Raw genomic sequence first — 55,557 nt, forward strand, 5'->3', positions numbered from 1 at the left:
GGCGCCGCCCTGGATGACGTCGACGACGAACTGGTCGTTGAGTTTGCCGTTCATGACGTCGGTGCAGGCGGCTTCGATGGCGTGGGCGCGTTCGGGGTCGAGGAGGCCGAGTTCGTGGTTGGTGCGGGCGGCTGCGAGTTTCACGGCGGCGAGGCCGCGGACCAGGTGCATGTTGGAGGAGAGCGGCTGGCCGGTGATGGGGAAGTTCTCCACGGCCCGGAGCGTGTGGACACCCCAGTACACGGCGGCGGGAACGTCCCGGTCACCCAGGAGATCGTGCTCGGAACGGAAGGCGGCGGCTGATGCGGTTTCGGTCATGGCTATCCTCGGGAGGCGTGGCTGGGGTGGTTAGTTGGCGGGGCGGGCTGCTACGTTGCCGGGATGAAGGCGGTGGCCGTCAGCTGCCCGACGGGGCGGCCGCCGCCCAGGACGGCTGCCGTGGCGATGCCCGCCAGCGGCGAGGTGTCGACGTCGAGCGCTTCCAGTACGCGGACGGTGACCGGCATGCGGGCGCGGTCCCCGCCGTCGGAAATTTTCACGGCCACGGCGCGGCCGTCCGGGAGGCCCACCAGCTGGACCCCTTCGAAACCGTCCTTGGCTACTGCGCCGGGGAGCAGGCGCATCAGTTCGGTGACATCGCGGCCTTCGCCCGCCACCATCTCGGGGTGCCGGATGATGGCGCGGCCGACGGCGGCTTCCGGACTTCCGGGATCGGTTACCACCGCGGCGGCAAGGCGGCCGAAGGCCCGGGCCATGCCTCGGAGGGTGAGGGCGAACAGGGGAGTGCCGCAGCCGTCGGTGCTGGTGCGCTCAGCTTCTTCGCCGGTCAGTTCCCGGACGGTGGCGGCCACGAGCTGCTGCAGCGGGTGTTCAGGATCCAGGTAGCCGCGGACCGGCCAGCCGTTGATGACGCAGGTTGCGGCCATGGCGGCGTGTTTGCCGGAACAATTCTGAGTGATCTGCGTGGCGGTGCCGCCGTTGCGGAGCCATTCTTCGCGTTCGTCCGGGCCGTACGGGAGGTCGGTGCTGTTCTCCAGCGCGTCGTCCGTTAGCCCGTGCATCTCCAGGATGCGGAGGGCGCCGTCGCGGTGCATGGCTGCTCCGGAATGGCTGGCTGCGGTGAGGGCCAGGAGGTCCGCGGGCAAGTCCAGGCCGGCGCGGACCATGGCCACGGCCTGCAGCGGCTTGAGTGATGAGCGCGGGTAGAAGCGAGCTAAGGGGTCACCCGCCGAGACCAGCGCGCGGACGCCGCCGTCAGCAGTCTGGTCCGGGGCGGTGGCGATCACCGAACCGTAGTGGATGCTCTCGACGAGCCCGTCGCGGGTCTGCACGGCCAGGGGAACGTGCTGCGGCAAGGCTGTGAGGTCCGGGGCCGGAGCCAGGGCATGGACGGGCAAGGCAGGGGAGAGCATGGAGTCCTTGGGATCGGTGACGGGCGTTGGGTGTGTGTTGCGTTTATTGGCTGAGGATGGAGTCGAGGGCTTCGCCCACGGCCTGCAGGTGATCCTGCATGGCGGAGCTGGCCTCGGCGGCATTGCCGGATTCGATGGCGGCCAGGATCCGCTGGTGTTCCTGGTCGGAGGCGTGCTGGCGGTCGGCCACCATGTTGAGGGTTTCGGACTGGTGCGCCAGGGCGTCTCGGATGTCGGAGACCACGTTTTCGAACACCTTGTTGTGGCTGGCCCGGGCGATGGCTGCATGGAAGCTGGAGTCAAGGGCCACCCAGGCTTCGGGGTCGTCCTCGGCGGCCATGGCGGCCACGATATCCCGCAGGCCTTCCAGTTCTTCGGCCGTCCGGCGCTCGGCTGCCAGGCCGGCGGCCGGGACTTCGATGTGCGGGCGGGCTTCGGTGAGGTCCAGGGCCGAGTACTGGCCGAGGACCAGGTCCTTGGCTACCCGGTTGGCCACCACAAACGTGCCGCGGCCGGTTTTGGTGGTGGTGAGGCCCAGGGCGTTGCAGGAGCGCAGCGCTTCACGGACCACGGAACGGCTCACCCCGTACTGCTGGGAGAGTGTGGCTTCGGAGCTCAGTTTGGCGCCGATTCCGAGCTTGCCGGACTCGATGTCGGTGCGGAGGACGTTGAAGACGGCTTCGGCTGCGCTAAGGCGGGCGAGGGGCTGTCCTGCTGTCCGGCTGTCTGACAGGTTCACGCTTAAAATATGGCACGGGTCACACGGGGTGTCAACTGTGGATCGGACCGCCCCGGAACTGTTGATTGTATATGCGGTACGTTCGTACCTATTCCGCCCTTTACGCAGACCGTCCCGGCCCCTAGACTTGGATTCTGAAGTGAATCGGTACGTTCGTACCTATCAGGAGGTCCGGAATGGCCGATATGTTCGCTGACAGGCTTGCCGCCGAAGTAAAGGCACGACGTGCAGCACTGCGCCTGACCCAGCACGACCTTGCCCACCTCGCAGGGGTATCCGAGCGTTTCGTCCGTTTTGTGGAACAGGGGAAGCGCAGCGTTCAGCTGGACTCGCTCCTGGCTGTGCTCGAAACGCTTGGCCTGGAGCTTCAGCTGGCCACGCGGACACGCCCCGCGGCCCGCGCCATTGACGGTCCGCGCGTCCCTGACGGCCCACGCGCCGCCGACGGCGGCCCCGCTTCGTCCAGACCGCTGGGGGAGAACCGGTCATGAGGCACCGCGTGGCCGATGTCTACAAGGCAGGTGTGCTGGCCGCCCGGCTGGAGCGGCACGACGGCGGGACCAAATTCAGCTACCTGCCGGCGTACCTCGCGGCGGGAGGTCCCGCCGTCGCCAGTTCCCTGCCGCTGAGCACCCAGCCGGTGCTGTCAGCGGCGGGGGCCGCGCCACCGTACTTCACCGGCCTCCTGCCGGAGGGCAGGCGGCTGAATGCGCTGCGGCGATCGGTGAAGACCAGCGTGGATGACGAACTCTCGCTCCTGATCGCCGCCGGGGCCAACCCCGTGGGCGATGTGCAGATCGTTGGCCATGGTGAGCCGCTGGACCCGGACGAACACGCCGTCGAGCTGAACCCGAAGGCGCCGGTCGATTTCGACGCACTGCTGGGCGATTCCGGCCTGATTGACCCCGTGGCCCTCGCGGGCGTGCAGGACAAGCTCTCCGCCGGGATGATCTCCATGCCGGTGGCCAGCGCAGGCAGGCGCTACATTCTCAAGCTCAATGCTCCGGAGTTCCCGCATGTAGTGGAGAACGAGCTGGTGATGTTCCGTTATGCCGCCAAACTGCGGATTCCGCTGAGCAAGGTCCGGCTGATCCGGGATGTCGAAGGCCGGCCGGGGCTCCTGGTGGAGCGGTTCGACCGGATCCCGCTGGCGGGCGGTGCGCCCGGGGCGGTGCAGCGGCTCGCCGTCGAGGACGGCGCCCAGGTGCTGGGGCTGTATCCCGCGGACAAGTACAACGTGGCGTACGGGCAGGTGTGCCGCGCCCTGGCGGAGTACTGCGCGGCACCGCTGCCGGCACTGCGGAACCTGGCCATCCAGGCGGCGTTCGCGTGGCTGAGCGGGAATGGCGATCTGCACGCCAAGAATGTGTCGATGGTGCAGCTGCCGTCGGGGGAGTGGTCCATCGCGCCGGTCTATGACATCCCCTCCACAGTGGTTTACGGGGACAAAACGCTCGCACTGACCTTGGACGGCAAACGCACCGGGATCTCGCGGAAGCACTTCCTGGGATGGGCCGCCGGCCTGGGGCTGGCGGAACGCGCCGCCGTGCAGGTGCTGGAGCTGGGACTGAGGGCGTCGGGTCCGCTGGTGGCCGACCTTGAGGCGGGTACGGCTTTTGCCGGAACGAACGACGGCGGCGCCTCACCGTTTTCGCCGATGGTCACCAGGCAGTGGCTCAGGGAGCTCAAGCACCGGCGCAGGCTGCTGGAAGCGTAGGAAGTGACTAGAGGTGCTGGATCCCGGCGCGCTGCATCGCGTCCCGGTAGATCTCAACGCTCTTGCTCAGCAGTTCTTCCTGCTTGTTGGCGGAAACCGCGAAGGCCCGGCCGCCGAGGGCGCTGGCCTTGTAGATCTTGATTCCGGAGTTCTTCAGGGACTGGTGGTACGTCTTCTCGAAGAGGGTCAGGAAAGTCTGGGCGTCCGTGCCGTGGGCGATGATGGCCGAGACGCGCCTGTTGATCTTCAGGAACTGGCGGAAGGGCCGGAGTCCGTCCGTCTTTTCCTGGACGTTGAGGGCGGAGGGCAGATCGGGGTCCCGCACCCAGGGGTAGGCATTCCACGGCATGACGTAGCGGGGGTCGAGCTCCACGATTTCGTAGATCGACGTGGCCCGCCGGGCTGCTTCATCGTCGTTGAAATGGGATACGAAGCCCGATTCGGTGCCCTTGCCTGGGCTGACATGGAGACTGACGATCCTGCACTCGTCCTCGTCATGGACGGGGTCAATGTACGGGACGATGGATCCCGGCTTCTTTTCCATGAGTTCGTCGCAAAGCTGGGTTACAGCAGCGATGTTCGGTTCCTGCAGCAGGGCCTTTTTTTCGTCCCAGTCAATCGTCACGATTTCTCCCTCAGCACAAGGCGTCCAGAATCAGGCGTCTGGTTCCACTCTACGCTTTTGGCCGGGGTTGATGTTCTGCGGATTTCCGGAACCAGCCGATTCCGCACCGCTTCCGGCCTCCACGGCAAGAGGCTCCCGACCTATTTCCTGCCGGACCGTACGGGCGTACGCTTAAAGCGCCTGCAGGTAACCGTTCAGATAACGCGGGCCGTTCGGGACATGCGAATGTCCGGGCCGTCTCATAGCGAGATCGCGAAGGTACCTGCAGGTCTTTGCTGTTTAAGGCGGTCTTTTGCGATTCAGGCGCGGTGATTCAGGCGCGCGTCAGCGCTCTGATTAGCGCGCGCGTCAGCCGGATAACCCGCCGCCCCTCACGCAGCTGCCGCGGCCCTTGTCCTGACGTGCTTGAGCGCCTTGGCCCGGTGCCTGAGTTCACGGCGGTGGCGGGATGCTGCTCTTTCGGGAGGCTCATGTCCCGGCAACGGCGGGGCTGTGGACTGGTAGCCGTGCCCGGTGGGCGTTGTCAGTTGGAGCGTGTGCCGGGGTCCAGGCAGGGGACGGGAGCGCCAGCCGGGGGCTTCCTTGATGTGGTTGCAGGCTTCACAGAGCCCTGCCCCGTTGACTCGAGTGGTGGTTCCGCCGCTGTGCCACGGCAGGACGTGATCCAGATGCCTGATCGGAGCGTCGCAAAATGGCGTGCGGCAGGTGTGGTCGCGGACCTGGATGAAGCGGCGCAGTCCTGACGGAAAGAGGCGTGCCCGGGAGTCCATCGCCACGAGATCACCGCTGCCCGGGGCGGTGTAGAGCCGCCGCAGCCATACGTTCAGGGAACGTCCGTGGCCCTGGCCTTGGGCAGCGACCTCCCGCGCCCACCCCGCCGGGACGATGCCGTAACCCGGAAGCCGGGCCGGTTCACTGCCTCCCTGAAACAGTGTGCGGTCGGTCATGACCAGCTGGATCTCTACCCCGCTGATTCCGCCTGCCGTTCCCGTGACGCGTTCCACCAGCGCATCAGCCATCAGTTGGCCGCGGGAACGTGCATCTCCGTCGGATCGGAACGTGTCCGCCTGCCTGGTGAGGGCCGCGTGGACGGCCACGCCCTCGGCAACCGGGAGGAATGCCGTCACGTAGCACATGGTGTCCGGCGCGGGACGAAGACTGACATGGCGCTCCGCGGCAGCGTGGCTGGCGCGGTCCGTAACGGACCTCGGATCGCGCCGATAGGCGGCTGACCGCGCCGCGGCAATAACGGCACGGTCGCCTGCCCCGCTGAACCTCCCGACGTCGGACGCCAACTCCTCGTCAACGGCGCTGCGGTCAGCCGCGGACAGGCAGGCAGTCTCACGCACCAGAAGTGTGGCTCGCCATTCATTGAGCTGGCCCGACTGCAGGCCGGCAAGGGTGTGCGGCATCTCGGTGACGAGCGCCTTCGCCAGGCCCAGGAGTCGACTGCCTTTGGCCGGTGATTCCCGCCGGGCGAGAGCGACCTGCGCAGCGACACCGGCACCGAGCTGCTCGGTGGGGACGCCAGCACTGGCCTGCTCTCTGCGCTGCTTTAGGTCGAACGCGACCGCGATCCGGGCCTGCCGCGCGGCGGCAGCGGATTTCAGATCCTCAAGTTCACGGAGCTGGTCGATCATCCCTGCGCTGTCCGCGGCCGGCCGCGTGTCAGCCAGTGTGCGGATCATTTCCCTGACCGACACACCGCCCCTTGTATTCGAGACCCGCCCAGGTCCCTGACTGCCGTCCATGCATTAAGTTTCCCCGCGACCACCGACATTTAAGTGGTCATGGGCAAGGGGCGTCGCCTCCGGTCCCGGGACCCGAGGCGACGCCCCTTGCTTGCGCTCCTAGTGCTGGCCCAGGCCGCCTGCCGCAGGCGGAAGGCCGCCGTCGCGGTTTTCTTCGTCCCTGCGCTCGGCGGCGCTTCTAGTGTCGCTGTCGGCGGTCTCATCCGAGTCGCCTTCGAAATCGACCAGGCCGTTGGTCTGGTCGAACGGCTTGGCGATCCGGTCATCGCTCAACGCGGAACCGGAACCGGAGCCGGAACCGGAGACCGTGCCGGGCGCCTCCGCAGGCTCCACATAGCCGGAAGCATCGGTGGCCGGAACGGCCGATACCGGGGTCTCGGAAACGGGAGTCGTGGTGCGCGCGGGCTCCGCGTCCTTGTCCCGCATGCTCGCGGCCACGCCTGCCGCCGCGGCCGCGGCAACTCCCACGCCCGCAGCGACTTTTCCGGAGACGCCGGCCTTGCCGGAATCGCCGCGTGAAGCCACTGCCGCCTCCACTCCGGGAGTGCCTGTCGTGGCGCCCTCGTTGACAGTTCCCCGCCAGGCGCCGCTCGCGTAGCCCTCGTCCTCGATGAAGTCCTTGAACCTCTTCAGGTCTCCCTCAACCTGCCGGTCGACGACGTGGAGCTTGTCTCCGATGGTCTCCACGATGCCGTGCGGCTCGTATTCGAGCGACAGCTGCACCGAGGTCTGGCCGCCGCCTACGTCTTCGAACGTCACAGCCCCTGCATTTGTCGCGCCCTCAGTCGCAGCCCACGCGACCTTACGGTCCGGGACCTGCTCCAGGATTTTCGCCTCCCACTGCCGGCGCACACCCGCAATCTCAGCCACCCATTGAAGGCGGTCGTCGCTGAGCTGCGTCACGCTCTTCACGCCACCCATGAAGTGCGGAAATTCCTCAAACTGGGTCCACTGGTTGTACGCCGTGCTTGCCGGGACGTTGACCAGAATGCGTTTCTCGACCTTCGTGCTCATGGTGTCTCCTTTGACTAGGACGGTTTGTACGTTGCCTGGCGATCACGATGGTTTTCGCCAACTAATCAGTATGCTTACTATAACTTTGATGCAGCCATCCGGCTAGAGTTTCTTTGGCGGCCTCCGCCGTTCCACGAGTTCACGAGCCAAGGAACCCCCACCATGCAGGTCACCAAACGGGCGCTCCGGGAAGACGGTTTCGCCGGCTTCAGGACCTTCGCTGACGTCGAGGTCAACCGGATTCCGCAGGCACCGGGGATCTTCGCTGTCCTCCAGCCCGACGGATTCCAGGTGCAGTTCCTGGCGAAAAGCACGGCCGGGGTGTTCAAGAAAAAGGACCCATCGCTCCCCGCGGCAGACCTCGCCGCTGAATGGGTGGACGGCGCGGAGGTCCTCTACGTCGGAAAGGCAGGACCGGGGAGCAAGGGCAACCGCGGCCTGCGCCGGCAGATCCAGGAATTCCTGGACTTTGGCAACGGCAAGCCGCCCGGACACTGGGACGGGCGGCTCATCTGGCAACTCGCAAACGCCAGGTCGCTGCTCATCGCGTGGAAAGAGCTGCCCGCCGGCGGACTGAACGAGGCTGAGGCCAAGTATCACGCAAACTTTCGCGAGGCATACGGCCGCCTGCCCTACGCCAACCTGGTGCAGGCCCGGGTCAAGGGCTAGGCATGCGCCGCATTCGCGCCGTAAGTTGCTGAGGGCGCAGCCGGAGAACGACGACGGCGGGCGGCGCTTTGGGGCCTCAAGTGTCCGTTCGCGCTGGTCAGGCTTCGGACGCAACCGTCCCGCCGTCGTCGTAGGTGAACTTTCCGGCAACCAGCGTCGCCGCCACCGGCATCGACGCGAACACCTGGTCTGAAACGGCGAGCGGGTCATCGTTGAGCACGGCGAGGTCCGCGGGGTCGCCCACCCGGATACGGCTCCTTCCCCGGGCGGACGCCGCCAGGGCTTCCTCCCGGGTGATTGCCTGCTCCGGGTGCCAGGGTTCGCGCCCGTCCGGTCCTGACCGGGTGGTGGCGGCCGACATCGCGGTCCAAGGATCCAGGGGTGCCACCGGAGCATCCGAACCCAGCGCCAGCGTGGCCCCGGCAGCCAGCAGCGACCGCAGCGGGAACGCCCGGTCGGTGCGGTCGCCCCAGTTGGCGTCGGCGGCGTCGCGGTCGTCGAGGGCATGCGCCGGCTGGACGCTCGCTGTGAGGCCCAGCCGGCCAAAGCGGGCGAAGTCCTCCTGCCGGACAAACTGGGCATGTTCGATCCGTCCCCGGATGCCGGCGGCCTCGAAGGCGTCCAGCGCCACCTGGTTCGCGGCGTCGCCGATCGCGTGGACTGCGGGAACGAAGCCGGCGTCCCTGGCCCGGACCAGCAGCGCCAGCAGCTCCGGCCCGCTGACGGTGAGCAGGCCCCGCCCGCCGTGCGGATAGGGGTCCACGCAGTAGGCGGTGCGGGTGTTGAGCGAGCCGTCGATCAGCACCTTGAGCGGCCCTACCCGGAGCAGGCCGTTCCCGCCGGGGATGTCCTGCCCTGTCCGCATGGCCTCGCGCCGGGCACGGTCCAGGTCCTCCGGATAGACGCCCGCCTCCACCCGCAGGAAGCCGAAACCGCCGCTGACCCGCCGCAGCCACACATCGCGGTTCCAGGTCATCTCGAAGTCCACGATCCCCACCACCCCGCGGGCGGCGGCTTTCCGTGCAGCCGCGCCCACCCAGCCGTCCACCACCGCGTCAGGCAGCCGGCCGAGCTCCCGGGTCAGGGCAAACGCCGGTTCCTCCCGCAGCAGGCCGCCGGCGCCCACCTCCACCCCGTAGCGTTTCGCGGCAGCACTGTTCAGCCAGACGCAGTGGAGGTCATGGCTGATCAGCGCTGCAGGCACTCCGTGAGTCACGGCGTCGAGCATCGCCAGGCTGGGAACGTCCGCCCAGACGGCGTCGCGGAAGCCGACGCCCACCAGCGTGGGGATGCCGCCGCCGTCGTTCTCGCCTTGCACCCCAACGCCGGGGCGGCTGCCGGCGATACGGGAACGGACGACCTCGACGGCGTCACCCGCGGACGCGGCGTGCGACAGATCGATCCGGTTGGCGGCCATGGCCCACTGCGTCATATGCACATGCTCATCCCACAGGCCCGGAATGGCGTACCGGCCGCCGAAGTCAACGGTGCGGGCGCCGCTACGGTGTTCACCCGCCGCCGTTATCCGGGTGACAACGCCGCGGGAAATGTGAATGTCCGAACAGTCCGTCCCCCCTGGCTGCCGGACGGAGGCAATGACAAGGTCAGGTGCAGCGGATGCAGCGGGTTCAGGCATACGGACAGGCTACTAAGAGTTTCCCTCTGCGCGGCTCCTGATCCCGTGGAGCATCCGCCGGGACATGACGAAACTGGCAACCTCCACCACCTCAACGAGGCACCGCGCCCACCACTGCCGGTAGGCGTACCGTTCCCGCACCACCAAACGCGTGGTGCCGCCAGGCTGAGGCTGCAGGACGAACGCCCAGGTGAAGTCGAACGGCCCGGGCGGGGATCCGGGAGGAACGCGAAGTACCAGCGCGTTGCCCCGCTCCACCAACCCCACCTCCAGGTCCGCGGAAGCAGCCGGTGCCAGGTGAAAGCGGTCGCCTGCCTTGATGTCCTGCCACTCAGGGTGGATGCGGTCGGCACTGTGGATGTCCAGGCCGATGAGGTTTTCCAGGAAATCGTAGCTGTAGAGTCCACCGCGTCCCTGCCCCATCTGCGCCAGCCAGGGCCACACGTCATTCGCCGGAGCCTTGATGGTGACGGCCCGCGTGGACTGCAGATCCGCCGTAGACAGGAGATCGTCGCCCGGCAGGCCGCCGTCGGCTTCGGCGTCTGTGGCACCCCAGCGCAACTGAAAGCGCCGGAACACGAAGGCCGATGCCACCAGCCAGGCGAACACTGCGGGCTTGGAAATTTGCTTCAGGGTCCGTGGCTTCGTCATCGGGCAATTCTCCAGAGCGCCGGTTCCCCTGTCACGGGCCATAAGCCCCGGGCCGGCACTGCGGCCAGCCCGCGCAGGCCGCCTTATAGGGGTCTTTCGTCCCTTACCGGCGCTGTGCGGGACCGCCATCCTTGATGTGGGGCATCTCACGCCTGCGTTACTCACGCACGCACCTTGGGGAGGGAAATGCTTCGCCGATCAACACCAGGTCTCGCTACATCATTGGGGAAGGGCTGGCGCCATGCGCCTCCCGGACATAGCAGGAGACCCGGCTTTATGAATCAGCACGCCCGAACTGTCCTGGGTACTCGACCCTCCGTCCCGTCCCGTCATGGGGCCCCATCCACCACGCACTATGAGCACTCTGACCATCGGCTGAAGGTGGTGGTCCGCATTGAAGCGGACCTGACGGCCGCCAATATCGAAGTCCGTGGCGTTGTGACGGGGGCCAACCTCCGAGCGCTGTATGTCGTGGCGCGGCGAACCACTTCACTGCTGCACGGCAAAGAACTCACCATCGATCTCTCCCACGCCCGGGTCACCGATACGGTCCTTGAACAACTCCACGAATGCGCCCGCCTGTCCCGGCTGGCATCGGGAGTGGATCATTCGGTGGTCGCGTGCCGCGTGAAGATTGTTGACCCCGGCTTTATCCACAGAGTCAAGGAGTACGCATGAAAGCGCTCGTCTACGGCGGCCCCGGCGAAAAGTCATGGACCGACGTCCCGGATCCCGCCATCCAGGACCCCAGCGACGTGATCGTCAAGGTGGACACCACCACCATCTGTGGAACGGATCTGCACATCCTCAAGGGGGACGTGCCTGCGGTGCAGAAGGGCAGGATCCTGGGGCACGAAGGCGTGGGAACCATCACCGAGGTGGGCTCCTCGGTCACCAGCCTGAAAGTCGGGGACCGTGTCATCATCTCCTGCATCAAGTCCTGCGGACACTGCGCCAACTGCAAGACCGGCCTTTATTCGCACTGCATGGGCGAGGAAGGGTCAGCGGGTATCGGCTGGGTCTTCGGTCACCTGATTGACGGCACGCAGGCCGAATTCGTGCGCGTCCCGTACGCGGAGAACTCCCTGCACCTTCTCCCTGAAGGAGTCAGCGACGACCAGGCCGTGATGCTCTCCGACATCCTGCCCACCGGCTTTGAGATCGGCGTGCAGTACGGGCGGGTCAAGCCGGGGGACACCGTGGCGGTTGTGGGCGCGGGACCGGTCGGGTTGGCAGCTATCGCCACCGCCGGGCTGTACGGCGCGGCCACCATCATCGCGGTCGACCTGGACGCGAACCGGCTGGAAAAGTCCCGCGAGTTCGGCGCCACCGACGTCGTGCTCTCCGGCGACGCCGACTGGAAGGAACAAGTCCTTGCGCTCACGGATGGTCAGGGCGTGGATGTGGCCATCGAAGCGGTGGGCATTCCGGCGACCTTCACCATGTGCACGGACATTGTCCGTCCCGGCGGCAACGTGGCCAATGTGGGCGTGCATGGCAAGTCCGTCGAACTCCATGTGGAGGACCTCTGGATCCAGAACATCAACATCAGCATGGGCCTGGTCAATGCCAACACCACGCCCATGCTCCTCAAGCTGGTGGCCCAGAAGAAGGTTCCGGCCGAGAAATTCGCCACCCACCACTTCACGTTCGACCAGTTCATGGAGGCATACGACACCTTCGCCCGCGCCGCCGAAACCAAGGCCCTCAAAGTCGTGATCACGGCGTGAAAGCGTCCCGCTCGCTCAAAAGAGCGGGCGGACAAAGCCCCGGGGGGCCAAGCAAGAGGCAAGAAAGGACTGCGACCATGAAACCAGGCCGGATAGTCATGCTGGTGCTCGGCACCCTCGCCGCCCTGATGGGGCTTGGGCTGCTGACTGGCGCCGGCTTCGTCGGATGGGTCAACTTCCAGCAGCGCGACAACGGATATCTGACCACGCCCACCGAGCGCTACGATGTGGCCACCCGGGCCATCACCTCGCCCGGCCTGGACGTCCTGGTGGACGAGGAACTGCCGGACGTCCTGCCGGTGGACAGCGCCGGCCGCCTGCTGTTGCGGGGAACGGCGGCATCCGGCAAACAGATCTTTATCGGCATCGGACCCCAGGAAGACGTGGCCCGGTACCTCGACAACGTCCGGCATTCCGAAATCACCGAGTTGAAGTCCTACCCGTTCCGCGTCCAGTACCGTGAGGTCCCCGGGGACGCCGTACCGGCTGCCCCTGGCGCCCAGTCATTCTGGTCCACGTCCGCGCAGGGCACCGGAACCCAGCAGATTGAGTGGGACCTGCGCAGCGGCCGCTGGGCAGTGGTGGTCATGAACGCCGACGGCGCCGCTCCGGTTTCCGTGGACCTGCAGGCAGGCGTCCGGTCCGATCTGCTCTGGCCGGTCTTCATCGGCCTCCTGATCGGCGGCATTGTCCTGCTGGCGGTGGGTGTGCCGCTGATTGTGGCCGGCGCCGCCGGGCTCGGCAGGCACGGCCCGCCGCCGCATTACCCGGCGGCCGCGCCCCCGGGTCCCGGGTCCGTGCCGGTTGGCCCGGACGCGCATGCCCCGTACCCCACAGCCCCGGGGACCGCGACCCCTTACCCCACAGCAGCTGCGGTGATACCGCCCGGAGGCCGCAGTACGCCGCTTCCCACGGACCCGCAGCCCTCGGACACCTCCCGGTACCCCGTGCGGCTGAATGGCTACCTCGACCCCGGGCTCTCCCGCGGCATGTGGCTGATCAAGTGGTTCCTGGCCATCCCGCACTACATCGTGCTGTTCTTCCTCTGGTTCGCCTTCTTCGTAACCACCATCGTGGCCGGCTTTGCCATCCTGTTCACCGGCCGCTATCCGCGCTCGCTGTTCAATTTCAACGTCGGCGTCCTGCGGTGGAACTGGCGGGTAGCCTTCTATGCCTACGCCGCGATCGGGACGGACCGCTATCCGCCCTTCACGCTGGCGCGGACCGACTACCCTGCAGATTTCGACGTCGAGTACCCCGAACACCTTTCCCGCGGCCTGGTGCTGGTCAAGTGGTGGCTGTTGGCCCTTCCCCAACTCCTGATCGTGGCCGCCTTCTCAGGTGCGGCAAGCACCTGGGGCGAGCGGCGTACATGGGTGGACGGAAGATGGGTCGATGGTACCTGGGTTGACGGAACCTGGGTGGGATACCAGGGCGGCGGCGGAATCTCGCTGATCGGCCTGCTGGTGATCGTGGCCGGATTCAGCCTGCTGTTTACGGGGCGCTTCGGCCGGAGGCTTTTTGACCTGCTGATCGGCCTGAACCGCTGGACCCACCGCGTTATTGCTTACGTGGCGCTGATGCGGGACGAGTACCCGCCTTTCCGCCTCGACATGGGGCCGGCGGACCCGGCCGACGCTCCGCCGGCAGGCTATCTGCCGCCTCCGGTGCCCGCCTCACAGTACGTTGTGCCTCCTGGCCCTCCGGCGCCCCCGCATGGGGGCTCCCTGGCCACGGAAGCGCCCCCGGCCACGGAACCGCCTCCGGTGCCCCCGCGCGCGGAGCCTCCGAGGGTCTGACCCTGCTATGGAAGGCCAGCAGCGCGATTGTGGACTACTGAGCCCTCGCCCCGCCGTCCCGGTCACGTTCCGACAGGAGCTGCCGCAGTTCCCGGAGGATTTCCAACTGCTGGTTGTTGATGGCCGTGAGCTTCTGGATTTCGTCTTCCGCCTGCAAATCGGTGTCGTAATCGTGCTGGGCCATGGCGGCCGCGATCGCATCCTGCCGCTTGGCGGCAATGAGCAGGATGGCACCTTGCAGGCCGGCCAGCATGGACAGGAACAAGTTCAGCAGGATGTAGGGGTAGGGATCCCAGGCTCTGTCGGCAAGGGCCAACGAATTTACGAGTGCCCACACCACCATGGACAGGATGAAGAGTCCCACGAACGGCCAGCTGCCCATGCCGTTGCGCAGGACGTCGGCGGCGCGCTGTCCCCTGCTCAGCCCCGCCTTGTGCTCGGCGTGCCACGTGTTCTTGTGCTCGGTCATGTGCCCAGCGTAGGCGCTGGAGCACGCGCGGCCGGGGCTCCTAGGCCACCAGGTTGTCCGCGGCGGTGTCCATGTGTTCGCGGATGGTCTTGCGGGCCAGGGAGGCGTCCCCGGTTTCGATGGCGGCCACGATGTCGTGGTGCCGGTCCACACTCATGTTCGAGACACCCTTTTCCAGCCCGGCAAACATGATGGACATCCGGATGGAGCCCTCCAGCGATTCCCACGAATGGAGCAGCGTCTCGTTGCCGGTCAGGCGGCACAGGGTGCGGTGGAACTCGAGGTCTGACTCGATCCGCTCTTCCAGGGTGCCCTTGGTGGCGGCTTCCATGGCGCCGATGGCCTCGCGTAGCGAACCGATCACATGCTGGCGGTCCGGCAGCTCACACAGCGTGCGGGCAGCCAGCGATTCCAGCGCCGCCCGCACGGAATAGATGTCCCGGATTTCCTTGGCATCTAGGTGCCGGACGGAGAGGCGGCCCCGCGGGCCCGCTGACAGCAGGCCTTCTTGCTCAAGCTGCCGCAACGCCTCCCGCAGGGTCCCCCGGCTGATCTGGAGCATGTCCGAGAGTTCGGTTTCCACCAAGTGCCGGCCGGGTTCCAGCTCACCGCTGGTGATGGCGGTGCGCAGCGCGGAGAGGGCCTGCTCGCGGAGGCTTTTCTTCTGCAGTCCCAGCAGGGGTGCTGTTGCTCCGGCCATTGTGGCACTTCCTCAATGTCAGGGGTCGACTGTTTACAGTCGGTTGGTTAACTGTTGATGTTACGGCAGAAGCGCGGAGCGGTGTTGTAACCGGGTCCGCGCTTCCGCCGGTCGTTCCGGCTAGCCCAGCTCCGCGAGCACTTTCGCCACGATCCGCTGTACCGAGAGGCCGTAGCGCTCGTGCAGGGTGGGCAAAGCGCCGGCATCGAGGAACTCGTCCGGCAGTGCCACGGGCACCACCCGCTTGCCCAGTCCCGCTGTGACGACGGCGGACGCGACTGTTTCGAACAGCCCGCCGATCACGCTGTGGTTTTCCAGTGTCACTGCGAGACGGTCGGTGTTGATCTCGGCGAGGACGGTCGCGGCGTCGAACGGTTTGATGGTGGGCGTGTGCACGACGGCGACGTCCACGTTGTGTTCGGCCAGTGCCTTCGCCGCCTGCAGCGCCCGCATGGTCATCAGCCCGCTGGAGATAAATACGACGTCGTTCCCGCCGCGCAGTACCTTCGCCTTGCCGAGCTCGAACGTGTAGCCGTATTCGTCCAGCACGGTGGGCACGTTGCCGCGCAGCAGCCGCAGGTATGTGGGGCCCTCGCTGGCCGCGAGCTGGGGCACGGCCTGTTCGATGTCGATCGAGTCGCAGGGGTCCACGATGGTCAGGTTGGGCATGCCGCGGAAGATGGCCATGTCCTCGGTGGCCTGGTGGCTGGGGCCGTAGCCCGTGGTCAGGCCCGGGAGGCCGCCCACGATATTGACGTTCAGGTTGGGCTCGGCGCTGTCCAGGCAGAGGAAGTCGTAGGCCCGGCGGGCGGCGAACACGGAGTAGGTGGACGCGAAGGGGACCAAACCTGTCTCGGCGAGCCCTGCTGCGGCACCGAAGAGCAACTGCTCGGCCATGCCCATCTGGAAGAACCGTTCCGGGAAGGCCTGCGCGAAGATGTGCATGTCAGTGTATTTGCCCAGGTCGGCGGTGAGGCCGACGATCTTGTCGTTCTCCTGCGCGGCCTTCACCAGTGCATGTCCGAACGGGGCGGAGGCGGTCTTCTGGCCGGGGTCGGCGAAGGACGCGATCATGGCAGAGGTCTTTAGCTTCGGGGCGGTGCCCTTTACGGCGGCTACTGTGCTCATCGTCCGATGGTCCCTTCGAATCCTGCGGTCAGTTGTTCGCGGCATTGCTGCCATTCGTGTTCCTCGATGCGCATGAAGTGCGCCTTTTCGCGCTCCTCCAGCAGCGGAACACCGCGGCCCACCTTTGTGTCGCACAGGATCACGGAAGGACGCCCGACGGCGGCCGCCTGGGCGGCTGCGTTGTCGAACGCCGCCAGCAGCGCACCGACGTCGTTCCCGTCCACCCGCTGGGTGAACCAGCCGAAGGATTCCCATTTCTCGGTGACGGGTTCCGTGCGGAGCACGGTGTCCGTCTTCCCGTCCGCCTGGAGGGCATTGATGTCCACCATGGCGGTTAGGTTGCCGAGCTGGTGGTGGTGCGCGCCCATGGCGGCTTCCCAGGTGGAGCCTTCGTCCAGTTCTCCGTCGGAAAGGAAGTTGTAGATCCTCGCCCCGGAGCCCTGGTACCTCAGCCCCAGTGCCATGCCGACGGCGATGGTGAGGCCGTGACCCAGCGAACCTCCGGAGATTTCCATTCCCGGTGTGTAGGTGGACATCCCGGACATCGGCAACCGGGAATCGTCCGAGCCGTAGGTCTCAAGTTCCTCCACCGGGACGATCCCAGCTTCGGCCAGGGCTGCGTAGTGTCCGATCGCGTAGTGCCCGGTGGAGAGCAGGAAGCGGTCCCGCGCCTCCCATTCCGGATCCTCGGGCCGGAAGCGAAGCTGGTCGGAGTACACCGCGGCCAGCATGTCCGCCGCGCCGAGCGCCTGGCCCACATAGCCCTGGCCCTGGACCTCCCCCATGTTCAGGGCGTGGTGCCGGATGCGGTAGGCGGCAGCGCTGACGCTGGCGATGCGTTCGGTGGTGGGGGTCGTGGTTTCCGGGGTGGCAGTCATGTGAGCTTCTCCTGCGGTGGTGGTCATCAGGCGTCTACTGACTGCGGGGTGCTTTTGGTGGCCTCGTCCGCCAGCTGGCGCTCACGCTTTCCCCAGGTTTCGCGGGTGGCGACGGCGGCCCACAGGCCGATGGCGGCGTAGGTGCCGAAGAGCAATGCCGGCCCCATCCAGCCGAAGCTGACGAACAGGAGCGTGGTGATGAAGGGGGTGAAGCCGGAGACCATCGCGGAGATCTGGTAGGCCAGCGAGGCGCCGGAGGCGCGGGTTTTGGCCTGGAAGAGCTCCGGGAACCAGGCACCCTGGGCGCCGGCCAGTGAGTTCTGGCATACAGCGTAGGAGATAACCAGGGTGGCGATGACGAAGATGAAGAGGCCGGTATTGACCAGCAGGAACATCGGCACGGCGAACAGCACGGCGAAGGCACAGGACCAGATGTACAGCGGGCGGCGTCCGATCCTGTCCGTCAGCCGGGCCCAAGCCTGCGTGGCGAAGATGCCGATTGCGGACGCGATGCACAGGGCTACCAGCGTCTGGGTCTTGTCGGCCAGGTGCTGGCTGTTGAGGTAGGAAATCATGTAGGTGATGGAGACGGCATAGCCGGCGGTCTCGGCGATGCGCAGGCCGATGCCCTTGACGATGTTGCGCCAGTCGGTCTTGAGGACCTCGACGATGGGGGACTTCACGATGGCCCCGCTGTCCTTGACCTCGTCAAAGACGGGGGATTCGGGGACCTTGGAGCGGATGATCAGGCCGACGACCACCAGGACGATGCTGGCGAGGAAGGGAATGCGCCAGGCGAGTTCGCCGCCGAGGTTCACGCTGACGAGGAACACCAGGTTGGCGAGCAGCAGGCCCACCGGGAAGCCGGCCTGGACGATGCCGGTGTATTTGCCCTTGGCTTTCCAGGGCGCGTGCTCGTAGCTCATCAGGATGGCACCGCCCCATTCAGCGCCGAAGGCGAGGCCCTGGACGATGCGGACGAAGACCAGCAGGGCGGGGGCCAGTAGGCCCACCTGGCTGTAGGTGGGGAGCAAGCCGATCAAGAACGTGGCAACGCCCATGAGGATCAGCGAAGCCACCAGGACGGGCTTGCGGCCGAGCTTGTCGCCCAGGTGGCCGCCGATGATACCGCCGATGGGGCGTGCCGCGAACCCGACGCCGAGGGTGGCGAAAGCGGCCAGTGTGCCGGTCACGGGATCGCCGGTGGGGAAGAACGCCGTTCCGAAGTACAGGGCGGCGGCGGTGCCGAACCCGATGAAGTCGTAGGTCTCGATAACGGCGCCGACGCCGGAACCGATGGCGACGCGCTTAGCGTCCTTGGTGCCATGCACGTGGCCGCGCATTTTCAGAGCCTCATTGCTCATTCCTGAATCCCTTTCGAAGAGCGGGCAACGTTTCCGCATCGCCGCTGTCGACTGTTAACAAATGATATGCCAGTGTGACCCCGGTCATGCTGCAATGTCAACAGTCAATGTTGGAAGTTGACTGTCAACAATAAAAGCACCTACAGTGATTCACATCACCCCGCTCGTTCAGAGGATCAATGAAGATGTTCAACGCCCGACTCGGCTGCTCGTCCATCAGCTTCCGCCACCAGGACCTGGGCACGGCCCTGCGGACCATCGGCGGCCTGGGCTTCGAAGAAATCGACCTCGGCGCCCTCCCCGGCGTCTGCGACCACGTCCCGTATGAACTGGATGCGGACGCCGTCGCGGCTGTCGGCGCGGAGGTTGCGGCCTCCGGGCTGAGGGTCCGTTCGGTCAACGGGGACATCGGGGACCTCAACGCAGTGCTCGACGCCGGCGGCAGAGCCGCCCGCGAACGGCACTTGGAGGCGTTGCTCACCCTTACGGCCAACACCGGCGCGAAGGCGCTGGTGCTTCCGTGCGGCGCCCTGGGCCACGAACCGGTCCGGAGTGTTGACGAGGACCTGGACACCATCGCTGCCCAGCTCATCCATGCCGGACAGCGTGCCGCTGAATTCGGCGTCGAACTCTGGACCGAATCCCTGCACTTCCTGAGGTTCTGCTGGAACCTGGAGCGCGCCGAACTGCTGGCGCACCGGCTTGCCGGCTCCGGCGTCGGAATCGTCATGGACTTCAGCCACATCGTCGCCGCCGGCGAGGACCCGCTGGAATACCTCGAACGCCATAACGGCCGGATCTCCCACGTGCATATCAGGGATGCCGTGCCGGGCAATATCAACCTGAGCATCGGAAACGGCCAGGCGGACTTCGACGGCGGGCTGCGCTCGCTCGCGGCGCACGGCTACACCGGCCACTTCTCGCTGGAACTGGAAACCCGGGACGTCACCCACGACGAACGCCCGGCGGCCGCCGCAAAGGCAGCCAGCTTCATCTCGGACCTCATCTGACCATCAAACACACAACACCCACCATTCAAGGAGCATCATGAACACCATCCAGCGCACCGCCGTCCTCACCGGGGCCACCTCGGACCGCGGCATCGGCATCACCACCGCACGCCGCTACGCCAGCCAGGGCTGGGCGGTGGTGATCCTGGACCTCGACGGCGAGAAGTCCGCCAAGGTCGCCGCCGAAATCGGCAACGAGTTCAACGTCCCCGCCTTCGGCCACGAAATTGACGTCGCCAATGAGGGCTCCGTCAACGCCGCCTATGCAGCCGTCGCAGCAGAAGTCAGCAGAGGCAACCTTCCCCCGGTGGGCGCCCTGGCCAACATCGCCGGCATCACCTCCCCGGTCCCGTTCCTGGAGACCACCCTGGAACTCTGGCACAAGGTGATGGACGTCAACGCCACCGGAACGTACCTGGTCACCAAGGCCTTCCTGCCGGACATGATCGCCGGCGGCTGGGGCCGGATCGTGAACATGTCCTCCGTCTCCGCCCAGCGCGGCGGCGGAGTCTTCGGCAAGGTTCCCTACTCCGCCGCCAAAGCCGCCATCCTGGGCTTCACCAAGGCACTCGCCCGCGAAATAGGCGCTACCGGGGTGACCGTCAACGCCATCACCCCGGGTGCCGTGGACACCAATATCCGCGTGGGCAGCACCGAGGAGCAGGAGGCCGCCATCAACGCCGGCATCCCGCTGGGCCGCAACGCCACCACCGAGGAAATCGCCGCCGTCATCACGTTCCTGTCCTCCGAGGAATCCGCGTACCTCACCGGAACCACCATCGACATCAACGGCGGAAGCCACATCCACTAGCAGTCGCGCCATTTAGAAGACCGAGCGCAGCCTGGAGAGCCCATCATGACCCGAATTTTCAACGATCCGTCCGACTTCGCCGAGGAAGCCCTCGCCGGTTTCTGCGATGTCCACGCCGACCTGGTCCGCCAGATTCCCGGTGGGGCCGTGCGCCGCCACCGCCCCGCCAAGCCCAAGGTGGCCGTCCTCGCCGGCGGGGGCTCCGGCCACTACCCGGCCTTCGCCGGCCTGATCGGCACCGGACTGGCCGACGGCGCCGTGGTGGGCAACATCTTCACCTCGCCGTCCGCGCAGCAGGCCTACGCCGTGGCGAAGGCAGCGGACTCCGGCGCCGGTGTGGTGTTCACCTACGGCAACTATGCCGGGGACGTGCTGAACTTCGGGATGGCCAGTGAACGGCTCGCCGCAGAGGGAATCCAGGTGGAAAACGTCCTGGTGACGGACGACGTTGCCAGCGCCCCGCCGTCGGAAGCGGAGAAACGCCGCGGCATCGCGGGTGACTTCACGGTCTTCAAGATCATGGGTGCGGCGGCCGAAGCAGGTGCGGACCTGGCCGACGTCGTGCGTCTTGGCCGGAAGGCCAACAGCCTGACCCGCACCATCGGCAGCGCCTTCCATGGCTGCACCTTTCCCGGCGCCGAGGCTCCGCTGTTTACCCTCGAGGACCGTCAGATGGGCCTGGGCCTGGGCATCCACGGCGAACCCGGCCTGTTCGACACCGAGCTGCCGCCCGCCAAGGAGCTGGGCCAGGAACTCGTCTCCCGGCTGCTGGCCGAGACCCCGCCTGCCGCGGGCGACCGCATCGCCGTCATCCTCAACGGCCTGGGTTCCACCAAGCATGAGGAGCTGTTTGTCCTCTGGCTCACCGTTGCCCCGCTGCTCCGTGCCGCCGGCTACACGCTGGTCATGCCGGAGGTGGGCGAACTGGTCACCAGCCTGGACATGTCCGGGGTTTCGCTGACTATCACCTGGCTGGACGAGGAACTCGAGCCGCTGTGGACCGCCCCGGCTGAAACGCCGGCCTACCGGCGGGGCAACGCGGCACTGCAGTCCGGTGACCGGATGGCGGAGGAAGCGTCCGACGGCGCCGCCGCACCTGATGCCTTCGAGGCCACCGAAGAGTCGCGCGGCTACGCGGCCAGCTGCCTGGCGGCGCTCGCTGCCGCCCGTGATTCGCTCCACCGGGCAGAAGCGCGGCTCGGTGACATGGACGCCGTCGCAGGCGACGGAGACCACGGCCGGGGGATGGTCCGCGGCATCGATGCCGCCGTGGCCGCGGCCGAGGAGGCCGCTGCGCGCGGAGCAGGAGCGGGTGCGGTCCTTGCCGCCGCCGGTGACGCCTGGGCCGACAGGGCCGGCGGAACCTCCGGCGTGCTGTGGGGTGCCGGCCTGCGGTCCTTCGGCGAAGCCCTCGGCAACCGCCTGGCCCCGGGACCTTCGGAGCTGGCCGCGGCTGTCGCGGCGTTCTCGGCACGGATTACCGGCCTCGGCAAAGCGGACATCGGAGATAAGACCATGGTGGACGCCCTGCTGCCCTTCACCGAGACGTTCAGCCGGCTGGTGGCCGATGGCGGCAGCCAGGCGGCTGCATCGACCGAAGCGGCATGGGCCGAAGCTGCCGCGGTGTCCACTGGAGCAGCGGAGGCCACCGCCTCCCTGCGTCCGCTGAAGGGCCGCGCCCGGCCGCTTGCCGAAAAGAGCGTTGGTACGGCGGACCCCGGTGCCACGTCCCTGGCCATGATCTTCACCGTCATGGGAGCGCACCTCGCAGCGCCGGTTCCATCCCGCCAGCCCGCTGGAACACGATCATGACCGTGGAAGGACCCGCCATGGGTATTCGACTCATCCTGGGCGCCGACGAAGCCGGCGTGGATTACAAGGACCGGATCATGGAGGACCTGCGGAAGGATCCCCGGGTCAGCGAAATCATCGACATCGGCGTCAACCGCAGTGACGCTCCCGAGCAATTCACCACCCCCTACCCGTATGTGGGGATTGCCGCCGGGGAAATGATCAGGGACGGCCTGGCGGACCGGGCCATCCTTTTCTGCGGTACGGGCATTGGCGTAGCCATCGCCGCGAACAAGGTGGAAGGAATCCGGGCAGCTACGGCCCATGATTCCTTCTCGGTGGAACGCTCGGTGCTGTCCAACGACTGCCAGGTGCTCACCATGGGCCAGCGCGTGGTGGGTGTGGAGCTTGCCCGCAGGCTGGCCCGGGAGTGGCTGGGCTACACCTTCGATCCCGCGTCCGCCTCTGCGGGCAAGGTCAAAGTACTGACCGACTTCGAAGGCTGCTGACGCGGGGTCGGGCTACTCGACGTTCACCTTCACGCGCTGCACCACGTTGTTCCCCATGCCCTGGTAGTTCCAGACCTGTTCCAGCGGCTGCGTTGATCCCGTGGCGTCGGTGGCGCGGCAGGCGAGTTCATGCTCGCCCCGGTCCGCCACCCACGGCAGCGTCCATTCGCACCAGGCAAACGGCCCCGCCGGGTGGCCCAGGTGCGCGGTCACCCATTTCCCGTCAATCCCCACCTCCACGCGGACCACGGAGCCTTCGCCGGACCAGGCCCGGCCCTGGAGCATCACCGGACCGGCCGACAGGACCCTGCTGCGTGTGAAGAAGTCCGGGATACCCGGCGGAATCATCAGCGAACGCACCTTGATCCGCGAGACCGGAGTGCCGGCGTCGTCCGCGTCCTTCTGGTAGCGGTACGCCACCGACTGCTGGAATCCCTCGAACGGGTGGGTCAGCACCTGGATGGACTCGAGCCACTTCACGCTGGCCATGCCGTACCAGCCAGGGACCACAAGCCGCAGCGGGTAGCCGTGTTGCGGCGGCAGTTCCCGCCCGTTCATCTCATAGGCCAGCACGACGTCGGGGCGCAGGGCCTCCTTGATGGGCAGGCTGCGCGCATACGTCTGCCGGACCCCGCCCTGGATGCCGGCGTCGGCGCCGGTGAACACCACTTCGACGGCGTCTTCGTCCACGCCGGCCTGGGCCAGCAGGTACGCCAGCGGAACACCGGTCCACTCCGCGGTTCCTACGCCCTCGAGCCGCCACGGCTGGCTCAGCGGCCGCGGGTGCAGCAGCGAACGGCCGTTGCCGGCGCACTCCAGCGTCACCGGAATGCTGATGGTCGGGTCCCGCCGGAGCGCCCGGAGGCTGATTTCGACGGCCCGCTGCACGGCACCGCCGATCCTCAGATGCCAGGAATCCGCGTCGATGAACGGGATGTCGAAGTGCGTCAGCACGTAGTGCAGCCCCGGCGGCGTGGTGTCCTCCCGCAAGGCCTCCAGCGGCATCGAATGGTTCCTGACGGCAAGCTGCAGTTCCTCTGCGGTGAGCGGGCCGTGGGTGGGTTCTCCTGCGTGCGCCGCGGGCTTCAGGGACTGACGGCGACGGGAAATCTGCTTCGTCATGGCACTGGTCTACGCCGACGCCGCCGGTGCGTCAAGGGCGGGCCCACGCAGCAATGCCGGGCTCCCCGACCGGGGAGCCCGGCATTCGCGAATGCCTTCGAGCCTGCTAGCGGTTGACGACGGCGGGTGAGCCGGCGGCAACGTACTCCGCGTTGGTAGCCGGAACCAGGCCGGCCGGTGAATCGTAGTAGAGGGCAGTGCTGTTGGTTAGCTTCACAAAACTGCTGCCTGGAATAAGGGTGCTCGTTTGCGGCGTGGGCATCCCGTAGCCCTGCCACTGCGCAAAGTCCAGGTGGCTGCCCTTATAGGTGCTTCCCACCAGGTAGATGGCACCACTCCATGAATTCTTCACGAAACGGCCCGTTCCGATGTCGGAGAATGTCCGTTTCGCCGAGGGGATGGCCATCCATTCGGCGTAGGTGAGTTCGTGGACGTTGCCGGACGGGGATTTGAGGAAGATCGTGGGCAGGTTGCTGTATTTTGTGGCGGCGGAACCGCCGACGAATCCGGCGATCCCCGGAGTGGGATAACCGGCGGCACTCCAGGCAGCGAAACTCAGGGCGGACACTTTGGCGTCGTATTCGGCCTGCCCGGCTGCTGTTGCCTCGACCTTGTAGATGGTGGGCTCCCACGAATACTTCACGTACCGCACCGGCAGGCTGACAGCGGGTGATCCGGCGCTGGTCCACTGTGCCTGCGACGCCGTGGTTTCCCCGGCCGGGCTGAAGTAGTACAGGGCGGAGTCATTGAACTTGCCGAAGAAATACGTTCCGGCCAGGAGCTTGTAGCTCACCGGAGCGGGCTGGCCGTAGGCAGTCCAGTCGGCGTAGCTCAGGGCCTTGCCCTTGTTGGTGCTGTCCACGGCGTAGATGGTGGTGCTCCAGCTGTTCTTGACAAAGCTGACGGCGGGCAGCGTGGCGTACGCGGGGAATCCCAGGTCCGAGTACTCGCTCCAGGTCAACGACTTGAAGGAGCCGTCGGGACGTTTGCCATAAATGCTCGGTGAATCGACGTGTTTGAAGTAGGAGGAATAGGGGCTCTTGCCCCGGATCGTGATGGTGGCTGCGCTGCTCGTGATGGAGTCTATGGTGATCGTGGTGCCTGCGGCAGTGGTGAACCTGCCCCCTTGCCACGCCAGGTTCGGGTGGTACCAGCCGTCATAGGGTTTCGTGTTGGGCATGAGGATCATTGACGCTGCCGGATCGGACGGATCGGCCTTCAGGATCTGCACGCCCTGGTTGCCTGACACCGCAGTGATGGTGTCGTAACCCACAGGCATGCGAAGTTCCACGTAATAGACCTCGTTGCTGATGGGGTCGGTGAACTTCAGCGCACGGTTGTCACCGGTGCCGGCCCAGGGCGTCACTTTGAAGCTCTTGGCACCCAGGATGGTACCGGCATCGCGGATCTCATAGCCGTTGCCGAACGAGCCGAGGTCGTAGTGGTAGGAGTCGATCGTGGGAAGGGCGGCGCGGGTGGGACCCATGACGGACGTGTCATTGCCATAGGCACGTGACCAGCAGTTGCCGTTGTCCAACCGGCCGAACGATGCCGTCGAGTCGGAACTTCCGTCGGAGCACTGGATGCTGTTGGCGTGATCCAGGCCGAAGACATGGCCGAACTCGTGGGTCATGACAGTATTCGTGTAGGTCCCCGGGTAGGGCATTAGGACGCGCCCGCTGGTGGCTCCGCCGGACCAGCCGGCGCCAAGGTTTCCGCCCTGGCCGTAAACCACCACGTCGTTTCTGGGCATGAAGATCACCAGGCTGGTGTTGGCGGTTTCGTTCCAGCCAAGTTCCTTGGTGACCCGATCCAGGATGTCGTCGAAGTTCCAGTCCGAGCGTGCGCTGGTCTTGAACCCTTTGACGACGTCAACAATGGACAGCGACAGCCGGCCGCCGGACATTCCATTCCAGTAACTGCTGGCTGCGCCGATCGAGTTTTTAGCGGCGTCCACGTTGATGGCGTCGGTTTCCGCGGTGGTCTTATCCGCGGTCTGGATGGTGACGAGCGATACCTTGACGTTGCCGGCGCGGGGGAGCCATTCCGTGGTGAGGGATCCGGACGAGCCCCCCGAAGGCGCTGTCCGGATGAAGTCGACGGGCGCTGGCGGCGGCGACGGCGGTGCATCTATGGCCTGTGCCGGGGCAACGGCTACGAGGCTTCCCGGGACCAGCAAAGTCAGTAAAGTCAGAGCCCGCAGAACCGCGGAAGTTGTAAAGCGCATTGGATCCCCAAAAAGTGCGTGCTGTAGCAACATGCCCCGACCGAATGGCGGGTGAGCAAAGCCTAAACCGTTATTGGGGTTTTGAGAATAACAACAGCCACTTTAATGAACTCAAACAACATGGTTAACATGCTGCGGGCGGGCGCTAGAGGTGATGCGCCTCCTCGAGGAAGTCCGCGAGCCCCTGGGCTTCCCTGCCCGTAAGGCCGTGAACGTCCGACGTCGGGCCTGCCAGTTCGCCGTTGGCTATGGCCGTGTACGTGCTCACCCAGGCGTCCAGCTGCCAGGCGGGTGCGCCGTAGGACGCACGGGAGGCATAGGCCTCCTCGACGGTTTCATTGTGGTAGCTGACGGTCCGCCCGGTGCCAGCGGTGATAAGCTCCGCTGCCCGCTGCAGGGAAATGTCCTCCGGCCCCGTCAGGTCATAGGTGCGGCCGACGTGTACCGCCGGGTCGCCCAGCACCGCCGCGGCGCACCGGGCGATGTCCGCGCGGCTCACGGCAGCCATGACGCCGTCGCCCGCCGGGCCGCGGATGACGCCGTCCTCTCCGGTGAGTAGCGGCAGGAAGTCGAGGTAGAAGTTGTCCCGCAGGAGCGTGTACTTCATCCCGGAGGCCTTGATCCGCTCCTCGGTGGCGTAATGATCCCTGCCCAGCGTGAACGTGCAGTCCGGGGATGCCCCGAAGAAGGATGTGTACACCACATGCTCAACCCCGGCCGCGGCCGCCGCGTCAACGAACGCGAAATGCGTCTGGAGCCTGTCCTCAGCCTCCGCGGCGGACACCATGAACAGCGTTTTCACGCCTGCCAGGGAGGTTTTCGCCAGCACCGGATCGGCATACGTCGAGACCACCGGCACCGCGCCCGGAAGACCAGGCGCCCGTGCGGCATCGCGGACCAGCAGCCGCTGCGGCAGCCCGGCTTCGGCGAGGATCCTGGCGACGAGTCCGCCGAGCTGTCCGGTGGATCCGGTGACCGCCAGATCGGGAAGGTTCCCGGCCGGCGGCGGAGCCGTCCCTGTGCCCCCGGCACTTTCCGCGGCCGCCACGGCTACGCCTCCCGGGACGCGGGCGACTTGGTCTGGGCCGGGTCCCGTTCGGCCAGGGACCCGATGGCGTCGTCGATCTTGTCCATAATGGCCTGGTCCAGTTTGACGCCGGCGGCTGCCACGTTGCCGGCAATCTGCTCGGGACGGGACGCGCCCATGATTGCCGAGGCCACATTCTTGTTCTGCAGCACCCACGCGATGCTCAGCTGGGCCATGGTCAGCCCGGCCTCCTCCGCGATCGGTTTGAGCTGCTGAACTCCGCTCAGGACCTCGTCGGACATCCAGCGTTCGATCATCCGGGCGCCGCCCTTGGTGTCCGTGGCGCGGCTTCCCTCCGGGGCCGGTTTCCCCGGCCGGTACTTGCCGCTCAACACGCCCTGGGCCATGGGGGACCAGACGATCTGGGACAGGCCCAGCTCTTCGGATGTAGGCACCACTTCGGCTTCGATGACCCGCCACAGCATGGAGTACTGAGGCTGGTTGGAGATCAGCTGGAAGCCGAGGTCCTTGGCGAGGGCGTGGCCGTCCCTGATCTGGTCGGCCGTCCATTCGCTGACGCCGATGTACAGTGCCTTGCCCTGCCGGACAATGTCCGCGAACGCCTGCATGGTCTCTTCCAGCGGCGTCTCGAAGTCATAGCGGTGGGCCTGGTAAAGGTCCACGTAGTCGGTCTGGAGGCGCGTCAGGGAACCGTTGATGGACTCCATGATGTGTTTGCGCGACAGTCCCACATCGTTGTGGCCCTTTGGTCCGGTGGGGCCGAACACCTTCGTGAAGATCTCCAGGGACTCACGGCGCTCGTCCTTCAACGCCTCGCCCAGTACTTTCTCCGCCGCCGTGTTGGCGTAGACGTCGGCGGTGTCGAACGTGCTGATTCCCGCGTCCAGCGCAGCCCGCACGCACTGGGTGGCCACATCGTTCTCCACCTGGGAGCCGTGGGTGAGCCAGTTGCCGAAAGTGATTTCGGAGATCTTGAAGCCGCTGTTGCCGAGGTATCTGAATTCCATGGTTTTCACCGTAGCCCACTTGGTTGCTCAGGGTAAGGGCTTTCCGCCAGCTACCTTCGCCGGAGCTCCGCGTACTCCAGGGAGGGGACCACGGCGCCGGCGTCCCGCTCCACGAAGTTGGTTCCCGGGGGCACGAGCTCGTCAATGGCATCCAGCACGGATTCGTCCAGCACCGTGTCCGCGGCCTTCAGGTAGGCGTGCAGGTGCTCCTCACTCCGCGGTCCAACGATGACGCTGCTGACAGCCGGGTGGTTCAGGGCAAAGCCGACTGCCAGGTCCACCAGCGGAAGCTCCAGCTTGTCCGCCAGCCTGGCCAGGGAATCCGCGGCGTGCAGCTTGCGCTCGCTCGCCGGACCGGAAATGTCGTACCGCCCGGGAAGCGAGTGGACGCGTATGGGCGGCTTGCCGGCATCCAGGACAAAGCTCCCGGACAACCAGCCGCCGGCCAGCGGACCGTAGGCCAGCACGCCGAGCCCGTACTGTTGGGCGATCGGCAGGACATCGCGCTCGGTGCCCCGGACCAGCATGGAATAGGGAACCTGGTTGGCGACGGGCGGGATGAGGTGGTTGGTGGTTGCCAGCCATTGGGCCTCCACCAGCTGCGCCGGGGTGAACACTGACGTTCCGTAGTAGAGGATCTTGCCTTGGCGGATGAGGTCGTTCAGTGCCGTGATGGTTTCCAGGACGTCGGTGTTGTAGTCAGGACGGTGCGCCTGGTACAGGTCGATCCGGTCCGTCTGCAGGCGGCGGAGGCTGCCCTCCACCGCTTGCATGATCCAGCGCCTCGAGTTGCCGGAATGGGCCGGGTTGGCGCTCATCTGGCCGTGGAATTTGGTGGCAATGAAGACGTCGTCGCGGCGCCCCTTCAGGGCACGGCCCACCACCTGTTCGCTTTGCCCCCGCGAGTAGACGTCCGCCGTGTCCACGGCAGTGATCCCGGCGTCCAGGGCAGCGTTGATGATGCGGATGCTTTCGTCGGCGCCCGTGGGAGCATAGCCGGGCGCGGTTCCGCCGACGCCCGCCGCTGCGCCCTCGCCGAAGTTCATGGTCCCCAAAGTGAGCGGGCTGATCAATGTGCCGCTGCGCCCGAATACCCGTAGCTGGTTGAGGCTCATTCCCGGTTTCCTCACGCTTGACTCCCACGGCCCATTGCTGTGGATCGTCACGAGGCTACACAAAATCGGCCGGGCAAAGGCCCCTGGCGAAGCACTTCTTAGTCTTGCGTAGTCCGGGGTAACGCAGCGGACATCAATGACGAATTGTGAATTAGCCGGCGCGTCGGTGCTCAGCCGGCGGGATGCCCTTGAGCGCGCCGGGATGGCCGGCCAGGGAAACCAGTGAGCCGGTGTCCAGCATGGCCATTCGTCCCGGTGCCGGCGGTTTCTCGAAGGAGCGCGGGATGGCCTTGACGGTGGCGTGCTGATCCGTGGCGGACTCCACCAGGGGAGCGACCGCCCTGACGTCTTCCACCGGAACATCCGGGCTGGGGAGATCACGCACAGTGACCTTCACCTCGGGCGGTGCCGAGGCCTGGGCCCGTGCTGCAGCGCGGGCGTCTGCCCGGGCGACGGCCGCAGCCCAGTCTCCGGCCAGGGCGGGAGTCTCCCGGCGGGGAGTGCTGGTGGCCGTCGGGCGTTCCTTCGCGCTGCGCAGTTTCGTTTTAAGTGCGGTGGGCCCAAGGGCTGCCTTCAGGCTGAACGCCCGGCGCGGCACGCGGCCGGCGCTTTTCGCAGGGGACCTGGCGGGGCGGCGGCCGAACAACGCCATGACAGTGACACCCACCAGCCGGCCCAGCCCTGCAATCAGCAAGGTGGCCACAAAGACCAGGAAGAGACCAATGAACATGACGAAGGCCACACCAAGGGTGCCGAAAAAGGTCAGGTTCAGGGCAATGGTGGTGGGATCTTCCATTTACCTCTCCTCACGGCCTGCAGCGCCTGTGTACGGCAGTAACTACCCGCCGATAAGCACCCCCTTAACAATACGGACTTTTGCGGGGCAACACGCCCGGATCGAAGGCCGCCACGGGGTTGTGTCGAAGCTGTTATCGGATATGACACAGCCCGGTCCGGTCTGTTCCGGGCATATAGTCGGAGGCAATCAATGGACGCCCCCAGCCATCTGAAAGGACTATCCGTGCCCCACCCCGGAAACTGCCCCTGCCTGTCCGGTGAGCAGTACGCGGACTGCTGCGGCCGGTTCCACCGCGGCGACGCCGAGGCCCCCACGGCGGAACAGCTGATGCGCTCCCGGTACAGCGCCTTCTCCATGCAGGATGCCGACTACCTGCTCCGTACCTGGCATCCGGATACCAGGCCTGCGGAACTCGAACTGGATCCGGCCATGGAATGGCGCCGGCTGGACATTGTTTCCACAGTCCGCGGCGGACCGCTTGATTCGGAAGGGACCGTTGAGTTCGCGGCCCACTTCCGGCACGACGGCGAGCGGGGAGTCCACCACGAAACCAGCCGGTTCCTGCGCGTGGACCGCCGCTGGTACTACGTTGACGAGGCTACTCCTTAGCGGTCCGCGTCAGCTTCAACCGGAGTGAATCCGGCCCGGTCCACCTTGCGGTGGAACCGCATGCCGGCCATGCCGCCCACCACGGCCCCGATCAGCGCAACCACGGCCACCACGACGGCGGCGGTGATTCCAGTGGTGGTCAGCTGACCTTCATTGACCGGGATCCGCGGGAAGCTGTTCAGGTTGGCCAGGATATTGAACCGCTCGCCGGCGATCATGGCCAGCAGCGCAACGAGGATTGCGAAGATCACGGCCCAGACCCACACCATGAACCCCTGCTTGGCGCCGTTGAAGCGGGCCATGCGGCCGGCCACGTAGCCGCCACAGTAGTAGGCCACAAAGAGGATGACCAGGAGCACGATGATCCCCACCAGGCCCACGGTCTGGTCGGCCGAGGCCTGGTTCACGGCCTCGTTGACGTCCGTGCTGGTGGCGAGCCCCACTGCGGTCCCGGCCGCTGCGACGAGGGCCGTCAGCAAAACGGCCGTTCCCGTTGCCGCCAGCCAGCCAAAGAAGGCCGAACCTATCTTGATCCCGCCGAACTGCTCCTTCTCGCGGGCAACCACGGTCTCGCGGGTGGCGGCATTCGGGTCGGCAACCACAGCGGATTCGGCTGTAACAGGCACCGCGTAGGCGCGGGTGTCGGCGTCGAGGCCCGTGCCGGCGTCGTAATTGCCGCTGGTACGCGGAGCGTCAGCGTAGCTGCGGCGGCCTTCCAGCCTGTCTTCCACTCCGTTCCGGTCTGCCCGGGTGGCGTCGATGCCGTCCGTCCGGTCGACACGGGCACGGCGCGGCTGTCTGTCTTCGGATCCTGCTGTGCTGCTCATCAGGCGTTCTCGCTTTCATCGATTGGACCGGGTCCACTGATTGGGCCGGCCACCGCTATGCGGAGACGTGCATGGTGCTCTCATCACCACCTAACCACGGCATGCCGGCGGTAGCAAGGATGCTTAGTATTTCGGGTGGGGCGGAAAATAGCGTGAATCAGCGGTATTTGCGGTGCAGGTTCTCCTTCAGGGATTGTCGCGGGGACGCGTCGGCGATCCATGGACCGGTGCCTTCGGACTGGTCCAGGACTCCTGCTTCCAGCCAGGTGTAGTCGCCGGCGAGAACCCTCTCCGTGAGCGCGCGGTCGGCGTCGTCCGTATTCCGCCAGAGCTGGTCGAAGTATTCGTCAACGCGGACCCGCGCCTGTTCGCAATAGGCTTCGGCGAGTTCATAGGCAGTGGCGGCCTGCTCGGGTGCGGTGTGGAGCATGCCTTCAGCCCGCGAACAGCAGGCCGCCATGGCGAACAGCTCGGCGCCGATGTCCACGATCCGACCCAGGAACGCCTGCTTGTGCTCCAGCTTGGCCTGCCAGCGGCCCATCCCGTAAAACGTCTGGCGGGCCAGCCGCCGCGAGGACCGCTCCACGAAGCGGAGCTGCTTGGCCAGCCGGCCGAACTCCGTGTAGGACCGCGGGTCCATCCCGGCACCGGCCACCAGCTTGGGCAGCCACTTCGCGTAGAAACCAGAAGCGCCGACGGCGGCCCTCGCCTTGTCGGACAGGCTGGCATCCGCGGAGGCAAGGTCCCCGGCGGCGGCGAGGTGCGCATCCACCGCCTCGCGGGCAATCAGGAGCCTCATGATTTCCGAGGACCCCTCGAAGATGCGGTTGATCCGGAGGTCGCGGAGCTGCTGTTCGGCCGGTACGGCGCGTTCCCCGCGCGCCTCCAGCGAATCCGCCGTTTCGAAGCCGCGGCCGCCACGGATCTGGACCAGCTCGTCAGCTATGCGGCAGCTGATCTCGGTGGACCAGAGCTTGGCCAGGGCGGCCTCGATCCGGACGTCCTTCTGGCCGGCGTCGGCCATTTCGGCGGACAGTTCAAACACGGCGTCCAGGGCGAAGGCGCTGGCCGCGATGAAGGCGATCTTCTTGCCCACCGCTTCATGCTTGCCGACGGGCCGGCCCCACTGGGTGCGTGCGTTGGACCATTCGCGGGCGATCTTCAGGCTCCAGCGACCGGACGCCACACAGAGGGCGGGAATGGACAACCTTCCCGTGTTGAGGGTGGTGAGGGCGATCTTCAGGCCCTGGCCTTCCCGCCCGAGCCGGTTGGCCGCGGGCACCCGCACCTGGTGGAAACGCGTCACCCCGTTTTCGATGCCCCGCAATCCCATAAAGGCATTGCGGTTTTCCACCGTAATGCCGGGGGAGTCCATTTCCACCACGAAGGCGCTGATGCCGCCCTTGTGGACGGTGCCGTCGGAATCCCTGTGCTCAGGGACCAGGGCCATCACCACCACCAGTTCGGCGATCACGCCGTTGGTGGTCCATAGTTTGACGCCGTCCAGAACGTAGGCGTCGCCGTCGTCCGTGGGAACTGCGGTGCTGCCCATCCGGGCGGGGTCGCTCCCTACATCGGGCTCCGTCAGCAGGAATGCCGTGATGGCGCCTGCGGCGCAGCGGGGGAGGTATTCCTGCTTCTGCTCCGCAGTGCCGAACACCTTGACGGGCTCAGGGACGCCGATGGACTGGTGTGCGGAGAGCAGCGCCCCGAGGCTGGGGTGCACCGAGCCGAGCAGGGCCAGCGCGCGGCCGTAGTACACAAGGGAGAGGCCCAGGCCGCCATATTCGCGCGGGATCTTCATGCCGAAGACGCCCAGCCCTGCCAGGCCCGCGATGTATTCGTCCGGGATTTTCGCGTTACGCTCGATCACCCGGCCGGACATGGTCCTGGAGTAGGCGGTGAGTCGGCTCATGAACTCTTCGCCGCGTTCCACGTCCTCGGCCCTGGCTTCGGGCCAAGGGTGGATCAGGGAGAGATCGAAGCTTCCAAGGTACAAGCCCTTGGCGAAGCTGGGCCGGTCCCAGGAGGTTTCGCGGGCGGCCTCGGTGATGGCCCGGGCATCGGCTTCGGTGGCTTCCGGCCCGATCTTGTCGGGTGCTACGGGAACATCGGCGGCGGGACTGTCAGTGGCAGAGCTCACGGGGCATCTCCTCTAACCGGGGTGGCCGGCTCGAGCCCTGGGTCCGCCTCGGGTGGAGAACCCTTCAGCTGTCCCTCAATGCTACCCGCGGGTAGGTTCCCGTGCTAGGGGCGGGCTGGCCCTGAAAATCCCCGGGGAGCTCCACGGCGGAGGCATGGTGCACCATCCGGTCCCACAGGTGGTTGATGCCGTGGACCAATCCCACGAGGGTGCCGGCAACAATGAACCAGGCCAACCGGCCCACGCCCACGAGCACCATGGCCAGGAATCCGGCCGTCATCATGAAGCCCACGATCAGCATTCCAAACGCCAGCGTTCCGATGAACACGAACGTGCCTGTTTCAACTGCACTGAGATCGAATTGCATGGTTCCCCCTGCGTCATTGCCTGGATGGATCAACTGGATGGATCAAGTAGCACGAGCGTAGGGTGCGGGCGGCGCCGTCAGCCAGACTCAGGGCACCGTGGCGGAGGGGTTGATACGGGATCGAAATGCTACCGGTGCGTAGGTCACGGCGCGGTCACTGAAACCCCACCAGTAACACGCGTAACAGGCCGACAGTGCCTGGGAGCTGAAGGAAGGCGGTGCCGGACCTGCCGCCCGGGGCACTGCGTTAACCTTGTAGTTGGCAGTTTTCGGGTTTTCCGCTGCCCGACGAGTCCTGTGGCAGCTGAAGGAGAGTGCGTGTCCCGATCCGCCCCGTCCTCCGCGGACGCGATCAGCGCCCGGCTCCGGGACCTTGAGCTCCTCACCAAGGGACCTGCCTGGGCACTCACCCGGTCCGCGCCGTGGGTCATCGCAGTCCTGCAGGCCTCCTTCACCCGAACCCGTCCGCAGCTTCCGCTGGAAGAGTTCCATGCCGACGTCGACGCTTTCCTTGAGCAGCTCCGCCGGCAGGACCCTGGACTGGGCGGCATGGCCAACGGGAAGTCCTTCGGCGACGAATGGACCCGTAAGAGCTTCCTGACCCGCCGTAACCAGTCGGGGCAGATCGTCTACGAAGTCACCGAGCCCGCGGCCCGCGTCCTCGCGTTCCTGGACAGCCTCTCCAGCGAACGCTCCACCCTGAACGGTTCCCGGCTGGGGACGCTGCTGGGCGATGTCGAGAAACTTGCCAATGAGACCAACCCGGACCAGAGCGCCCGGCTGGAGTCCCTCGAAGACGAGATCGAGGAGCGGCAGCAGCTCATCCAGGACATCAGCTCCGGGGACTTCGACGGGTTGCTGGACGATGACGAAGCGGTGGAAGCCGCCGGAAACATCCTCGACCTCGCCGCCAGCCTGCCGGCGGACTACAAAAAGATGCGTGACCGGATCGAGGAACTGGTGGGCGAGCTCCGCAACCAGATCATCGAGGAATCCCTCAGCAAGGGCGCCACCATGGCGCAGGTTCTGGAGGCGGACAAGCGGCTCAGGCAGAGTCCTGAAGGCAGGACGTTCCGCTCGTTCACGGCATTCCTGGAGGACCCCCAGCAGCAGCTGCGGTTCCGTTCCGCGATCGGCGAGGTGCTCAGCCGCCAGTTCGCGGACGACCTCAGCCATGAGGACCGCGAAACACTCAAGAATCTGGTCGCTGAGCTGCGGACCCAGCACAGCCAGATCCAGCGGATCTACGGCAAGCTCAGCGAAAGCCTCAACACCTACGTCCAGAGCGACGATTTCCGCCAGTCCGTGCGTCTCCGGAAGGTGCTCCGCGAGGCTGAACAGGCCATCCGCTCGCTGCCCTACGAGCGGGAACGCCCCGGCCTGGTGCCCGGACCTGTGCTCTTTAACGCGGGTTTCGAATCCTTGTCGATGGTCAAGCTCTTCGACCCCGACGAGTTCGCCGCGCCGCCCAAGCTGGCCGACCCCATCGCCTTCAGCGACTCGGACCGCGTACGCTCGCCGCGCACCGGGAAGGCCAAGCCGGCAGCCATCCGCGCCGCGCTCGCCGGGGCGGCCACCCTGCCGGAGGCATGGGAGCAGCTTCCGCCGGAGGAACGCCACATCAATTCCATCCGGGCGCTGCTGTCCCACGCCCTGCACGACGGCGCCGGCTTCGACCGCGCCGGCTGGGACGCCATCGACTTCGAACAGATAGACGGCACCACCCGCAAGGCATTCCTGCCGGTGGTCACCCTCACAAAGGATTGACGATGACTGAAGAGATGACGACGACGGCGGATGCCGGCGTCGAGCCCGAAGTGCCGGTGGTCGAGCCCGTAGAGACCGCGGAAGCCCACCCCGCTCCCGAACACATCCACGGCGTCCCCTTCGCGGTCACGCCCAAGGACACCTTCGTCGACGGCGCAGCGCTGTTCCCGGGGGACACCGGCGTATTGCCGATGAAGGTCCGCCAGGCGCTGGTAAAGCTGCTGAAGGGCCCTTACGTCGACGGCGGCCGGGACGAGAAACTCTGGACTACACTGCTTGACAACCAGCTGATCCTGCGCAGCCGCCTGTCGGAGCTGTTCCTGACGCTGCAGCTTGACCACGAACGAAAGGTGGCAGTGCTGCGTCCGGTGGATCCCGATGCCATCGGCGGCAGCACCCGCTCCAGCATCCTGCGCCAGCAGCGTGCGCTTAGCCGGGTGGAAACCATCGTCCTGCTGCGACTACGGCTCCTGCTGGACCGCCACGTCACGGCCCAGACGGACCCCACCATCACGAGGGAAGAAATCGCCGAGCTGGTGGCCCACTACCAGCCGTCCGGCCAGCAGGATGCCCTGCGGGATTCCGACGTCGTCAACCGCGCCATCACCAAGCTCCTGGCCCGCCAACTCCTCCTCACCACCGGCCTCGAAGACGTCTACACCATCTCCAACGCCCTCCCGCTGGCCCTCCCCTTCGAAAACATCGGCGACATCCCCGCCCACATCGAGGCGCTGGTGGCGGCAACAGCAGACCCCGCAGGAACGGAGGCGCTGCTGGAACTGGACGGCGACCCGGTGGCTGAGCCTGTCGAAACCGATAACGAGGACACTGACGAAGCGGAGGACACCAAGTGAGCATCGCAACCATGCTGCCGATGGGCGAGCTCACCAACCCCGGCCAGATGCGGCTCGCGCTGGTGCAGGTGGTCAACTGGGGCACGTTCCACGGCGCCCACACGATGCACGTCGACCGCAACGGCACCCTGCTGACGGGCAACTCGGGCGTGGGCAAGTCCACGCTGTTTGACGCCATGCTGCGGGTGTTCGACGCCCGGCCGCGCTCCAACGAAGCCGCCGCGCAGCGCTCCGGTGCGGTGGAGGACAAGCGGACAACGTTCACGTACATGCGCGGCAAGGTGGGTGACAAGGCCGTTGGCGAGGGCTCGGCGAGCGCCTTCCAGCGCCCCGGCGCCACGTGGTCCGCCGTCGCCCTGACGTTCGATAACGCGGCCGGCACGAAGGTGACGGTATCGGCGCTTTTTGACCTGCCCAAGAACGGCACGGAGTCGAGTGTCGGCCGGTATTACCTGATCGACAACAAGCCGCTGGACCTTGCGGCGATCGAGGGGATCGCGGAGAAGCGCTTCACCAAGGCTGCGCTGGACACGATCTTCCCGGACGCTCAGGTCTTCGATGTGCACAAGGCGTTTGCCGAACGTTTCCGTCGCCTGCTGGGCATCAACTCGGACCAGGCACTGCCGCTGCTCCGCGTCATCCAGGCCGGCAAGGGCCTCGGCGGCAGCGTCAACACCTTCTTCCGGGACCAGGTGCTTGATGCGCCCGCCACGCTGGCCGCGGCCGACGACGTCGTCGAGGAATTCAGCAACCTGATGTCCATCAGGCAGCGGCTGGAGGACGTTCGGCAGCAGCGCGACCAGCTGGCTCCGGTGCCGGGCCTCAACAAGGAGTACGCGCAGTCCCTGCTGGATGCGAACCGCCTGCGGGAACTCGCCGGTGAAGAATTCGATGCCTACAAGCAGCAGTTGGCGGTCACGGTCCACGAAAAGGCCCTGGTCCGCTACAAGGAACTCGCGCAGGCCAAGGCCAGGGACCTTGCCGCAGAGCGCGCGGTCCGGGACGGCCTGGCCAAGGACCTGCGCCAGCTCGAGGCGGACTACAACAACCAGGGCGGCAACGCGATCTCGGCGATCGAGCAGTCGCTGGAGAATGCCCGGGTGGGGCTCAGGCTCCGCCAGCAGGTGGAGGAAGCCGCGCGGCAGGCGTTGGCCGATGCCGGCCTCGAGCTCGAGTGGACGGCCGAGGGCTTGGAACAGGCGCACACGCACGCCGCAGCCCGCTCGGCTGAACTGCAGGATGATTCCGAGGCGCTCAAAGAGCTGCGCTTCGAGGCGTTCGACGGCCACGCCACGAAGAAACGTGAGCTTGCGGCGGCCCAGCAGGAACTCGTCTCGCTGAAGACGCGCAAGTCCCTGCTCCCGCCGTCGAGCATTGAAAACCGGACCGCAATCGCGGCGGCAACCGGCGTGCCGGAGGAGCAGATGCCGTTCGGCGGCGAACTGATCGACGTCGCCGAGGGGCAGGAGCAATGGCGGCCCGCCGCCGAACGCGCCCTGCGGAACCTGGCCACCACGCTGCTGGTTCCCGGCGAGCACTTCGCCGCCGTCACCCGGTACCTCAACGACCACTCCGTCCGCGGAGCGCTCCGGGCGGTGGACGTGTCCAAGCCGCTCGCCGGCGGTGCCCTGGCCGTGGAGGACGCGGCCGACGGCGACCTGCTGGGCAAGCTGGACATCCTCACCACCGGGCCGGCGGCCGACGCCGGGCAGTGGATCCGCGAGCGGATCGCGGTCGACTTCGCCTACCCCTGCGTCGAGGACCCGGACGAACTGGCTGCCCTGGACAAGGGCCTAAGCCTGGGTGGCGTGGTCAAGCGCAACCGCCACACGGTGGAGAAGGACGACCGCTTCGCCAGCAGGCAGGACTACGTCCTCGGCTTCGACAACGCCTCGAAGCTGGAGTTGGTGGCCGCGCAGGTGGAGGACCTGCAGCAGGAACTGGCAAAGGCCGCCGAACTCGCGCAAAGCCGCGAAGAGTCGCACCAGGGGATGACCCGCCAGCTGGAGGCCCTGCGCCGGATCGCGGAGGACCACCGGCCGTGGGAGCAGGTTTCCGCGGCTGTGGCGGAGGACGAGCTGGGGAAGATCGAGCAGCGCCTCAAGGATGCGCTGGCCGCCCAGGCCGATCTGGAGCCGTTGCGGGCCAACATCGAGGCGGCCCGGCAGAAGCACCAGTCCAGCACCGAGACCGCCGCGGTCCTGCAGAGCGAATACAAGGCACTTGACCAGCAGCTCACCGCCGCGGATTCGCTGCTGGAAGCGGCGCGCAACCGCCTGCGCCAGGCGCCGCCGTCGGACGCCACCGTCGCCGCGCTGGAACTTTATTGTGCCGACTTCGGCGGCGTTGGCGACGTGAAGGAAATGCATGAGCTGGACAACCTGGCCAACCAGGTCCGGACCCGGCTCCTCGCCGAACTGCACGCTGCGGAGTCCCGCGGCCAGGCAACCTCGGAGCGCCTCACCCGTATCTTCGAAGGATTCGTCCGCGAATGGGGCACGGCGATCTCCGCGGACCACGGCACCTCGATCGGCGCCGCCGGGGAGTTCGAAGCCCGGTACCACGCGATTGTCAGCGACGGACTGCCGGCGCAGGAGGCCGAGTTCCGGCAGTTCTTCAACCAGCGCACGCACGAATCGTTCAGCACGCTGCTGCACCTGCTGGACGAGGAACGCCGGTCCATCACCAGCCGCATCCTGCCCCTGAACGGCATCCTGTCCGAGGTCAACTTCCACGAGGGCAGCTTCCTGGAACTCGACATCAAACAGACCCTGCCGCCCACCGCGAAGCAGTTCAAGGACGCCATCCAGAATGCGCTCAGGACGCGGCACACGCGGCCCTCGCGTGCTGCTGTTGGTCCCGCTTCGGGGGCCGAACCAGACGACGACGCCGAGCTCACCAGCCGCTACAAGTCGCTGGAAACGCTGGTGAAGCGGCTGGGTTCGCAGACGCCGGAGGACCGGCGCTGGCGCGCCGAGGTGCTGGACGTGCGGGGGCACCTGTTCATCCAGTGCAAGGAGCACCGCGAGGTAGGTGGAACGCCGTCACACGGAAAGGGCGGCGGGAAACGGACCGACGTGTTTATGCACGCGGACACCGGCTCCATGTCCGGCGGCGAGCGGCAGCGGTTCACGGCGTTCATCATGGCCGCGGCGCTGAGCTACCAGCTGGGCATCGCCGAGCAGGGCTTCACCACCTATGGCACCGTGATGATGGACGAAGCGTTCGTCCTGGCCTCGGAGGAATTCGCCGGAGCAGGTATCAAGGCGCTGCACGAATTCGGCTTCCAGCTGCTCCTTGCCGCGCCGGAGAACGTGATCGACCTGTCCCGGCACCTGGGCTCCGTCACGGAAATCCTGCGGGACAAGCGCACCAACCGCTCCGGCGTGCTCACAGCTCCGGTAATCGGGCCGCGGCCCGGTGCCGAGGGACAGTGGAGGTCCGAGGCGAACCCGGTGGACATCGTCCTGCGCTGACCCCGGCCGCCCATTAGGACGCTCTCTCACCTGGAGAGCTGAGGGAGCGTCCGTGGCTGAGGCGGACCTCGCTGCGTCGCTAGTGTCCCCGCACCCTGTCCAGGAACAGTTCCGTCCGCGCCATCAGTCCGTCGATCTGCCGACGTACGACGGCGGCAGGGTCCGGGTTGATTTCGTTGGCCGGTGGCTCAACGCGGACGTTGCCGCAGCACAGGAAATCGGCGCAGATCAGTGTCCCTATGGTGTTGCCGTTACGGCCTGACTGGCCGGCGCGTTTGGCAACCCACAACAGGACGTCGTCCTTCGAGAAGACGTCGCGGCACAGTTCGCACAGCACGGACCGGCTCTTCTTGGCTCCGCCCTCGGGAGCGCGGAGCATGATTCCCGTCAGCCCCTCGGCGCCCGGGACCACGAGGTAGCCGCGGAGCGGCATCTTGGCGTCCCGCCATCCCAAAAAGTCCAGGCTGTCCCAGTCCAGGGAGTCGAACTCCCGGGGGAGGGTGAGCTTGGCCGCCTCGGAACGGCTGGCGTTGATGAAGGATGAACGGATCTGCTGGGCAGTGATTTTTTGCATGACAATGAGCCTTCGAAAACGTAGGGTCCCCCACGGGGAATAGCGGTCTCTTGTCAGCTGAATCCGGGCGCACCAGAGGCCCAGTGAAGGATCTACCTGTCGGACTGCCAGATGCCGGTCCGGCGCGGGAATGCTGACGTCGCCATGGCCGCAAAGCAGGCCATGGCGGCCGCCCCGCTTCCCGCGGCTGCGATGACCTCAACGGTCTTCGGCATGCTCATTCCCCTCGTTGTGCAGGCGATCCGATCCTGACCGCCTGATGAGCGGGCGCAGGCGCCCGCTCCGCCATCCTCCCAAATGTGCGGCGCCTCGGCAACCGCGGACCCGGCGGGAAATGAGAGGACGTTACGGGCGGCCCTCGCCGCATGCGTCGACCTGCGCCTGCACGATCGCCCCGTAGTGCGCCACCAGGTCGTCGAAATCCCAGCCGTCGAATATGCCAAGCGTCCTGACCGCCTCGCCAAACCCGGTCATGAGCGCCACGACCGTGGACGCGTGGCGCCGGTCCGGCGTCGCATCTTTCAGGAGGGTGGCCATGGCCGCGAGGTACCGTTCGCGCGTTTCTGCGCGAGCGGCGTCGGGCGTCGGGGAGTCCTGGATGGTGAACGGAAGCATGGCCCACGGCTCTTTCAGCCCGCGCTCCCGGCGCATCAGCACGCGGAACACCAGCGTCGCACCCAACTCGGAGGCCGGGACATCGAGATCGGACAGCAGCGACTCGTCCGGCTTGGCGGCGGCAAACAGTTTCTCCTTGGAGCCGAAAAGCTTCATTACCAAGGCTGCGGAGACACCTGCGTCGGAGGCGATGTCGCGGACCGTCACGCCGCGGTAGCCCCGCTCGCCGAACAGCCTGCCGGCCGAATCCAGGACGGCGTCACGGCTGGACACCCCGGCCGCGCTCATGCGTCCACGAGCTGGCCGGCGGGGGCGTCCATCGCCAGGTCCGCCGTCACCGAGCGGTTGTCCACGGCCAGCTTCCGGGCCATGGCCTGGTGCGTCGCCGGGTTCAGCAGGGTCACGATATAGCGCCCGGCCAGGGGCAGTGGCAGCGAATAGCGCCCCTCCGAATCGGTGCGGACCGTTGCCACGTGTTCGCCGGAGGCCTGCAGCAGGGTTACCACCGCGTCCGTGAGGGCCGCGCCTCCCGCTGTGGCGGTTCCGGCGAGTTCCAGGCGGTTTTCCAGGTGGAAGTTCTGCTGGAGCGTGCGTCCGTCAAAGTTGAACACCTCCGCCATCGGCCCCCAGCCGGCGGCGTTGGCCACCATAAGGTACGTGCCCGCTCCGGGCAGCGCCACGGAATAGTTGCCGTCGCTGTCCACCCGGCTCCAGTCCACCGGTTCGCCGCTTGTTTGCAGGACGGTGACGACGGCGGGAGTGACCGGTCGTCGGTCGGCCGTCAGGACGCGTCCCTGCACCACCAGCTCGGCTGCGGCCGGCGCAGGGAGCGCTGCCTTGGGGGCAGCTGCGGCCCGCGGGATAAACACCGCAGCCACCATCGACGCCGTGGACGCCAGCGCAGCCATCCAGAAGACGTCCTTGAATGCTTCGAAGGACGGCAGCCGGGCAGATCCAACGGTGAGGGTCACTGAGGTGAGGACGGCGGCGACGGCTGCACTCGACGTCGAAGTTCCAATGGACCGGACCAGGCTGTTGAGGCCGTTGGCCGACGCGGTTTCCGTGATGGGCACGGCTCCCATGATCAGGGTGGGCATCGCGGCGTAGGCGATGGCGGTGCCGATGCTAACCACCGTGGAGCCGATGATCACCGAGGTGATGGAATCGAAGAAAAAGACGCGGCCCACATAACCCACCACCATGACCGCCGCGCCCGCGATCAGCGCAGACTTCCCGCCGAACCGCCGGATGATGCCGCCGGAAACGGGAGCGAAGACCACCATGGCCAGGCCTGACGGAACCATGCAGAGTCCGGCGGTGATCACGCTCAGCTGGAAACCGTAGCCGGTGGAGGCGGGGAGCTGGAGTTGCTGGGTGGTGAGCAGCATATTGGCGAACATGGCGAAGCCCACCAACAGGGATGCCAGGTTGGTCAGGAGAACAGGGCGCCGGCCGGAGGTGCGGAGGTCCACCATCGGCTGGCTGACCTTCAGCTCGTAGGGCAGCCACACGGCCAGGAGGATGGCGGCGGCGAGGAACAGAAGCAGCACCGGCTCGGAACCCCAGCCCCACGATCCGCCCTTGGAGATGGCCAGGAGCAACGCCGCCAGTGCCGCGGAAAGAACCACTGCGCCGAGGTAGTCGAACCGGCCGGGCGTGCGCACCTTTGATTCGGGAACCACCATGACGACGGCGGCGAGCAGCAGCGTGCCGGCACCACCGGAGACCCAGAAGATGGACTCCCAGCCCAGGCTTTCGTATAGCAGCCCGGCCAGCGGGAGGCCCAGGGCGCTGCCGATGCCCAGCGTGGCGCTCATCAGGGCGACGGCGGACCCCATCTTTTCCTTGGGCAGTTCGTCGCGCATGATGCTGATGCCTACGGGAATCAAGGCGGAGGAAAATCCCTGCAGTGCCCTGCCGACGATGAGCCAGAGGAAGCTTCCCCCCACCGCAGCCACAACGGAGCCTGCAACCATGATGGCGAGGCAGATCACCATCATTTTCCTTTTGCCGTACATGTCCGCGCTGCGGGACACGATCGGTGTTGCCACGGCGCTGGAGAGCAGGGTGGCGGTGACCAGCCAGGAGGCGTCGTCGGCCGTCACGCCGAGGATCCCGGGGAAATCCGGAAGGAGCGGCACCACGAGGGTCTGCATCAGCGCCACCACCGTGCCGCTCAGCGCGAGGACGGCCGTGATGGCGCCGGGGGACATGGATCTAGTGCGGGATGGGGGCATCAGGGCGGAACCTTCTGGGCGTGAGGCGGCCACAAGGGGGTGAACGCGCGTTTACTCGCCTTCCAGTGAACCATTGTTCACCCCGCACTCTCAAGGAATTAGAGCGTGTGAAGCCTCACTTTTGGCGCACGGCCCCGCTCCGATCCGGCGCGACGCCCCGATTGAAACAATTACGTTACGCAAACGTTCCGTAATTCACAGAAGGATAGGCTAGCCTTACTTGGGTTCGCATCATTGACCTAAGGAGTTCCGTGACTTCCCCCCTCTTCCCCGGCCCGGGCCGCAGCGGCCTGGCCGCCGGTCCGTCCCGCCGCGCGCTGCTCAAGACCGCCGGCAAGGCAACGGCCGTCCTGGCCGCCGCCGCCCTCTCGCTCACCGCCTGCTCCACCGGTCCGGCGGCATCCGGAACCGGCACTGCAGCGGCCAGCCAGTCCGCCAGCTCGCAGTTCCCCGTCACCATCAAGCACGTCTTCGGCGAGACCACCATCGAGTCCCAGCCGCAGCGCGTGGTCACGGTTTCCTGGGTCAACGACGACGTCGCACTCGCCCTGGGTGTTGTTCCCGTGGGTGTTCCCAAGAACGAATGGGGCGGCAACGCCAAGGGCTCCACGCCATGGAAGGACGCCAAGCTGGAGGAGCTGGGCGCGGGCTTCGGCACCGGGAAGGCACCGGCCCAGTTCTCCGAGGCTGACGGGATCAACTTCACCGAGATCGCCAAGCTCAACCCGGACGTCATTTTGGGCGCGTACTCCGGCCTGAACGAAGAGGACTACAAGAAGCTCAGCGGGATCGCCCCGGTGATCGCACATCCCGAAATCGCCTACGGCACCTCGTGGCAGGATTCCACCAGCATCATCGGCAAGGCCCTGGGCAAGGAGGCTGAAGCCACCAAGCTCGTCGCGGACACTGAAGCCACCATCAAGGACAAGGTCTCCAAGTACCCGCAGCTGGCCGACAAGAGCTTCATCTACGGCAACCTGGAGCCCGCCAAGAGCGACGGCGTCAATGTCTACACGGCCAACGACAACCGGCCGCGGTTCCTCTCCGAAATCGGCATGAAGCTGGCCCCGGTTGTGGAGGAGAACTCGAAGGGCTCGAAGGAGTTCTTCATCCCGTGGTCCGCTGAGAAGGCCAACGAGCTCGAATCGGACATCTTCGTGACGTGGGTTCCTGACTCCGCCACCACCGATTCCATCAAGTCGGACCCCCTGCTGGGCCAGATCCCGGCCATCAAGAACGGCGCCCTGGTTGCCGACTCGGACAACACGCTGACGCTGTCCATTTCGGCGTCATCGCCCCTGAGCCTGCCGTGGTCGCTGGACACGTTCCTGCCGCAACTGGCCAGCGCAGCGGACAAAGTGAAGTAAGCACCCCGCCATGACACCAAGTACGACGACGGCGCCCGCCGGCAGTGAGGCCACCTCACCTTCGGCTCCCGGCACCACGCGCGAACGGACACTTGAGGCCCCGCAAGCGGCCGGAGCTGCGGCCGGAAAAGGGCCGCAGATGCCCGTTCGGGCTCCCGGTAAACGGGCGGCGTGGCTGCTGGCCGCCGTCGTCGTACTTGTTTTTGTCGCGGCAGTATCGCTGGCCGTCGGCGCCCGCGGGCTTCCCCTTGACACCGTGTGGCAGGCGCTCACGCATTTCGATCCCGCCAACGGCGACCACGCCGTGGTCCACGCGCGCATTCCCCGCACAGCCCTGGGCCTCCTCGCCGGCGGCGCACTAGGACTGGCCGGCGCCGCCATGCAGGGCGTGGCCCGCAACCCGCTGGCGGACCCCGGCATTATGGGGGTCAATGCCGGAGCCGCGCTGGCCGTGGTCACCGGCATTTACCTTTTCGGGATCTCCTCGCTGACCGGCTACATCTGGTTCGCGTTCTTCGGTGCCGCAGCGGCTGCCGCCGTCGTCTACCTGGTCGCTTCGCTGGGCCGGGACGGTGCGACGCCGGTGAAGCTCGCCCTCGCGGGCGCCGCCCTGAGCGCCGGCCTGTACTCGCTCATGAACGTCATCCTCGTTTCGAGCCAGGACACCCTGGACCGGTTCCGGTTCTGGCAGGTGGGCGGAATCGCCGGGCGCGACTGGTCCGTGGTGCTGCCCGGCGTGCCGTTCCTTATTCTCGGCGCAGGCATCGTGCTGGCTACCGGCCGGATCCTCAACGGCCTTGCACTGGGAGACGATATCGCGCGCGGGCTCGGGCAGCGGGTCGGGCTTGTCCGCGGCGTCACCGCCCTGGGCATCGTGCTGCTGTGCGGAGGCGCCACGGCCCTCGCCGGGCCCATCGGCTTTGTGGGGCTCGTCATTCCGCACGCCGTCCGCTTCCTCACCGGCCCGGACTACCGCTGGATCCTGCCCTTTTCCCTCGTCCTGGCACCGGTGCTCCTGCTGTCCGCCGACATCCTGGGCCGCGTGGTCCTGCTGCCCGGCGAAGTGCCCGCGGGAATCATGACGGCCCTCGTGGGTGCTCCCGTCTTCGTATGGCTCGTCCGCCGCGGAAAGGGGGCGGGACTGTGAGCAAATCGGACCTCGCCCACGTGGGGCGCGAACTGGGAGACAACGCCCCCAGTGCCGAGCGCAGTACTGAGCGCGAACGGGCAGATAATGCCCTCAAAACCGCGGAAACAGGGCATTATCTGCCCGTTCGCGCTCCCGCCCTGAACCGGACCGCGGTGCTGGCGTTCGCCGTCGTGGTCCTCTTCGCCGTCAGCGTCCTGCTGGGCAGCTACACCGTCACGATCCCCGACTTCTTCAAAATCCTGCTCGCACACCTCACCGGCGGCCAGAAAGTCCCCGGTGCGAGCTTCATCGTGATGGAAAACAAGCTTCCCCGCGCGGTGAGCGGCACCATGATCGGCGCCGCATTCGGACTGGCCGGCGCCCTCTTCCAGACCATGCTCCGCAATCCGCTGGCCAGCCCGGACGTCATCGGCATCAGTTACGGGGCCAGCGCCGCCGCCGTCACGGCCATCGTTGTTTTCGGCGCGTCCGGGGCCGTGGTTTCCGGCGCCGCCCTCGCCGGCGCGCTGGGCGTCGCGGCGCTCATCTATGGCATCTCGCGTGGCGGGTCCCTGGGGTCCGAGTCTTTGGGATCCGGCGGCGGGAACAGCGGCAACGCGGCCGGCAGCCGGCTGATCCTGGCGGGCGTGGGCATCGCGGCCGCCCTTCACGCCATGGTGAGCTTCCTGATGACGCGGGCGGACATCCGCACCGCCGCCGACGCCCTGGTGTGGCTGAACGGCTCCCTCAATTCCGCCAGCTGGGACCGCGCCGGCATCCTCGCCCTTGCGCTGCTGGTCCTGGTCCCTGCCACGGCCGCACTCGCCGGCCCCCTGCGCATCCTGGAGCTCGGCGATGACACCGCCGCCGGGCTCGGCGTCAGGGTCGGCTTCACCCGGCTGGCCGTGGTGGTTGTGGCCGTGGCACTCGCCGCGGTGGCGACAGCGGCAGCCGGCCCCGTTGCGTTCGTCGCCTTCCTGGCCGGTCCCATCGCCCGACGCTTCACTGCCAAAGCCAGCCTCCCGGCGTCGGCCTTCGTCGGGGCACTGATCGTGCTGGCCGCGGACTACTTCGCCGCGAATATCGCACCTCTCCTGCTGGACGGCACCGTGCTGCCGGTAGGCGTGGTCACCGGCGCCCTGGGCGCCCCGTTCCTGCTGTGGCTGCTGGTCACTTCCAATCGAAAGGATGCCTGAGATGGCTGTTCTGCGCGCCACGAACCTCACCCTCAAGTACGCCCAGCGCACGGTGGTTGACGGGCTGCACGCCGAAATTCCCGAAGGCAAAGTGACCATGATCGTGGGCGCCAACGCCTGCGGCAAGTCCACCCTGCTTCGCGGACTCTCCCGGTTGCTGAAGCCCGCGGCCGGCACCGTGACGCTGGACGGCAAGGACATCCACAGCCGCTCCGCCCGGGACGTCGCCCGGACCCTGGGCCTCCTGCCCCAGCATCCCACCGCGCCGGACGGCATCACGGTCCGCGACCTGGTGGGACGCGGACGGTACCCGCACCAGGGCTTCTTCCGGAGTTGGAGCGCAGGCGACTTGTCGCAGCACGATCTCGCGGTGCAGCGCGCGATGGAGGCCACCGAAACGCTGGAACTCGCCGGGCGCAACGTGGACGAACTGTCCGGCGGCCAGCGCCAGCGCGTCTGGATCGCGATGGCGCTCGCACAGGAAACCGATGTGCTGCTCCTGGACGAACCCACCACGTACCTTGACCTGGCCCACCAGGTGGAAGTGCTGGACCTGATCACGGACCTCAACCGCAAGCGCGGCACCACCGTGGCCATCGTCCTGCACGACCTGAACCTCGCAGCCCGGTACGCGGACCATGTGATCGCCATGAAGGGCGGCAGGATCGTGGCCGAGGGCGCCTCCACCGACGTGGTCACCGAAGACCTGGTCCGGGACGTCTTCGGCCTGGACTCCCGGGTGCTTCCCGACCCCGTTTCCGGCACGCCGCTGATCATTCCGCTTGGCCGGCACCACACCGCTGCAACTGAACTGGAGTTCGTTTCATGAAGACCCGCGACATTGCCGGCACCGAACCCATGACCCTCGCGTTCGAGGTGACCGTCACCGCCGTACAGGAACTCAGCCCCAACTTCCGCCGCATCACCTTCGGCGGGTACTCGCTGCGTGACTTCGGCGTCCACGGCAGGACCCTGGATCTTAGGGTGAAGCTGATGATCCCGTCCCTCGCCGAGGACGGCACCAGGCTGCCGCTGCCCGTGTTCCGGATGGAACAGTCCGGCTGGTACCGGGAATGGCTGGCCATGGACCCGGCGACCCGTGGCTCCATGCGCACCTACACCGTCCGGCAGGAACGGCTCGACGCCGTCTACCCCGAGATCGACGTGGACTTCATGATGCACTTCGACTCAGCGGGCAACGGCGGCCCCGCGGCAAACTGGGCCCTGAACGCCAAACCGGGGGATGCGCTCACCATCATCGGTCCTAACAACCGGGCAGCGCACTGCGTCACGGCCGAGATCTACTCCGGCATCGAATGGCGTCCCGGACTGGCTCAGCGCGTGCTCCTCGCGGGCGACGAAACCGCGGTTCCCGCCATCAGCGCCGTCCTTGAAAGCCTCCCGTCGTACATGAGCGGGCACGCGTTCCTTGAGGTCCCCGCGGTCGGCGACTTCCTGGACCTGAAGTCGGAGGCCGACGTCGAAATCACCTGGCTGGCGCGCGGCGCCTCAATCGGCCGCTCGCGCCCGCACGGTGAACTGCTGCAGCAAGCAGTCCGCGCCGCCGTTCCCGAACCGGGCTGGGTGGGTATCAAAGCGGCCTCCAGCGGGGCCGGACCGGAACCGGAGGACGTGGACGTGGACCAGGAGATCCTCTGGGAAACGCCCGCGAGGATGGAATCCGCGGCCATCGCGGCAACGAAGAACCCCGGGATGCCCGCCGGCGCCATGCCGTTCTACGCCTGGATTGCCGGCGAAGCGGGGGTCATCAAGGAGATGCGGCGCTACCTGGTGCGCGACGTCGGGATCGACCGGAAGCAGGTCGCCTTCATGGGGTACTGGCGGCAGGGGAAAGCGGAGCTCTAGCGGCCTCGATTTCAGCGCCGGCGGTTGAGTGCGCCGTCTCTTACCTTGGGTTCACCTCCCCTTTCCCTACTGGTTTTGCTAAGTGGGTAGGGTGCCGGGATGGGTTCATTTCCTTTGCTTCCGGACAAGGACGGGCGACGGCGGTTTGTTGCCCTGGGGGATTCGTTCACCGAAGGCGTGGGGGACCGGAGCAAGCGGCTGCCTAACGGGGTGCGCGGCTGGGCGGACCGGGTGGCTGAAAAGCTGGCCAAAGCCGAACCCGGGTGGGAGTACGCCAACCTGGCCATCCGCAGCAAGAGGCTTCGTCACATCATCGAGGAACAGCTGGAACCGGCGCTCGCGATGGAGCCGACGCTGGTCACCCTGTACGCCGGCGGCAACGACATCCTCGACTTCGGCACCGACGTGGACGCGCTCATGGCCGAGTACGAGTCCCTCGTGGCCCGGCTTGCTGCCACGGGCGCCACGGTGGTGCTGTTCACCGGTTTCGACGTCAAGGTGTCGGCTGTCCTTGAGCCGTTGAGGAAACGCAACACCGCCTACAACCGCCGAGTCCGGGAAGTCGCTGCCAGGTACAACGCTGTGCTGGTGGACTATTGGTGCTTCGAGGCCTTCCACGACCGGCGGATGTGGGATTCGGACCGGTTGCATATGTCCAAGGCCGGCCACAAATACCTCGCCGCCCAGGTCCTGGACCATTTGGGGGTACCGCACAAGATCAGCCCGCTGGAGTGGGAACCGCCGGACAAGCTGAGCCTGCGGGAGTGGGAACAGCGGCAGCGGCGCTGGGTGCACGACTGGGTGTTGCCGCTTTTCGGCCGCAAGCTGCGCGGTGTGACCCTCGGGGACAGCCTCAGGCCGCGCTGGCCGGAGCCCGTGAAAGTTCCCCGGAAGGGCGGACTGAAGAAACTCCTTGAGAAGGGGCCGGAGGCGGCTGCCCCGGAGAGCTAGCTATCCAAGAGGTTTTCGTACCCGGGGGCAACCCTTCCGGCGTGGAATTCCTCGACGTCGAACTCGGCCACGCCGTTCGTGTAGAACGGGTCTTTGACCAGCGCGGCGTCAAGGTTTGCCCGGTCCGCATTGGACAGCAACAGCGCACCGGTGCGGGGGATCTTCCGGCCGGCCACAATGAAAATGCCCTGGTCGAAAGCGTCCTGCAGCCACTCAACGTGTGCTTTGAGGTGGAAATCGACGATCTCTTCGGGAACTTTGTAGGTCAGGGAGACTACGTACATGCGGTCAGCCTACCGGTTCCTGTTAAGGAAGCAGTTTCAATGCGCTGTTCCAGTTGTACTCGGGGTGGGCGTCGCTGGCTTGGAGCCCAATGATGAGCAACTGGAAGGCTTCCAGTTGCCGTGCCCGGCGCAACGGCCCTACGTCGACGGCGCGCAAACCGGAATCATTGATGAAGCCTGCCACCGCGGCCTTGGCTTCGGCTGAATCCCCGGCCAGCAGGACATCGAGGGTCTGCCCGGCCACCTCTCCGGCGGCCAGCGTGGAGGCGAAAACGGTGTTGAAGCCTTTCACCACGTTCGCGCCAGGAACCAGCGCCTGGATCTCCTCGGCCGCGGAGCTCCCGGCAGGCACGGTGAGGGAGTCGAGGGTTTCGTCGTTGACGGGATTGGAAATGTCCACGATCGTCTTGCCGTTGAGGGCCTCGCCGTAACGGCCGGCGATTTCCTTGGACACGTCAAAATGGGTGGCAAGGACAACGATGCTGCCTTCAATGTCCTGGCCGGTGGTCCCGGGGGTCGCGTTCGTTTCGGCCGCCAGGGCGGACGCGGCCAGTGCATCGCGGCTGAGGATCTGGATGCTGTGGCCGGCGCTGGCCGCTCGGGCGGCGATTCCTGCCGCCATGTTCCCCGTACCGATGATCGTGATGTCAGTCATGGTGCTTCCTTCGATCCGACGGCGGTTGATCGGGGCAGCCCGGGCTTGAACTGTCAATCAATTTTTCTCCTAGGATGTATCCATGACCGAACCGCGCTGGCTCAACGCCGACGAACGCCGTGCATGGCTGGCCCAGCTGAGCATCAACACCTTGCTGCCCGCGGCACTGGATACGAAATTGCACGCGGCCGGCAACCTTTCGCTCTTCGACTACAACGTACTCGCCATGCTCTCCGAAGCGGAAGGCCGTTTCCTTCCCATGAGCGAACTTGCCGCCCGGACCAGCGCCTCGCTGTCCCGTTTGTCGCATGTGGTCACCAAGCTCCAGAACCGGGGGTGGGTGGAACGCCGTCCGCATCCGCGGGATGCGCGCGTGACCACCGCCCACCTGACCGACGCCGGCATGGCCACCATTGTGGAGCTGGCGCCCGGGCACGTGGAAGCGGTCCGGACGCTGTTCCTTGATGCCCTGTCGGAGCGCGACGTCGCAGACCTGGCCCGCATCGGCGAGAAAATCGTGGGCCGCCTGGACGCCGACCACTGGATCCTGCGCGAGTCCTGACCGGCGGCGCATCCCGGGGCCGGCCACGCCCGTAGTGTTTGTTGCATGGAATCCCCTATCCAGAGCTACCTGCGCCAGGTCCACGCCGAGATCGCCAAGCTCCGGGACGGCAAGCCTTACAGCACCATTCCGGCCATGGCCGCGGTGGACCCGGACAAGTTCGGCATTGCGCTGGCCACGGTGGACGGCCAGGTCTATGAGGTGGGGGACTCCCGCGAAGAATTCACCATCCAGTCCATATCGAAGCCTTTCACTTACGGGCTGGCCCTGGAGGACCTCGGCAGCGATGCCGTGGATGCCAAGGTGGATGTTGAACCCTCCGGCGATTCCTTCAACGAGATCTCACTGGCCGAAGGGACGGGCCGCCCGGCGAACGCCATGATCAACGCCGGCGCCCTCACCGCTACGTCACTCATCAGCGGATCCGGCGGCCAGTCGAGCTTCAAACGGATCCTCAGCACGTACTCGGCGTTCGCGGGCCGTCAGCTGTCGGTCAACGAGAAGGTTTTCGAGTCCGAGTTGAAGCACGGCCACCGCAACACTGCGCTGGCGCACCTGCTGCGGTCCTTCAACATCATCGAGGACGACCCCGCGCCTGTCCTAGAGGACTATTTCCGCCAGTGCTCGGTCATGGTGAACACCTTCGACCTCGCCATCATGGCCGCCACCCTCGCGAACGGCGGAAAGAATCCGCTCACCCACAGGCAGGTTTTGGAGATCGGCCCGGTGGAGCGGGTGTTGTCGGTGATGATGACGTCCGGCATGTACGACGACGCCGGTGCCTGGATCAGCAGCGTGGGCATGCCCGGAAAGAGCGGTGTTGCCGGCGGGATTATCGCCGTCCTGCCGGGTCAGGTTGGGCTGGCTGTCTACTCCCCGCCGCTCGATGAGCACGGCGGCAGCGTCCGCGGCCTGGCGACTGCCCAGCGGCTGTCCCGGGATATGGAGCTGCACTTCGTCAGGGCGGCGCGCACCGGGCGTTCGGCCATCCTTGCTGCGTACGACGTCACCGAAACGCCGTCGGGCATCCGGCGAAATGCCGAAGCGTCCGACGTCCTCCGTGCCCACGGACACCGGGCCCGGGTGATCGAACTCAACGGTGACCTCCTCTTCGCCGGGAGCGAATCCATGGTGCGCGAGCTCAGCGGACTGGATGACGACGTCGAACTGGTGGTTCTGGACTTCCGCCGGACTGACCAGGTGAGCGAGGTGGCACTGCGCCTGCTCGAGGCGGCGCGCCGGGGCTTGTCCGGCGCGGGCCGCGAACTGGTGCTGATCGAAGCGGACGGCGCGGTGGCGGCCTCTCTCGGCGAACGGAACGGGCGCCCGGACAAGGCGGTACCCTCGTTTTCGACGCGGAGTGCCGCCGTCGAATTCTGTGAAAACCGGCTGCTGGGAAAGTACGGGGACCGGCTGCTGCTCCGGGACAACGTTCCGGTCACCGACTCGCCTGCGCTGGCGCCGCTCGATGAGGCGGACGCGCTGGCCCTGCAGGGCCTCATGACAGCACGGAAGTACGACGACGGCGACGTCATCCGCCGCATTGGCCTGCGGTTCGGCGGGGTCTACTTCATTACTTCCGGAAAGGTCAGCAGTACGTCGCCCGGGCCCACCTCCGACCGGGTCAAGCTCAACACCCTCAGCGCCGGCATGACGTTCGGCGAGCTGGCGCTGGGCAGCGGCAACCGGCAGGAAACGACGGTCAGGGCGGACGGACCCGTGGAGGTGATGGTGCTCAGTGCCGAGGCAATCTCCGAGCTGGAGTCCACAGATCCGAGGCTCGCCATCGCCCTGTGGAAAGCCCTGACCCGGGATGCGTACACACGGGTGGAACAGTACTTGCGCGAATCGGCCGTCCGGATCCGCGAGTAGCCGCCGCTTGGTTGCTCACGGCAACGGATGGCAGACTATCGATATGGATTTTGCCGCCCGCTATGTTGCCCTGGGAGATTCGTTTACGGAGGGTGTCGGCGACGACGATCCGGCACGCCCGAACGGGGTACGGGGCTGGGCGGACCGCGTGGCCGAGCAGCTTGGCGCAGCGGACCCGGCCTTTGGCTACGCGAACCTCGCGATCCGTGGCCGGAAGCTCCGCCAGATCATGGCGGAGCAAGTGGACGCCGCCGTCGAACTTAAACCCACGCTGGTGACCATCTACGCGGGGGCCAACGATATCCTCCGCCCCAAGATCGACATCGACGACCTGTTGGCGGAGTACGACGCCGGCATCCGCAAGCTGAGCGCCACGGGTGCCACCGTGGTGATGTTCACGGGTTTTGACGCCCGCGGTTCCAAGGTTTTCGGCACCATGCGCGGCCGTACGGCCATTTACAACGAGCTGGTGCGCGGTATTGCGGGCGACCACGGCGCCCTGCTGGTGGATTACTGGCGCTTCAGCGAATACTACGACTGGGGCATGTGGGCCAAGGACCGGATGCACATGTCCGCGGCCGGTCACGCGAACATGGCCAAGAGGGTGCTGACTGTCCTGGAACACGATCACTCCATCGATGTTCCCCCCATGACGCCCGTTCCGGAGCTGAGCCGGGCCGATGCCATCAGGGCGAACGCGCGCTGGGTACGGGAGTTTGCGGGGCCCTGGGTAGTCCGCCGGGTGACGGGAAAGTCCTCAGGTGACGGCCTCCAGCCGCGGTACAGCCAGCTCACCCGGCTCTAGCACCAGCGCCGGAAGCTACCGCCGGAAGCCCGGCGTCGCGAGCAGTTCGCCGCCCGCCCGCACGGCCAGTACTTCGATGTCCCACCCGTCCGTGGCGCGGTCCAGCATCGGCAGCCCGCCGGCCACGATCGCCGTCGCCAGCACATCAGCAGTCACGATGTCCGCTGCCGCCACGGAAACCTGGCGGAACACCGGCGCACCCGGTCCTGGACGGGCGCCACGCCCTGCTCCGCCGCCTGCGCCGGCAGCCCAGATGTGGTCTCCCCGCTCTGCGGAACCGGAAGTCGCCAGCGCCAGTTTCGACCCTGCAAAGCCGCCCAACGGGTAGCCGGCAATAAGGGTACGGCGGTCCTCCGGATCAACAATCCCGGCCCGCCACGGCTCGCCTTTCCCGGATTTGTGGGTGTCCGGCGCGGGGGATCCGCTGACCAGCACGTCGCCACCGGCGTTCAGGCACCAGTCGCGAAGGCCCAGTGCCAGCAGGGACGTGCCCGCCTCCTGGATCGCATATCCCTTGACAATCCCGGACAGGTCAAGGACGCCGTCGGGCCGTTCGGGGGTGAAGGCCCCCTCGGTCAGCAGCCGCCAGCCGACGGCGTCGCCGTAGAGGCGGCGCATCTCCTCGGACGCGTCCGGGAGCGCAATCTCAGTCCGTGCCAGCTGGCTGGCTTCCGAGTCCGGGCGGTAGAGGCTGAACGTATCGTCGAGTCCGGCGAAAAGCTGCTCGACGACGGCGGTGGCCGCTACCAGCTCCTCCGCGCCCGAGGCTGCGGGGAGAGTAAGGCTCACCACGGTTCCCATGCAGCTGAAGGTCCTTGCCCGCAGTGCCTGCCGCTCCTGCTCTTCCCCGACATCGGCAGGCTCCGGTACGGGCCGCCGGATTTCGGCGCCGGTCGGGTGATCAGAGGTTCGCTGCATCGATGGCCGCCTGGAGCGAGCTCAGGTAGGCGTCGCTGGTCACAGTGGCGCCTCCGATGGTCTGCACGTCCGCTGACTGGGCAGCGAGGACTTCGGCTTTGAGGAGTGGCGCCGCCCGGTTGCTGATCTGGATGGACTTGCGGTCGTCGTCGGTCAGGTGCAACGCCACAACGTCCTTGATGGAACCAGCGTTGACCGTGATCTGGACCTGGACGGCTCCGAAGCGCGTCTGCACCACGCTGCCGGCATAGGTTCCCCCGGCCTTTGCGGCGGCCCCGGTTGTGGGCTCCGCGGCGGTGCCCGCACCTGTGCCCGTGGATCCGGTGGCGGAGCTTGAGGCGCCTGAGCTTGAGCCCGGGGATCCGGTCGCACCGGCAGCGCCGGTGGTCCCGTTGGTTCCTGCCGATGTGCTGGCTGCGGCGCTCGGTGCCTCCGCCACATGGATGCCCGACTGCCACCCCGCAAGAAGGATGCCCGCAGAGGCAAGTGCTGCTGATACTGCTGCGCGTATTCTCACCAGTCAAACCTTTCGTAGTGGAGTTGGTCTTCCTTGACACCCGCGGCGCGGGCATCGGCAATAACGTTTCGGGCCCACGCCGCCGGCCCGCAGACATAGACGTCCGCGTTTGCGACATCGGGGGCGTAGTCGGACAGTCGATGGCCGGCCTGTGAGGCGCTGTCCGGGAGCCAGCTTCCCGTGTGACGGGCCGATCGGGCGCCGGTCAGGTGGAACAGGGTGGCTCCCCGGTCGCGGGCAAGTTC

General features: G+C 66.6%; 54 protein-coding genes (1 of these 54 only partly in view). 23 read left to right on the plus strand and 31 right to left on the minus strand.

The window, feature by feature from the left end:
* The 3 genes from ACFVWT_RS21580 to ACFVWT_RS21590 all read right to left on the minus strand — a co-directional run.
* The coding region (locus ACFVWT_RS21580) for a lyase family protein (RefSeq protein WP_390251526.1) at nt 1-318 on the minus strand (318 nt) is incomplete at its 3' end.
* A gap of 50 nt (nt 319-368) precedes the next feature.
* Complete coding sequence (locus tag ACFVWT_RS21585; protein ID WP_390251528.1) at nt 369-1,412, minus strand: asparaginase; 1,044 nt, start codon at nt 1,410-1,412, stop codon at nt 369-371.
* A 43-nt stretch (nt 1,413-1,455) separates the two neighbouring features.
* Nucleotides 1,456-2,151 (minus strand): FadR/GntR family transcriptional regulator, encoded by a 696-nt coding sequence (locus ACFVWT_RS21590; RefSeq protein ID WP_390251530.1) that lies wholly within the window; start codon nt 2,149-2,151, stop codon nt 1,456-1,458.
* Nucleotides 2,152-2,327: 176 nt separating this feature from the next.
* On the opposite strand from ACFVWT_RS21590, the gene ACFVWT_RS21595 reads away from it, so the two are divergent.
* Together ACFVWT_RS21595 and ACFVWT_RS21600 are read left to right on the plus strand one after the other, a co-directional pair.
* The gene (locus tag ACFVWT_RS21595; RefSeq protein WP_390251532.1) at nt 2,328-2,642 is read left to right on the plus strand and encodes a helix-turn-helix transcriptional regulator; all 315 of its coding nucleotides are present in this window, start codon (nt 2,328-2,330) and stop codon (nt 2,640-2,642) included.
* On the plus strand, nt 2,639-3,868 hold the full coding sequence (locus tag ACFVWT_RS21600) for a type II toxin-antitoxin system HipA family toxin (RefSeq protein ID WP_390251534.1): 1,230 nt from the start codon (nt 2,639-2,641) through the stop codon (nt 3,866-3,868). Before ACFVWT_RS21595 ends, ACFVWT_RS21600 begins: the two co-directional genes overlap by 4 nt.
* 7 nt (nt 3,869-3,875) lie before the next feature.
* Here the strand turns inward: ACFVWT_RS21600 and ACFVWT_RS21605 are convergent, their stop codons facing one another.
* From ACFVWT_RS21605 to ACFVWT_RS21615, 3 genes are all read right to left on the minus strand, one after another.
* Nucleotides 3,876-4,493: a uracil-DNA glycosylase gene (locus ACFVWT_RS21605; protein WP_011693794.1), complete on the minus strand. Its 618-nt coding sequence runs from the start codon at nt 4,491-4,493 to the stop codon at nt 3,876-3,878.
* 371 nt (nt 4,494-4,864) lie between these two features.
* On the minus strand, nt 4,865-6,244 hold the full coding sequence (locus ACFVWT_RS21610; RefSeq protein WP_390251536.1) for an HNH endonuclease: 1,380 nt from the start codon (nt 6,242-6,244) through the stop codon (nt 4,865-4,867).
* Nucleotides 6,245-6,343: 99 nt separating this feature from the next.
* Nucleotides 6,344-7,258 (minus strand): SRPBCC family protein, encoded by a 915-nt coding sequence (locus tag ACFVWT_RS21615; RefSeq protein WP_390251538.1) that lies wholly within the window; start codon nt 7,256-7,258, stop codon nt 6,344-6,346.
* Nucleotides 7,259-7,420: 162 nt separating this feature from the next.
* Between ACFVWT_RS21615 and ACFVWT_RS21620 the strand changes: the two genes are divergently transcribed.
* Nucleotides 7,421-7,927, plus strand: a complete 507-nt coding sequence (locus ACFVWT_RS21620) for a hypothetical protein (protein ID WP_390251540.1) — start codon at nt 7,421-7,423, stop codon at nt 7,925-7,927.
* A 97-nt stretch (nt 7,928-8,024) separates the two neighbouring features.
* Here the strand turns inward: ACFVWT_RS21620 and ACFVWT_RS21625 are convergent, their stop codons facing one another.
* Both ACFVWT_RS21625 and ACFVWT_RS21630 read right to left on the minus strand, forming a co-directional pair.
* Entirely contained in the window at nt 8,025-9,563 is a 1,539-nt protein-coding gene (locus ACFVWT_RS21625) for an amidohydrolase (protein WP_390251542.1), read from the minus strand.
* A 12-nt stretch (nt 9,564-9,575) separates the two neighbouring features.
* On the minus strand, nt 9,576-10,214 hold the full coding sequence (locus ACFVWT_RS21630; protein ID WP_390251544.1) for an SRPBCC family protein: 639 nt from the start codon (nt 10,212-10,214) through the stop codon (nt 9,576-9,578).
* Nucleotides 10,215-10,490: 276 nt separating this feature from the next.
* Between ACFVWT_RS21630 and ACFVWT_RS21635 the strand changes: the two genes are divergently transcribed.
* The 3 genes from ACFVWT_RS21635 (at nt 10,491) to ACFVWT_RS21645 (ending at nt 13,743) form a co-directional block, all read left to right on the plus strand.
* Complete coding sequence (locus ACFVWT_RS21635; protein ID WP_390251546.1) at nt 10,491-10,892, plus strand: hypothetical protein; 402 nt, start codon at nt 10,491-10,493, stop codon at nt 10,890-10,892.
* Nucleotides 10,889-11,944, plus strand: a complete 1,056-nt coding sequence (locus ACFVWT_RS21640; RefSeq protein ID WP_390251548.1) for a zinc-dependent alcohol dehydrogenase family protein — start codon at nt 10,889-10,891, stop codon at nt 11,942-11,944. Before ACFVWT_RS21635 ends, ACFVWT_RS21640 begins: the two co-directional genes overlap by 4 nt.
* Before the next feature lie 77 nt (nt 11,945-12,021).
* Complete coding sequence (locus ACFVWT_RS21645; RefSeq protein WP_390251550.1) at nt 12,022-13,743, plus strand: DUF4389 domain-containing protein; 1,722 nt, start codon at nt 12,022-12,024, stop codon at nt 13,741-13,743.
* Between the two features lie 34 nt (nt 13,744-13,777).
* Here the strand turns inward: ACFVWT_RS21645 and ACFVWT_RS21650 are convergent, their stop codons facing one another.
* The 5 genes from ACFVWT_RS21650 to ACFVWT_RS21670 all read right to left on the minus strand — a co-directional run bounded on the left by ACFVWT_RS21650 (nt 13,778) and on the right by ACFVWT_RS21670 (nt 18,282).
* The gene (locus tag ACFVWT_RS21650) at nt 13,778-14,212 is read right to left on the minus strand and encodes a DUF1003 domain-containing protein (protein ID WP_390251552.1); all 435 of its coding nucleotides are present in this window, start codon (nt 14,210-14,212) and stop codon (nt 13,778-13,780) included.
* Nucleotides 14,213-14,252: 40 nt separating this feature from the next.
* Entirely contained in the window at nt 14,253-14,912 is a 660-nt protein-coding gene (locus ACFVWT_RS21655) for a GntR family transcriptional regulator (RefSeq protein WP_209741975.1), read from the minus strand.
* Between the two features lie 120 nt (nt 14,913-15,032).
* Nucleotides 15,033-16,040, minus strand: a complete 1,008-nt coding sequence (locus ACFVWT_RS21660; RefSeq protein WP_390251554.1) for a transketolase family protein — start codon at nt 16,038-16,040, stop codon at nt 15,033-15,035.
* Entirely contained in the window at nt 16,037-16,918 is an 882-nt protein-coding gene (locus ACFVWT_RS21665) for a transketolase (RefSeq protein WP_390251556.1), read from the minus strand. The genes ACFVWT_RS21660 and ACFVWT_RS21665 overlap by 4 nt, the downstream gene beginning before the upstream one ends.
* A gap of 26 nt (nt 16,919-16,944) precedes the next feature.
* Nucleotides 16,945-18,282: an MFS transporter gene (locus ACFVWT_RS21670; RefSeq protein WP_390251558.1), complete on the minus strand. Its 1,338-nt coding sequence runs from the start codon at nt 18,280-18,282 to the stop codon at nt 16,945-16,947.
* 185 nt (nt 18,283-18,467) lie between these two features.
* Here ACFVWT_RS21670 and ACFVWT_RS21675 point away from each other — a divergent pair, with 185 nt between their 5' ends.
* Genes ACFVWT_RS21675 through ACFVWT_RS21690 form a run of 4 tightly spaced genes read left to right on the plus strand, consistent with a single transcriptional unit; the run spans nt 18,468 to nt 22,403 of the window.
* The gene (locus tag ACFVWT_RS21675) at nt 18,468-19,292 is read left to right on the plus strand and encodes a sugar phosphate isomerase/epimerase family protein (RefSeq protein ID WP_390251626.1); all 825 of its coding nucleotides are present in this window, start codon (nt 18,468-18,470) and stop codon (nt 19,290-19,292) included.
* A 37-nt stretch (nt 19,293-19,329) separates the two neighbouring features.
* The gene (locus ACFVWT_RS21680) at nt 19,330-20,103 is read left to right on the plus strand and encodes an SDR family NAD(P)-dependent oxidoreductase (RefSeq protein WP_390251560.1); all 774 of its coding nucleotides are present in this window, start codon (nt 19,330-19,332) and stop codon (nt 20,101-20,103) included.
* A gap of 45 nt (nt 20,104-20,148) precedes the next feature.
* Nucleotides 20,149-21,915 (plus strand): dihydroxyacetone kinase family protein, encoded by a 1,767-nt coding sequence (locus tag ACFVWT_RS21685; RefSeq protein ID WP_390251562.1) that lies wholly within the window; start codon nt 20,149-20,151, stop codon nt 21,913-21,915.
* Nucleotides 21,912-22,403 (plus strand): ribose-5-phosphate isomerase, encoded by a 492-nt coding sequence (locus tag ACFVWT_RS21690; RefSeq protein ID WP_390251564.1) that lies wholly within the window; start codon nt 21,912-21,914, stop codon nt 22,401-22,403. The genes ACFVWT_RS21685 and ACFVWT_RS21690 overlap by 4 nt, the downstream gene beginning before the upstream one ends.
* Before the next feature lie 12 nt (nt 22,404-22,415).
* Here ACFVWT_RS21690 and ACFVWT_RS21695 read toward each other — a convergent pair whose 3' ends face one another.
* From ACFVWT_RS21695 to ACFVWT_RS21720, 6 genes are all read right to left on the minus strand, one after another.
* Nucleotides 22,416-23,525 carry a sulfite oxidase gene (locus ACFVWT_RS21695; protein WP_390251565.1) on the minus strand — a complete coding sequence of 370 codons (1,110 nt, stop codon included), beginning with the start codon at nt 23,523-23,525 and terminating at the stop codon, nt 22,416-22,418.
* Between the two features lie 106 nt (nt 23,526-23,631).
* Complete coding sequence (locus ACFVWT_RS21700; RefSeq protein ID WP_390251567.1) at nt 23,632-25,752, minus strand: M12 family metallo-peptidase; 2,121 nt, start codon at nt 25,750-25,752, stop codon at nt 23,632-23,634.
* 145 nt (nt 25,753-25,897) lie between these two features.
* Nucleotides 25,898-26,800: an SDR family oxidoreductase gene (locus ACFVWT_RS21705; protein WP_390251569.1), complete on the minus strand. Its 903-nt coding sequence runs from the start codon at nt 26,798-26,800 to the stop codon at nt 25,898-25,900.
* Nucleotides 26,801-26,802: 2 nt separating this feature from the next.
* On the minus strand, nt 26,803-27,807 hold the full coding sequence (locus ACFVWT_RS21710; protein ID WP_390251571.1) for an aldo/keto reductase family protein: 1,005 nt from the start codon (nt 27,805-27,807) through the stop codon (nt 26,803-26,805).
* 50 nt (nt 27,808-27,857) lie between these two features.
* Nucleotides 27,858-28,922 (minus strand): aldo/keto reductase, encoded by a 1,065-nt coding sequence (locus ACFVWT_RS21715; RefSeq protein WP_390251573.1) that lies wholly within the window; start codon nt 28,920-28,922, stop codon nt 27,858-27,860.
* 151 nt (nt 28,923-29,073) lie between these two features.
* Nucleotides 29,074-29,718 carry a hypothetical protein gene (locus ACFVWT_RS21720; protein ID WP_390251575.1) on the minus strand — a complete coding sequence of 215 codons (645 nt, stop codon included), beginning with the start codon at nt 29,716-29,718 and terminating at the stop codon, nt 29,074-29,076.
* 192 nt (nt 29,719-29,910) lie between these two features.
* Here ACFVWT_RS21720 and ACFVWT_RS21725 point away from each other — a divergent pair, with 192 nt between their 5' ends.
* Entirely contained in the window at nt 29,911-30,330 is a 420-nt protein-coding gene (locus ACFVWT_RS21725; RefSeq protein ID WP_390251577.1) for a YchJ family protein, read from the plus strand.
* On the opposite strand, the gene ACFVWT_RS21730 is transcribed toward ACFVWT_RS21725, so the two are convergent.
* From ACFVWT_RS21730 to ACFVWT_RS21740, 3 genes are all read right to left on the minus strand, one after another.
* A complete protein-coding gene (locus ACFVWT_RS21730; RefSeq protein WP_390251579.1) occupies nt 30,327-31,157 on the minus strand; it encodes a hypothetical protein in 831 nt (276 codons plus the stop codon). The genes ACFVWT_RS21725 and ACFVWT_RS21730 overlap by 4 nt on opposite strands.
* 157 nt (nt 31,158-31,314) lie before the next feature.
* Nucleotides 31,315-33,300 (minus strand): acyl-CoA dehydrogenase family protein, encoded by a 1,986-nt coding sequence (locus ACFVWT_RS21735; protein WP_390251581.1) that lies wholly within the window; start codon nt 33,298-33,300, stop codon nt 31,315-31,317.
* A 64-nt stretch (nt 33,301-33,364) separates the two neighbouring features.
* The gene (locus ACFVWT_RS21740) at nt 33,365-33,667 is read right to left on the minus strand and encodes a hypothetical protein (protein WP_390251583.1); all 303 of its coding nucleotides are present in this window, start codon (nt 33,665-33,667) and stop codon (nt 33,365-33,367) included.
* Between the two features lie 318 nt (nt 33,668-33,985).
* Between ACFVWT_RS21740 and ACFVWT_RS21745 the strand changes: the two genes are divergently transcribed.
* Genes ACFVWT_RS21745 through ACFVWT_RS21755 form a run of 3 tightly spaced genes read left to right on the plus strand, consistent with a single transcriptional unit; the run spans nt 33,986 to nt 39,764 of the window.
* On the plus strand, nt 33,986-35,434 hold the full coding sequence (locus tag ACFVWT_RS21745; protein WP_390251585.1) for a DUF3375 family protein: 1,449 nt from the start codon (nt 33,986-33,988) through the stop codon (nt 35,432-35,434).
* Between the two features lie 2 nt (nt 35,435-35,436).
* Nucleotides 35,437-36,288 (plus strand): DUF4194 domain-containing protein, encoded by an 852-nt coding sequence (locus tag ACFVWT_RS21750; protein WP_390251587.1) that lies wholly within the window; start codon nt 35,437-35,439, stop codon nt 36,286-36,288.
* Nucleotides 36,285-39,764 carry an ATP-binding protein gene (locus ACFVWT_RS21755; RefSeq protein WP_390251589.1) on the plus strand — a complete coding sequence of 1,160 codons (3,480 nt, stop codon included), beginning with the start codon at nt 36,285-36,287 and terminating at the stop codon, nt 39,762-39,764. Before ACFVWT_RS21750 ends, ACFVWT_RS21755 begins: the two co-directional genes overlap by 4 nt.
* A 79-nt stretch (nt 39,765-39,843) precedes the next feature.
* Here ACFVWT_RS21755 and ACFVWT_RS21760 read toward each other — a convergent pair whose 3' ends face one another.
* From ACFVWT_RS21760 to ACFVWT_RS21775, 4 genes are all read right to left on the minus strand, one after another.
* A complete protein-coding gene (locus tag ACFVWT_RS21760) occupies nt 39,844-40,338 on the minus strand; it encodes an FBP domain-containing protein (RefSeq protein ID WP_390251591.1) in 495 nt (164 codons plus the stop codon).
* A gap of 92 nt (nt 40,339-40,430) precedes the next feature.
* Nucleotides 40,431-40,553: a hypothetical protein gene (locus ACFVWT_RS21765; RefSeq protein WP_390251593.1), complete on the minus strand. Its 123-nt coding sequence runs from the start codon at nt 40,551-40,553 to the stop codon at nt 40,431-40,433.
* Between the two features lie 130 nt (nt 40,554-40,683).
* Nucleotides 40,684-41,241, minus strand: coding sequence for a TetR/AcrR family transcriptional regulator (locus tag ACFVWT_RS21770; RefSeq protein WP_390251595.1), 558 nt, complete (start codon nt 41,239-41,241; stop codon nt 40,684-40,686).
* Complete coding sequence (locus tag ACFVWT_RS21775) at nt 41,238-43,223, minus strand: MFS transporter (protein ID WP_390251597.1); 1,986 nt, start codon at nt 43,221-43,223, stop codon at nt 41,238-41,240. The genes ACFVWT_RS21770 and ACFVWT_RS21775 overlap by 4 nt, the downstream gene beginning before the upstream one ends.
* A 218-nt stretch (nt 43,224-43,441) precedes the next feature.
* Here ACFVWT_RS21775 and ACFVWT_RS21780 point away from each other — a divergent pair, with 218 nt between their 5' ends.
* The 6 genes from ACFVWT_RS21780 to ACFVWT_RS21805 all read left to right on the plus strand — a co-directional run bounded on the left by ACFVWT_RS21780 (nt 43,442) and on the right by ACFVWT_RS21805 (nt 49,699).
* Complete coding sequence (locus tag ACFVWT_RS21780) at nt 43,442-44,557, plus strand: iron-siderophore ABC transporter substrate-binding protein (protein ID WP_390251600.1); 1,116 nt, start codon at nt 43,442-43,444, stop codon at nt 44,555-44,557.
* 10 nt (nt 44,558-44,567) lie between these two features.
* A complete protein-coding gene (locus ACFVWT_RS21785; protein WP_390251602.1) occupies nt 44,568-45,704 on the plus strand; it encodes a FecCD family ABC transporter permease in 1,137 nt (378 codons plus the stop codon).
* Nucleotides 45,701-46,882: a FecCD family ABC transporter permease gene (locus ACFVWT_RS21790; RefSeq protein WP_390251604.1), complete on the plus strand. Its 1,182-nt coding sequence runs from the start codon at nt 45,701-45,703 to the stop codon at nt 46,880-46,882. Before ACFVWT_RS21785 ends, ACFVWT_RS21790 begins: the two co-directional genes overlap by 4 nt.
* A 1-nt stretch (nt 46,883) precedes the next feature.
* The gene (locus ACFVWT_RS21795) at nt 46,884-47,711 is read left to right on the plus strand and encodes an ABC transporter ATP-binding protein (protein ID WP_390251606.1); all 828 of its coding nucleotides are present in this window, start codon (nt 46,884-46,886) and stop codon (nt 47,709-47,711) included.
* On the plus strand, nt 47,708-48,748 hold the full coding sequence (locus ACFVWT_RS21800) for a siderophore-interacting protein (RefSeq protein WP_390251608.1): 1,041 nt from the start codon (nt 47,708-47,710) through the stop codon (nt 48,746-48,748). Before ACFVWT_RS21795 ends, ACFVWT_RS21800 begins: the two co-directional genes overlap by 4 nt.
* Before the next feature lie 99 nt (nt 48,749-48,847).
* Entirely contained in the window at nt 48,848-49,699 is an 852-nt protein-coding gene (locus tag ACFVWT_RS21805; RefSeq protein WP_390251610.1) for an SGNH/GDSL hydrolase family protein, read from the plus strand.
* Here ACFVWT_RS21805 and ACFVWT_RS21810 read toward each other — a convergent pair.
* Together ACFVWT_RS21810 and ACFVWT_RS21815 are read right to left on the minus strand one after the other, a co-directional pair.
* Complete coding sequence (locus ACFVWT_RS21810) at nt 49,696-49,983, minus strand: YciI family protein (protein ID WP_390251612.1); 288 nt, start codon at nt 49,981-49,983, stop codon at nt 49,696-49,698. The two genes, ACFVWT_RS21805 and ACFVWT_RS21810, sit on opposite strands and share 4 nt — an antisense overlap.
* Before the next feature lie 22 nt (nt 49,984-50,005).
* Complete coding sequence (locus ACFVWT_RS21815; RefSeq protein ID WP_390251614.1) at nt 50,006-50,638, minus strand: NADPH-dependent F420 reductase; 633 nt, start codon at nt 50,636-50,638, stop codon at nt 50,006-50,008.
* An 82-nt stretch (nt 50,639-50,720) separates the two neighbouring features.
* Between ACFVWT_RS21815 and ACFVWT_RS21820 the strand changes: the two genes are divergently transcribed.
* From ACFVWT_RS21820 to ACFVWT_RS21830, 3 genes are read left to right on the plus strand one after another with little or no spacing between them, the layout of a single operon-like run.
* Nucleotides 50,721-51,200 (plus strand): MarR family winged helix-turn-helix transcriptional regulator, encoded by a 480-nt coding sequence (locus ACFVWT_RS21820; RefSeq protein WP_390251616.1) that lies wholly within the window; start codon nt 50,721-50,723, stop codon nt 51,198-51,200.
* Between the two features lie 45 nt (nt 51,201-51,245).
* The gene (glsA, locus tag ACFVWT_RS21825; RefSeq protein WP_390251618.1) at nt 51,246-53,072 is read left to right on the plus strand and encodes a glutaminase A; all 1,827 of its coding nucleotides are present in this window, start codon (nt 51,246-51,248) and stop codon (nt 53,070-53,072) included.
* 43 nt (nt 53,073-53,115) lie between these two features.
* A complete protein-coding gene (locus ACFVWT_RS21830; RefSeq protein ID WP_390251620.1) occupies nt 53,116-53,877 on the plus strand; it encodes an SGNH/GDSL hydrolase family protein in 762 nt (253 codons plus the stop codon).
* A 15-nt stretch (nt 53,878-53,892) separates the two neighbouring features.
* On the opposite strand, the gene ACFVWT_RS21835 is transcribed toward ACFVWT_RS21830, so the two are convergent.
* From ACFVWT_RS21835 to ACFVWT_RS21845, 3 genes are all read right to left on the minus strand, one after another.
* Nucleotides 53,893-54,678, minus strand: coding sequence for an FAD:protein FMN transferase (locus ACFVWT_RS21835; protein WP_390251628.1), 786 nt, complete (start codon nt 54,676-54,678; stop codon nt 53,893-53,895).
* A gap of 100 nt (nt 54,679-54,778) precedes the next feature.
* The gene (locus ACFVWT_RS21840; RefSeq protein ID WP_390251622.1) at nt 54,779-55,312 is read right to left on the minus strand and encodes an FMN-binding protein; all 534 of its coding nucleotides are present in this window, start codon (nt 55,310-55,312) and stop codon (nt 54,779-54,781) included.
* Nucleotides 55,309-55,557, minus strand: partial view of a ferric reductase-like transmembrane domain-containing protein gene (locus ACFVWT_RS21845; protein ID WP_390251624.1) — the 3' end only. Its footprint extends 1,197 nt past the window's final position; the window shows 249 of its 1,446 coding nt (coding positions 1,198-1,446); the start codon falls outside the window, past its right edge; it ends in the stop codon at nt 55,309-55,311. Before ACFVWT_RS21845 ends, ACFVWT_RS21840 begins: the two co-directional genes overlap by 4 nt.

Origin of the sequence: Arthrobacter sp. NPDC058288, assembly GCF_042880995.1 — a bacterium.
Lineage (GTDB): Bacteria > Actinomycetota > Actinomycetes > Actinomycetales > Micrococcaceae > Arthrobacter.

Bases quoted from the DNA above. Each gene is read 5' to 3' on its own strand.
- ACFVWT_RS21720 (WP_390251575.1), bottom strand. From the start codon at position 29,718: ATGGAAGATCCCACCACCATTGCCCTGAACCTGACCTTTTTCGGCACC.
- ACFVWT_RS21815 (WP_390251614.1), bottom strand. From the start codon at position 50,638: ATGACTGACATCACGATCATCGGTACGGGGAACATGGCGGCAGGAATC.
- ACFVWT_RS21645 (WP_390251550.1), top strand. From the start codon at position 12,022: ATGAAACCAGGCCGGATAGTCATGCTGGTGCTCGGCACCCTCGCCGCC.
- ACFVWT_RS21650 (WP_390251552.1), bottom strand. From the start codon at position 14,212: ATGACCGAGCACAAGAACACGTGGCACGCCGAGCACAAGGCGGGGCTG.
- ACFVWT_RS21805 (WP_390251610.1), top strand. From the start codon at position 48,848: ATGGGTTCATTTCCTTTGCTTCCGGACAAGGACGGGCGACGGCGGTTT.
- ACFVWT_RS21660 (WP_390251554.1), bottom strand. From the start codon at position 16,040: ATGAGCACAGTAGCCGCCGTAAAGGGCACCGCCCCGAAGCTAAAGACC.
- ACFVWT_RS21795 (WP_390251606.1), top strand. From the start codon at position 46,884: ATGGCTGTTCTGCGCGCCACGAACCTCACCCTCAAGTACGCCCAGCGC.
- ACFVWT_RS21710 (WP_390251571.1), bottom strand. From the start codon at position 27,807: ATGGAATTCAGATACCTCGGCAACAGCGGCTTCAAGATCTCCGAAATC.
- ACFVWT_RS21600 (WP_390251534.1), top strand. From the start codon at position 2,639: ATGAGGCACCGCGTGGCCGATGTCTACAAGGCAGGTGTGCTGGCCGCC.
- ACFVWT_RS21610 (WP_390251536.1), bottom strand. From the start codon at position 6,244: ATGGACGGCAGTCAGGGACCTGGGCGGGTCTCGAATACAAGGGGCGGT.
- ACFVWT_RS21615 (WP_390251538.1), bottom strand. From the start codon at position 7,258: ATGAGCACGAAGGTCGAGAAACGCATTCTGGTCAACGTCCCGGCAAGC.
- ACFVWT_RS21680 (WP_390251560.1), top strand. From the start codon at position 19,330: ATGAACACCATCCAGCGCACCGCCGTCCTCACCGGGGCCACCTCGGAC.
- ACFVWT_RS21665 (WP_390251556.1), bottom strand. From the start codon at position 16,918: ATGACTGCCACCCCGGAAACCACGACCCCCACCACCGAACGCATCGCC.
- ACFVWT_RS21765 (WP_390251593.1), bottom strand. From the start codon at position 40,553: ATGCCGAAGACCGTTGAGGTCATCGCAGCCGCGGGAAGCGGGGCGGCC.
- ACFVWT_RS21700 (WP_390251567.1), bottom strand. From the start codon at position 25,752: ATGCGCTTTACAACTTCCGCGGTTCTGCGGGCTCTGACTTTACTGACT.
- ACFVWT_RS21640 (WP_390251548.1), top strand. From the start codon at position 10,889: ATGAAAGCGCTCGTCTACGGCGGCCCCGGCGAAAAGTCATGGACCGAC.
- ACFVWT_RS21725 (WP_390251577.1), top strand. From the start codon at position 29,911: ATGGACGCCCCCAGCCATCTGAAAGGACTATCCGTGCCCCACCCCGGA.
- ACFVWT_RS21715 (WP_390251573.1), bottom strand. From the start codon at position 28,922: ATGAGCCTCAACCAGCTACGGGTATTCGGGCGCAGCGGCACATTGATC.
- ACFVWT_RS21620 (WP_390251540.1), top strand. From the start codon at position 7,421: ATGCAGGTCACCAAACGGGCGCTCCGGGAAGACGGTTTCGCCGGCTTC.
- ACFVWT_RS21585 (WP_390251528.1), bottom strand. From the start codon at position 1,412: ATGCTCTCCCCTGCCTTGCCCGTCCATGCCCTGGCTCCGGCCCCGGAC.
- ACFVWT_RS21785 (WP_390251602.1), top strand. From the start codon at position 44,568: ATGACACCAAGTACGACGACGGCGCCCGCCGGCAGTGAGGCCACCTCA.
- ACFVWT_RS21635 (WP_390251546.1), top strand. From the start codon at position 10,491: ATGAATCAGCACGCCCGAACTGTCCTGGGTACTCGACCCTCCGTCCCG.
- ACFVWT_RS21625 (WP_390251542.1), bottom strand. From the start codon at position 9,563: ATGCCTGAACCCGCTGCATCCGCTGCACCTGACCTTGTCATTGCCTCC.
- ACFVWT_RS21730 (WP_390251579.1), bottom strand. From the start codon at position 31,157: ATGAGCAGCACAGCAGGATCCGAAGACAGACAGCCGCGCCGTGCCCGT.
- ACFVWT_RS21835 (WP_390251628.1), bottom strand. From the start codon at position 54,678: ATGGGAACCGTGGTGAGCCTTACTCTCCCCGCAGCCTCGGGCGCGGAG.
- ACFVWT_RS21830 (WP_390251620.1), top strand. From the start codon at position 53,116: ATGGATTTTGCCGCCCGCTATGTTGCCCTGGGAGATTCGTTTACGGAG.
- ACFVWT_RS21630 (WP_390251544.1), bottom strand. From the start codon at position 10,214: ATGACGAAGCCACGGACCCTGAAGCAAATTTCCAAGCCCGCAGTGTTC.
- ACFVWT_RS21685 (WP_390251562.1), top strand. From the start codon at position 20,149: ATGACCCGAATTTTCAACGATCCGTCCGACTTCGCCGAGGAAGCCCTC.
- ACFVWT_RS21655 (WP_209741975.1), bottom strand. From the start codon at position 14,912: ATGGCCGGAGCAACAGCACCCCTGCTGGGACTGCAGAAGAAAAGCCTC.
- ACFVWT_RS21740 (WP_390251583.1), bottom strand. From the start codon at position 33,667: ATGCAATTCGATCTCAGTGCAGTTGAAACAGGCACGTTCGTGTTCATC.
- ACFVWT_RS21750 (WP_390251587.1), top strand. From the start codon at position 35,437: ATGACTGAAGAGATGACGACGACGGCGGATGCCGGCGTCGAGCCCGAA.
- ACFVWT_RS21810 (WP_390251612.1), bottom strand. From the start codon at position 49,983: ATGTACGTAGTCTCCCTGACCTACAAAGTTCCCGAAGAGATCGTCGAT.
- ACFVWT_RS21800 (WP_390251608.1), top strand. From the start codon at position 47,708: ATGAAGACCCGCGACATTGCCGGCACCGAACCCATGACCCTCGCGTTC.
- ACFVWT_RS21770 (WP_390251595.1), bottom strand. From the start codon at position 41,241: ATGAGCGCGGCCGGGGTGTCCAGCCGTGACGCCGTCCTGGATTCGGCC.
- ACFVWT_RS21670 (WP_390251558.1), bottom strand. From the start codon at position 18,282: ATGAGCAATGAGGCTCTGAAAATGCGCGGCCACGTGCATGGCACCAAG.
- ACFVWT_RS21690 (WP_390251564.1), top strand. From the start codon at position 21,912: ATGACCGTGGAAGGACCCGCCATGGGTATTCGACTCATCCTGGGCGCC.
- glsA (WP_390251618.1), top strand. From the start codon at position 51,246: ATGGAATCCCCTATCCAGAGCTACCTGCGCCAGGTCCACGCCGAGATC.
- ACFVWT_RS21695 (WP_390251565.1), bottom strand. From the start codon at position 23,525: ATGACGAAGCAGATTTCCCGTCGCCGTCAGTCCCTGAAGCCCGCGGCG.
- ACFVWT_RS21760 (WP_390251591.1), bottom strand. From the start codon at position 40,338: ATGCAAAAAATCACTGCCCAGCAGATCCGTTCATCCTTCATCAACGCC.
- ACFVWT_RS21595 (WP_390251532.1), top strand. From the start codon at position 2,328: ATGGCCGATATGTTCGCTGACAGGCTTGCCGCCGAAGTAAAGGCACGA.
- ACFVWT_RS21675 (WP_390251626.1), top strand. From the start codon at position 18,468: ATGTTCAACGCCCGACTCGGCTGCTCGTCCATCAGCTTCCGCCACCAG.
- ACFVWT_RS21820 (WP_390251616.1), top strand. From the start codon at position 50,721: ATGACCGAACCGCGCTGGCTCAACGCCGACGAACGCCGTGCATGGCTG.